Raw genomic sequence first — 57,671 nt, forward strand, 5'->3', positions numbered from 1 at the left:
ATATGCTAATGGGTGTATCTGTAGGTATAGCAGCAATAGCTATTTTCTACGCAGTGAATAAGTTCTCTAAAAATCCTGATTTAGAAGAACCGGCCGGTTTCGGAAAAGTGTTAGCCAATAAATGGTATGTAGATGAAATTTACAATGCAATTATTGTAAGACCGCTTTTCGCACTGTCTAACTTATTAGAAAAATTCGTTGAAAATAAATTTATCAATGGTATTGTAAACGGTTCCGGAAGGTTGGTACAATATACCGCCCGTCAGCTGAGATATTTACAAAGCGGACAGGTTACCAATTACGTGTTATTGATGGTTTTAGGAATGATTGCATTATTTGTAGTCATGTACTTTACGAAGAAATAAGAAACTTGAATCTCGAAATTTTTATATAGACAATGATACCAGTTTTATTAATTGCAATTCCTTTAGTGAGTGGGTTATTGGCTTTCTTAATGAAAGGAGGGAATCGTGCGGCTAATCTTTCTATCATAGGTAGTATAGCCACCCTGGCAGTGACGCTTTGGGCCTGCACCACTTCTTCAGCCGAATGTTTATCGTACTCAACTGAATGGATTCCGCTGATCAATTCAACCTTTACCGTATCGATCGATACGCTGGCGATGATCATGGTATTGCTTACAGGCTTAACATATCCGTTAATATTATTTATCGCATCGAAAAATACGTATTCAAAACCACATAATTACTTTGGCCTCATGTCGTTCATGCAGGCTGGTTTAATGGGTGTTTTTGTTGCAAACGATGCATTGTTATTCTATTTCTTCTGGGAGTTGGTATTAATTCCCGCTTACTTCCTGTGTTCACAATGGGGAGGAGAAAAAAGAATCGCTGCTACCATTAAATTCTTTTTATATACCTTCTTCGGTTCACTTTTCATGCTGATCGGAATTATTTTCATCAGCAGTCAGGCGCCAGACCATTCTTTCTCCTGGGAAGCTTTTACACAGGTAAGACTGGCTTATAAAACTGAAGCATGGGTATTCTGGTTTATATTCATCGCGTTTGCAATCAAAGTTCCGATCTTCCCTGTACATACCTGGCAGCCGGATACTTATGAACAGTCTCCTACCAGTACAACGATGGTGTTGAGTGGTTTGATGGTAAAGATGGGGATCTTCGCAATTTTAAAGTGGGTCGTTCCGGTGATGCCGATGTCTACATGGGCATGGGGTGATACGATCGCTACATTAAGTGTAATTGGTATGTTATATGCCTCTGTTATTGCACTTCGTCAGAATGATATTAAACGCCTCGTGGCTTACTCTTCTATTGCCCACATGGGTTTAATGGTATTAGGAATATTTGTAGCCTCTGATATTTCTCTTCAGGGGGTGATGATCCAGATGTTTAATCACGGTATCACTATTATCGCATTGTGGATGGTAGTGGATATTATCGAAAGAAATACCGGTACCCGAAAACTTAATGAGTTAGGGGGGCTGGCTCAAAAACAACCAGCTCTTGCAATTCTTTTTGTAGTAATTGCTTTTGCAAACATTGCTCTTCCGCTAACAAACGGCTTTATCGGTGAGTTCCTGTTGTTTACAGGTATCTTCACTTCTGAAGTATCATCATATAATGTAGTGTTTACGGTATTGGCCGGATTAGGTATTATCCTGTCTGCCATTTACACTTTAAATATGTTGCAAAAAGTATTGTTTGGTAAAACAAATAATATTACTGAGAAACTGAGTGATATTACACTGGCTGAAAAATGTACACTGGCAGCATTAGTTGTTGTGATCATTGTTTTAGGAGTTTATCCTCAACCATTCTTAGAGTATTCACAAAAAGCAGTAGACCAGTTATTGTCTGTCATGCTATTAAAACGTCCATCTTAAGCGAACGAATTATAGATAAATTATGAATGCAATTGTATTATCTGCTATCTGGGGTGTGGTGATGATGTTCTGTGGCGCCTTTGTACAAAATAAGTCTATTATTCGTACAACGGCCATAACGGGTATGGTGCTTTTACTCATCGTACATCTGCTCGATTTTAATGGAGTACATTTCTTTACAATCGACACCAAAAATATGTTGCAGTTTAATAGCTTCAGCTATTTATTCACTGCTATTGCCATAGGCTCTACACTGCTGTATTTTTTGTTAAGCGCAAAGGATATGGAAAATGTAGGTATTGAACTGGCTGAGTATTTCGCATTGATTTTCTTTATTACCTGCGGTATTGCGCTTGTAAGCTCGTTTAACTCATTGCTGATTCTCTTCTTAGGAATTGAAATTATCTCTATTCCTTTATACATTCTGACAGGATCGGATAAAAGAAATCTGAAGAGTAATGAAGCTTCCTTGAAATATTTTCTGATGGGATCGTTCAGTACCGGTATTATGTTGATGGGTATGACTCTGATTTATGGTATGAGCGGAACCTTTTATGTCGACAGAATTGCGGAGGCATTGAGCTTCCAGCTACCTGCATATGCCCTGGTAGGATTAGTACTGTTGATTGTGTCTTTATCCTTTAAAGTATCCGCTGCTCCGTTCCATTTCTGGACGCCTGATGTGTACGATGGTGCACCGTCTGTGTTTACCAGTTATATGGCAACTATTGTAAAAGCAGCATCATTTATAGCGTTTTACCGATTGTTAAGAATAGGTTTTGCCGATACTCATTATCAATGGCAGCTAATCATTGCTATTATTACCGCTTTAACATTATTGATCGGAAATATTACCGCTGTATTCCAGTTGAGCGTAAAACGCATGATGTCGTACTCTTCTATCGCACAAGCCGGTTTCATGATGCTGGCAATAGTTTCAATGAATGGTTTCGGAAAAGAAGGTCTTATCTTTTACGCCGCTGCTTACTCATTGGCAACTATCGGAATTTTTGCTGTACTGATCAAAATGAAAGACTATACCTTCGAAGGATTTAACGGCTTAGCAAAAAAAGAACCCTTTATTGCTGCCGTAACCGCTATTTTCACCTTATCGCTGGCGGGTATACCAGCCACAGCCGGTTTTATGGCTAAGTTTTATATGCTGATGTCACTCGTTTATCAGGGTGGTTATACCTGGTTGATTATTATTGCCATTCTGGGTGCAGTGGTCAGCGTGTATTATTATTTAAGACTTATCCAGGCAATGTATTTTAAAGAAGGCAATGCTGAAATGACTCCCGTAAGTACCGGATTTAAGGTTACTTTGGGTGTACTGGCTGCATTAATCATATTGCTGGGTATTAAGCCACAATTACTACTCAATTATTTACATTTTTAATAGAAAACCCCCAACATTGTTGGGGGTTTTTAGTATATGCTGTAATTGCTGTAAGCTAAACCACTTCACAGATCTTGTATCCTCTGGAATAAATCAAGAAAACTTTGTAACTGATAAAAATTGTACTTCCCGGTAAAGATTTACCTGTTTACTGGTAATATTTATTACTTTAGTACGACAGATTATTTATGACCATCAAGGATACCATATTTCTCGCATATCGTACAGTTCGTACCAACAAGTTACGTACTGCAATCACTGTTACCACGATCGCATTGGGGTTAACGGCTTTAATCGGAATTAATACTGCTATTCAGGCAGTTGAAAATAAATTCACCGAATCTTTTTCTGCTATCGGAGCTTCCGGTTTCAGTATCAGATTGAAGGAGCGCAACTTCTCTTTCAATGGAGGTGGCTCCAATACCTCCAAAGAAAAAGTAGGGTCAAAAAAGGAAAAGGTTTCTTACCTGGGCCGGCCTATTACCCGTAAGCAGGCAGAAGCTTTCAAAAAAGAGTATCCGATTCCTGCCAGCGTTGCTATTTCTTTATTTGGTTCTGGAAATGCTATCATAACGTATGAAAGTAAGAAGTCAAATCCTAACTATAGTCTGGTAGGTGGCGATGAGAATTATCTGGAGCTGAATGGTTATAACCTGCAGGAAGGAAGAAATATCTCAGACCTAGACGTACAGGGTGCGCGAAATATATGTTTGGTGGGAAAAACGATCGTTGATGATTATTTCAAAGGAGTTCCTGCTAATGCGATTGGTAAAAATATCCGTGTAAATGATATCTCTTTACAAATTGTAGGTACGCTCGAAGAAAAAGGTTCTATCATGGGAAGAAACTTCGATAAAACGGTCGTAATTACTTACCCGACTTCCCGTCAATATTTTAATACGAATCCGAATGCCAGTTATAATATCGGCGTAAAAATTAAAGATATCAAACAACTTGAACCTGCTGTAGATGAAGCACAGGGCTTGTTCAGAAAACTGAGAACTTTGCCTATTGATGTGGCTGATAATTTTTATATTGATAAAAGCGATAGCTTAACTAATATGCTGATGGGACAGCTGGCGGGTATCCGGATTGCTGCAGTGGTGATCGGTATATTGACATTGTTCTCCGCTTCTATTAATCTGATGAATATTATGCTGGTGGCTGTAACTGAAAGAACAAAAGAAATAGGTTTGATCAAAGCTATCGGTGGTAAATCCTTTAACGTTCAGAATCAATTTCTGCTGGAGGCGGTTATCATCAGTCTGATGGGTGCTGCATTCGGAATTGTATTCGGCGTTCTACTAGGAAACCTGATCGGCCTTCTACTAAATACGTCTCTGATAATTCCTTGGAACTGGGTAGTGGCAGGTATCTTTATCTGTAGTGTGGTTGGATTATTAGCAGGGCTGCATCCGGCCCGGAAAGCCGGCAGATTGAATCCGATTCAGGCATTACGTTACGAATAAAGAAGAAAAATATTAATGAAAAGTCTCCACGTTAGTAGGGACTTTTTTTATGCGTCATCAAAAAGCAAACTTTATTTTAAGGGGCCTGTAGGGCTGATAAAGACAGTTGGAAACTATTAGGTAAGAAGTTTCCGGCAAGGTTAAGTTAAGCCGGTGAGAAGGCGTTAGTGTTTGCTGAGAGCCAATATGCATAAAAAGTAAAAGGGTATCCGTAAATGGATACCCTTTTAAAATATCAAAAGCTGAAATTATTTTGCTTCTAAAGCAGCAGTAATACGATCAGCTAAATCTTGTAAATGGTATTTAGATAATTTGTCACCATAACCTGCAGCAGCAGTTGTTAATTCAGACTTTAATGATCTTAAAGTACCTTTTGCGATAGAAACCACATCTGAGCGTTTTGCATTTGCTGCGCTGGCTGCGGCAGCAGGGTTTGCATTAGCTCCGGGATTCGAAAGTGTGATTAATTGCTCAACGAAAGCTTTTTGTAAAGCTCTGCGGTGATAATCGATATTTTTTCTGGTAGCTAACTCAGTGAATAAAATCTTTTTAGTATCTCCTACTAAATCATCAGCTCTGTAAGCGCCGGCATCTCTTGTTGTATAGTTAATCATACGGGAAAGACGACCCATTGAAAGTAAATTATTCAATGTGTTTATCTGAATGCCTGATAAGTTTTCGCTTGCAGGGTGAGTGAATTTATTTAAAAGATCATTTGGAATAATCCAGGTAGGCGTTTGGAAAACTTCTTTATCCAGGTAAGTTAAAGCTTCTTTTTGAGTTGCTTTAGGTACGATGGTATAAACGTCTCCTGATTGATCAGTAGTTTTTAAATCAGTATAAACTCCACCGATGTTAACGATCACGTGGCCGATATAGCGGTTATACTGGGCTACTAAATCATCATACACCTCATTTAAGCTGGCGAAATCTTTAGCCGGTTCATTTAACCATGTAGCTAATTGAGGAAGAATCCATTTTAAGTTTTTAACACCGTAAGTAGAGGCTTTCATTGCGTTATCGCCCAATGCTTCGGTAGTAGCTCTTGGATCGATACCGTCCTGATTAATGAAACGTAAACGTGGGTCACCATAAGTTTTCTTTACCCATTCGTTTAAGGTTGCCTGTTCCTGAAATTCATTTTTACCTAAAACTGGTTTGTAAGCCCATTCGATTGCCCAGATATCATAATCATTAATACGTGGGAATAAACCTTTCTGACTCATTTTGTCTTCTGGCTGCGCTACGTAGTTGAAACGTGCATAGTCCATGATAGAAGAAGTGTGTCCGAATTTCTCCACCCACGCACGGTCACGTAGTTTTTCAACCGGAGTAGCGGCAGAAGAGCCCATGTTGTGTTGTAAACCTAAAGTGTGGCCTACTTCGTGAGAAGAAACGAAACGGATTAATTCTCCCATTAATTCGTCAGAGAATTTACCTGTTCTTGCGCCTGGATCGCTAGGCGAAGCCTGAATCATATACCAGTTGCGTAATAATTTCATTACGTTATGGTACCAGTTGATGTGAGATTCTAAAATTTCACCTGTTCTTGGGTCATTTACGTGAGGACCGGATGCGTTTGGAATAGCAGATGGTTTGTACACGATTACGGAGTGACGTGCATCTTCAAGGCTCCAGGTAGAATCTTGTTCTTTGGTAGGAGCAGGAAGTGCATAAATAGCGTTTTTGAAACCAGCTTTTTCGAAAGCAATCTGCCAGTCATTCACCCCTTGAATCAGATAAGGAACCCATTTGGCCGGAGTGGTTGGGTCAATATAAAAAATGATCGGTTTTTTAGGTTCCACCAATTCACCTCTTTTGAATTTCTCCATGTCAGCATCTTTGGGTTCGAGTCTCCAACGGGTAACTTTGGTAACATCGTTTACACGGTGTGGATCTAAATCGAATGAAGTGTGACGGGTAGCGAAATAGCCAACGCGGGGATCGAAAATACGTGGCTGCATCGGATTATCAGGTAATTTGATAATAGAAGCATTCAGTTCGAAAGTAATATTTGTTGGTCCGCCTCTTAAACCGAAAGCAGCTGCAGCACCGGTAGGTTGCTGAGGTGTTTGGGTATAAGTTTTAACAGTTTTAATTTCTGTGTTGATCGGGAAAGACTTAACGTCTTGAATATAAGACTTATCAGCCTGGATATTACCTAAACGGAAAGAAGACTTCTGACGGGAACCGAAGTGTAGGATATCGTTGTCACCGCTGATAAAGTCGGTTAAATCGATTACTACGCCATTTTTGTTCGGAGTATAAGCCTGAATGGCAAAAGCGCCGTAAATAGGCTGTACGTTCGAATTTTCGATGTTTCTGTACATCTCAGAGGCAGTGTCTTTCGATAGAACCGCGTGAGAGATTTTACGCAGGAAGATTTTGTCATCAGGGCCTTGTTCAAATCTGATTACAGATTCATTAATGACATCGCCGGCATAAATGGTAGCAGCACCTCTGGCTTCACCCGGAGCTTTGGTAATTCTGCTAACCAGTAAAAGGTCTTTACCTAAAAGGTTTTTGTCGAATTCGAACAACCAGCGGTTGTTAACAAAATGGACAGTAAACAGGCCGTTTTTGGTGATGGCTTTGTCAGTAACTACGTCTTTGTAGCTTTTGGGGCCAGGTCTTTGGGCGTTAGCTGGTTGGCTAGGACGAGCAGGGGGTACAGTGTCTTTAACAACGGAAGCAGGCGGGGTGGCAGGTTGATTTCTGCGTTGAGCGTCTACATCCACTTGTATCATCCCTGTCACTAAGCATAGTAAAAGAAATTTTCGCATGTGTTTGTTTTTCTCCTTTAGTTGATTAAATTAGACAAGCTAAGATACTGAAAGCTTCAATAGATATCGAAATGACTATTAAATTTTTGTGTAAGTTGTTTTATAAAAAATTATTGTGTTAAATTGCTGACCTTTAGAAATTAACGATTCGATATAAATTGTAATGATTTAGTGAAATTTCTTATATTGTGAACCCTTATCCAAAAAAAAATCATAGCTTTTAAGCGTTGAAATGAAAATTTCCTTAGAATTGTAAGTCAATTTTTTATAAGCCGATAGAGTATATTTTTTAAAACAAACTAAAAACAAACAATCATGGCTGAGACAAAACCAACTGCAACAGCTGCGGTGAAAAGTAGTACTTCTGTTCAACCAAAGAAAAGATCAAATGCAATCTCATTGATCGCTCCAATTTTATGTTTAATATTAGGTTATTGCATCTGGCGTTTCGGATTAGGTCATCCTGATAACTTCGAAACTCCGGATCCAGCTGGTGGTTTCTGGCCTCACCACTTAGGACCAAAATCTGGTTTGGTGAAAATGTACGAGGGTGGTATCATTGTACCTATTTTGATCGCGTGTTTCTTGATCGTATTAACTTTCTCAATTGAGCGTTTCTTAACTTTAGCAAAAGCTACCGGTAACGGAAATATCGACGAGTTTATCCGTAAAGTTCAATACAACTTAGCTAATAAAAATGTAGATCAGGCAATTTCTGAGTGTGATAAACAAAAAGGTTCTGTAGGTAATGTAATGAAAGCTGGTTTACGTAAGTATAAAGAAATGATTTCTACTACTGAATTAGATACAGAACAAAAAATTGCATCTATTCAACAGGAAGTTGAGCAGGCTACTGCTTTAGAACTGCCTATGTTAGAGAAAAACTTAGTATTCTTATCAACTTTAACTTCAGGAGCAACCCTTATCGCCTTATTAGGAACGGTAATTGGTATGATTAACTCATTCTCTGCTCTTGCTGCTGAAGGTGGTGGTGCTGCTGCTGCTGAGCTTTCAAGAGGTATCTCTGAAGCGTTATATAATACTGCATTAGGTATCGGTACTTCTGCTGTTGCGTTAATTATGTATAACATCTTTACTACAAGAATCGACGGAATTACTTACGGTATTGATGAGTCTGCATTTACTTTAACACAGAGCTACGCTTCTTTATATAAATAAGACTTATTTCAACAACTGGTTTGAGCTTAAGTAGCACGCAATCAGCTATTTGTAAAAAAGTTCAAAAAAAGTTATGGAATTCTGAACTGATTGCATCTTATTATTAAAGAACGAAAAATTATTACGATGCCTAAAGTAAAAATGCCCAGAAAAAGCACCTTCGTAGATATGACGGCTATGACGGACGTGGCGTTTCTTTTGTTATCGTTCTTTATCCTTACTACCAAGTTTAAAAGCCCTGAAGTAATTGAAGTGGAAACCCCTTCTTCAGTTTCAACAAAGGCTATTGAAGCTAAAAACGTAGTATTGATAACAATTGGCAGTGACGGTAAAGTTTATTTCAATGTGTCTGAAGAGAATACAGGTGAAAAAGAACGCATTATCGACTTTGTGAACGAACAAAAACAACTGAATCTTTCTGATGCTCAGAAAGCTGCGTTTAAAAGAGCTGGTGGTATTATTGGTGTACCTTTCACTCAATTAGGTTCTTATTTAAATTTATCTGCTGAACAAGTAAGCTCTTTTAAAGAGTTTCCTGGAATTCCTGTAGACAGTACTAACAACGAATTAACGATGTGGGTGCGTGGTGCAGTAGAAGCATTTAAAGGTCAAACCATGAACCTGATGGTTAAAGGAGATAATAAAGCTAAATACCCTTCATTTCAAGGAGTTATCAAAGCTTTAAAAGAAAATGATCAATTGAAATTTCAGTTAATAACTAGCCCTGAAGGTGTTCCTGAAGGTACCGATCTTTGGAGGTCTAATATGGCTGGTGTTAAAAATGAAGAACAGTAAATAACATTATTCACCCAAAAATTTTTGCACAATGGCAGAATTGGATACCTCGTCGTCCGGGGGGAAGAAAGGCCCCGGGGTCAAGAAAGGTAAAAAACTTTCGACAAGGGTAGACTTGACACCGATGGTGGATCTTGGATTCTTATTGATCACCTTCTTCATCTTTACCACTACTATGAGCCAGCCTACTGCAATGAAACTGTTCTTACCAAAAGATACAGAAAAGCAGGAAGAGCAAAACAAAGTAAAGGAATCAGGTGCATTGTCTATAATGTTAGCTAATGATGGAAAAATCTTCTATTATGAGGGAACTCTGGCAGAAGACGGTTCAAACTTCCAGGTGACTAACTTTAACGACATCAGAAGCGTGATTGTTAATAAGAAAAGATCTACTAACCCTGAAGACTTCGTAGTGGTGATCAAGCCAACTCCTGATGCTACTTATAAAAATATAGTAGATATTCTGGACGAAATGTCAATCAACGAAGTTAAACGCTATGCTTTAGTAGAAATATTCCCTCAGGAACTTGAATTAATCAAAGTTGCAGGAGGTTTATCTACTAACTAAGCGAATCAGTAAACTAGATTTAACCATCTTGTTAATAACATTATTATGGAAGCCGATAAAATAAGATATGCCGATGTTCTTGACATCATCTTTGAGGGCAAGAACAAAGAATACGGCGCTTATGAGCTTCGCAAAACATATAATAAAAGAATGACAGTTGCCATTGTTGGTACTTTAGCTGTTCTTCTTTTGGCGGTAGGTGCCTATGTTTTGGGAAATTCCATTAAGCCCGATGATAGTGCTGTTAAAATGAATGTTAATGACATTCAGCTTGAAGACATCAAGCAAGAACAGCCTAAACAGGAGGAACCACCTCCACCACCTCCTCCAAAACCACCAGAACCACCAAAAGTGGAAATGGCAAAGTATACACCTCCTAAAATCGTAAAAGATGAAGAGGTGAAAGAGGACGAAAAACCACCAGAAGTTGATAAACTGGAAGATGTAAAAATCGCAGTTGTTAACCAGGAAGGTATCAAAGACATGGGTATCGTAGCTCCTCCAGTGGAAACACACGGTACTGGTGTTGTTGAAGCTCCTAAAAAAGTGGAAGAAGATTGGGACAGAACTTTTACCAAAGTAGAAATCGAATCTTCTTACCCCGGAGGCCCTCAGGCATGGTTACGTTTCTTAAACAGAACCTTACGCTACCCTCCTGAAGCGCAGGATAACGAAATTGAAGGACAAGTTGTTATTCAATTCGTGGTAGATAAAGAAGGAAACGTTTCTGAAGTTGAAGCCATCAGCGGTCCTGAAGAACTTCGTGCGGAAGCTGTTCGTGTAATTAAAAGAAGTGGTAAATGGACTCCTGCCGTACAAAACGGTCGTCAGGTGAAGTCTATTAAAAAACAACCGATTCTTTTCAAAATGAGCTAATAGCAGACAATTCAGTCTAATATATTAAAGAGGCAGTATTACAATACTGCCTCTTTTTTTGTGTCAGTACCTTAATATTTTGTAACGATTTATTTGTGGAATATCCTTCTTCTGGCATCTAATTTAAAAGAACCTGTTTCTGATTATTCATTTCTCCACTTTAAATCGACTGCTTATGGCTGACATGAATATTACTACACCTAAGAGAAAAGGCGTACAATCTTTACGAAAAAAACAATCTACCAAAGTAGACCTTACACCAATGGTGGATCTCGGTTTTTTACTCATTACATTTTTTATTTTTACCGCTACGCTCTCAGAAGCCAATGTTCTGAAATTGTTTCTCCCTGCCGGTGAGAAAAAAGACACGAAAGTCGCAGCATCCAATGCCCTCTCGATCATACTCGATCAGAATAATGAGATCTATTATTATGAAGGTGCCATGCAACCGAAAGGAGAAAATATTATCAAAACAAACTTTAAGAATATCTCCTCTTTACTACAATCAAAGAAGCAACAAAGAAATGATGAACTGATGGTGATTATACAATCTACTGATCAGGCGTCGTTTAAAAATGTAGTAGATATCCTGGATGAAATGTCAATTCACCAGATTAAAAGATATGCATTAGTAGATCTCGATAATGAGGTGAAGAACATACTCCGTCCTTAAAAATATTTAAATCTTTCTTATGGAAAAATCAAGTTAAAACATCTCATTTAAAAGAGAATTCTCTATTCATTCAGCGCTGAATTCATTTCTTAAATTTTATCGTATGAATAGAGGTAGCCATGAAAAATTTTCTATTCTCGAGTTTCTCTTCCAAAACAGAAACAAAGCTTATGGTGCGTATGAATTGCGTACGCACTATAGTACCAGAATGTACTATGCCGTTAGCGGTGCATTGGCAGCAGCACTAATTTTTACAGCTGTTACGTGGTTGCCGGCAAAATCTGGAAATATTAATCCCCAGTTAGATTTTCCGGTCACTCAACTACGTGAAGTAGATCTCAATCAGAAAGAACCACCTGAAGTGAAAGTAGAACCGCCGCGCCAATCACCACCTCCTGAACAGATCAGAACCGTTCGTAACACCACACCCATTATTGTACAGGGTGAAGTACCTGAAAATGAAGCGCCGCCACCGGTTGATGTTATTGACATGGCAGCTATCGCTACCTATACACAGGAAGGGATAGATACTCATATGCCTGCTGTAGTGGAAGAGGCAAAATCAAGTGGCGTCATTGAAGGCCCAAAAGCAACAGAAGAACCTGATGGTGGTTATTTTATTAAAGTGGAGAAAGAAAGCCAGTTTCCACCCAATAGTCAGGCCTGGATCCGTTACCTGCAACGCACCATGCGTTATCCACCTGAGGCCATGGATAATGAAATTCAGGGTGTCGTAGTAGTAGAGTTTAAAGTTGATGAAGAAGGAAATGTCAAAGACGTAAAAGCGATTAGCGGGCCTGTGGAATTATATGAAGAAGCGGAACGGGTGATTCGAAAAAGTGGCCAATGGACTCCGGCTATACAAAATGGAAGAAAAGTAAAATCGATCAAAAAGCAGCCAATCAAATTTACTATCTCGTAGTGTTAATTGGAGAGGGTGTCCGATACGGGCATCCTCTTTTTGATTGAGGTAGGATTAGACAGTGTATAACTGCTGATTTGCTTCCTTGGTGAACGCCATTGCATAAAAATGAAGAGGATAGATAAATTAACTGATGGTCAGGCTTTAAAAGAATTCTTTTGCCAGACGTACCAGTGTATAGTTATAACCAGGTCTTTGTACGTATGTATTAAACGTGCATAAGAATTTGCTCTCTGTGACAACAGAGATCTTGAAATTTCGTATCGTTTCCTTTTATATCTGCTTTTTAAATTATTTCCGAATTATTTTTTGTAACACTAAACTCCACCAACCGCCTTTATAGTGTTACCATCGTACCCTTTATACTGTGAATTTATGAATCGCTCCGCTCTGCGTAAATCCCACTAAGCGATGTTTAAAGAGCAATACGACAAACCCCAGTCGGATGCATAAAAATGTAAAAACATCTGAATGAATCCGGTTGATGCCTGCATGCTTAGGCATCCTATATTATACGATGCGATTGCGTCAACGGATTTCCAAAAAATGCTTTTTTGGGAGAATAGCTTAATTTTGCTGCAAATCTTTTGTAATGCTTGGTAAACTAGCCGGATGGAATGATACAATTGTAGCATTGGCAACCGCCAATGGAGTAGGAGCGATCGGAGTGATTCGTTTAAGCGGTGACCTGGCATGGTCGATTGCGAATAACCTGTTTCCTTCCAAAGACTTATTACAACAAAAATCTCACACGCTACATGTAGGTTTTCTTAAATATAATGATCAGTTAATAGATGAAGTGGTGGTGAGCCTTTTTAAAGGCCCCCGCTCTTACACCGGTGAGGATGTGGTGGAATTATCTTGCCATGGCTCGCCTTATATTCAACAGAATATTATTGACCTGTGTATTGAGGCAGGCGCAAGACTGGCAAAACCCGGAGAGTTTACGCAAAGAGCATTTTTGAATGGTAAAATGGACCTCACACAGGCGGAAGCCGTAGCAGACCTGATTGCTTCAAATACAGAAGCTGCCCGTAAAACTGCATTGCAGAATATGAGAGGCGGATTTTCTGTTGTTTTAAAGGCACTACGAGACCAGTTATTGTCGTTTTCGGCTTTAATTGAACTGGAACTTGATTTTTCGCAAGAGGACGTAGAATTCGCTGACAGAACCCAATTAAATCTGTTATTGCAGGAAGCTGGTATAAAAGTTTCTCAGTTGGTACAAAGTTTTCAGTTAGGAAATGTGATCAAAAACGGAGTACAGGTGGCAATCATCGGTAAACCGAATGCGGGTAAGAGTACTTTACTGAACGCCCTGTTAAATGAGAATCGTGCTATTGTGAGTGATATCGCCGGTACTACCAGAGATACGATTGAAGAAACCTTAAATATAGACGGAATTATTTTCAGGTTGATTGACACCGCAGGAATCCGCGATAATACGGCTGATGAAATAGAAAGTATCGGTGTGGAAAAAAGTCTGGAGAAAATGCGCCAGGCAGATCTGGTCGTATATCTTTTTGATATAGCTACCGAAACGGTAGAGGCTATTCGGGAGAAAGCGGCAGAGTTTCAACAACAGGGCTTTCAATATCTTTTGGTGGCTAATAAAAGCGATCAGGTAAATGAATCTGTAAAAAAGAACTTCGAAACCATCGGTAATATTACTTTTATTGCTGCTAAACAGGTGAATAATATTGAGGCGTTGAAACAGCGTTTAGTTGAAAAAGTGGTTTCAGGTGATTTGCATACGGAAGATACGGTGGTGACCAATGCCCGGCACGTAGCTTCATTACGTGAAGTGGAAAAATCACTCCTTGAAATCAGAAACGGATTACAAATGAATATCCCCGGCGATTTATTGGCGCTGGACATCCGTCGATGCTTACACTATCTGGGTGAAATCACCGGTGAAATCACCAATGAAGACCAGCTCGATTATATATTCAGTAAGTTTTGTATCGGAAAGTAATTACATTTCCTTTACTACTCTAAACCCTTCTTTTACTATCATTTAGGCTGTTTTTCTTTCCTTTACTTGTTGCTAATTTTCCCTTTTTTTGCTTATATTTGTTTCTAATCTGTTACTGATAGCAACAGGTTTGTTGGTAGCAACAAGATTTTTAGCAACAGGCGAAATCATGTTACATAGAGATACACCCCGATACAAAGGGATATTCTCTGAGACATTTTTAAGCCAAAAAGGAAAACACCATGAGCAGCAGTATAGAAGTTCCAAAGATTTGTCAGGACTGCGGAAAGTCTTTCATCGCAAAGACAACCGTAACCAAATTTTGCAGCCACAAGTGCGCCTCCCGAAACTACAAGAAGCGTAAGCGAGAAGAAAAGGTTGAGGAGGTCGCCCCTATCGTGGTACAGAGAATTGAATACAATCAGGAACAGTTGAAGGACAAAGATTTTCTCAGTGTTGATGAAACCTGCAAGCTCTTGGGTGCAAGCCGCATGACAATCTATCGGCACATAAAAGCCGGAAACATCAGAGCAGCAAAGATTGGCAGTCGCACAATCATCAAGAGAACCGAAATCGATAAACTGTTTCAGATATGAAGGTAACACTAAGACAACGCAACCAAGGCGGACAGACCAGCTTATACCTCGACTATTACCATAAAGGAAAGCGGAAAACCGAGTACCTAAAATTGTACCTCGACCCCAATGCTAAAACCAAGGAGGAAAAAGAGGTCAACAAAAAGACCATGCAATTAGCAGAGACTATCAGGGCACAAAGACAAATCGAAATCCAAAACGGTGTTTATGGCTTTCGTGATCAGGAGAAGCAAAAAGGCAGCTTCCTTTCCTACATTGAATTGCTTGCACAGCAAAGGGATGACAGCCCCGGCAATCATGGCAATTGGACCAGCATGATTAAGCACCTGAAAGCCTTTTGCAACTATGATTTATCTTTCACGGAAGTGGACAGGCAGTTTGTCCAGGACTTCAAACAGTACCTTGATAAGAAGGCCATAGCCCACGGAAATCAGAAGCTATCCCAAAACTCCAAGTACTCCTATTTCAATAAGCTAAGGGCAGCCCTGAAACAGGCCGTGAAAGACGGCATCATTCCAACCAATCCTTCTGAAGGTGTAGAAGCTTTCAAGCAAGGAGAACCGGAAAGAGAGTTTTTGACACTGGAAGAGCTGCAAGCAGCAGTAAAGGCAGAATGTGAAATTCCAATCCTAAAAACGGCATTCATTTTTTCATGCCTTACAGGGTTGCGCTGGTCAGATATAAACAAGCTCGTTTGGTCGGAAGTACAGCACTCAAATGAAATGGGCTACTATATTCGATTCAGACAGAAGAAAACCAAAGGAGCGGAAACCCTACCCATTTCAGAACAAGCCTTCGGCTTGCTCGGAGAACGTGAGGAAAGAGAAGAAAGAGTTTTCAAAGGTTTGAAGTATTCGGCATGGCACAACCTGAAATTGCAACAATGGATGATGAAAGCCGGAATCTCCAAAACAATCACTTTCCATTGCGCCCGTCATACCTATGCCACATTGCAGCTTACAATGGGAACCGATATTTACACGGTTTCAAAGCTCTTAGGCCATAGGGAATTGAAAACAACCCAAGTCTATGCGAAAATCATAGACGACAAGAAGAAAGAGGCGGCCAGTAAAATCAAACTTGACCTATGAGCAATCAAACCAAAATACTTGACGATATTCTCTACCAGGGGCTTCGCCCTTGGTCAGAGAAAAACAGCGTGGACGAAAAGTTTGCTCCAAAGTTCCGTTCCCTGAAAGAAGTCTCCACCGATTACCCATTCCGGTATGAAATCAAATTTGAAAGGCCATTTGACAACAAAACCAAATACTACTCAAAGCTGATTCTGAACACCCTCAAGACAGACGTTGAAAGGCTCTACAACCTCATCAGTGAAGACGATACAGAAAACCTCATCCGCTATTGGCTGGATGACACCCTCAACAAGCGTTTAAAGACCCGCTTAAAAGACATTGGAAAGCTGATTAAAGAGAAGGACTTTGATTTGACATACATAGATCCCAAGAAAGCTTCCATTGAGTTTGACCAGGCACACAAAGCCAACACCTATATCATCCAATTGCTAAAGCTTGCATACATGCAGCTTTATCTTGAAATCCAAGATGCTTTCAGCACTTGGATTGATGACAATTTGGTGATAGAGGATTTTTACACCCAGCTACTACTTGAACCAATACCGCAGAAACCATTATTGACCGAGATTCAAATCATTGAGGTTGAAGCAACGGAGAAACCAGTTAAAAAGCCGGAACCTAAACCAAAGGACATTCCATTCAATTCATTTACATACAAGCAACTCAATACCGCTCAAGAGAAGATTTCCGATTTGTGCAGCAGCTTAAAGTTCAACAACCTGATAAGCCAAGACACAACCGTTCCAAATTTCAAACGAGTATTTTCTAATGCTGAAATCAAAAATCCTGTAGTCTGGACAGGCACAATCAGCGAACTATTCTATTTCATAAAACTCATTCACACCGACCTGCAATTGGTTGAGAACTTGAAACAGAAACAATGGGAAGTTACTTGCCAATGTTTCGTTGATGCTGACGGTAAGCCCTTTGAAAGAGCAAAATTCAGGTCGCAGAAGAAACCGAAACTAACAGCCCATAAAATTGAAAAGTCCGTTTCCAACCTGAAATAAGGTACTCTGCACTTTACACCTTCTATCTTTTTTCTGTTTTTGTTTAGCCCTCTTTTGCTCAAAAAGGGGGCTTTTATTTTTCATGCCCCACTCTGCACTCTGCACTCTGCACTGCACCTTGCTTTCTGCACTCATAACGCCCTGTTAGCCATTCTAATTTAGCCCCGTATTCGACAATCGAATATGACATTTGGCCAGATGTCCATTTCCTAATTCATAATTGATTAAGTCATGGACGAAATAATTGAACGTCTTGAAAATCTCCAACGCCTAATTGAGAACCAGGGGATTTACACAAAGGAAGTTTTAAACTTCAATGAAGCTTGCCAGTATCTGGAGCTTTCCCAATCTCACTTGTACAAGTTGACAAGTGCAGGGAGCATTCCGCACTACAAGCCCAATGGAAAGAAGCTCTATTTCAAAAGAAGCGAGTTGGAAAGCTGGTTGCTACGCAACCGCAATTCCACTCAGGAAGAAATAGACCAAAGGGCAGCGGATTACCTAATCAAGAAAGGGAGGGTGAAGCTATGAACGAGATAATGGATATGATCTTGACGCTAACTCAAGACATAAAAACAGTCAAAGCCTACCTCCTCAACTTCCATAAATCACGCTTGGAGCAATTCAGCGAAGAGTGGATTGATGGACAGGTAGTGATGCAAACGCTTCACATCAGCAAAAGAACCCTCCAATCCCTTCGGGATAGTGGGGTTCTTCCCTACAGCCGAATCAATGGCAAATTCTACTACAAGGTTTCTGATATAGAAGCCTTGCTGGAATCCAATTACTCACCTTCAAAATCAAAGCACTATGGAGGTAAGTAGAAAAGCCATTCTCGACAAAACGCACTACGGCTTAAATATCTACGCCTATGTGCTGCGACAGTACTATCCGGGTGAAACAGTCCTTTCCCTTTCGGGAAGGGACTGCAAACCTGCGAAGAACCCATTCAATGCGGACAAGCCTACATTGTTGGTAAAGGTTGTTGACGGTTGTGCTACGCACACCGATTCAGAAGAAGCCATTGCACAAGGCAATGTCTTTGATTTTGCAGCACTGCATTACAGCCTCGAAGGGCAAGCCCTTCTCGACAAGCTGAATGAAGAACTGCATTTGCGTATCGGTAAGCAACAGGGTTTTTACACTCAGGCAGATTCGCAACCTACGGTTGCTCTACCTGAAATAGTCAAACCGGCTCCGCCAGTTTTCAGCTATTTCAATAAGCCTGTCACCAATGTAACACCAAGTCGGCAAGCCTCCTTGGTTGAGGTGTACAACCTTATCAAAGGCAATGAATTTGCATCGTGTACAAGTACACTCCGCAACATTCCCGACCCGAAGGAAGCCAGAAAATTCAAGGCTCAAAATTTCGATTATGTAACCTTCTCAGGCACTTTCTCAAAGAGAAATGATGCAAACCTCCAAAGACATTCAGGTTTGCTCACAATCGATTTTGACCACATTCAGGACATTCCTACACTCAAGGCAGCACTACTCAACGACCACTACTTTGAAACGGAGCTACTGTTTGTATCTCCTTCAGGTGATGGCCTCAAATGGGTAATTCCAATCGACTTGACGCAGGCAAAACACCAGGACTATTTCAAGGCAGTGGCAAACTACGTTTCCCACACTTACCAACTCGAAATAGACCAATCAGGGAAGGACATTTCAAGAGCCTGTTTCCTTCCGCATGATTCAGAAATATTCATCAATCCTAAATACTTGTAGGACATGGAAAGAAAAACATTCAATCCGCAGGATTGGCTTAATCAGCCAACCCCGCAACCGAAAGTTACAGAGCAACAAACTTTCAATACAGATTCTCAAATAGACGAAGTAGAACGTATCATCCAGAGCATTGAAGCCAACCGAACAGATATTACCTCCACGTATAGCGATTGGGTAAATGTCGGCTTTGCCTTTGCTGATGAGTTTGGTGAGAACGGCAGAAACCTTTTCCATAGAGTAAGCCAGTTCTATCCCGATTATTCCGCTACGGAGTGCGACAAGCAATTTGACAATTGCTTGAAATCAAAAGGTCATGGCGTTTCACTAAAGACCTTTTTCTACCTCGCCAAAGATGCAGGAATTGACATTACACCTCCACGGACAGAAAAACAGGATCATCGTACTTTCAAAAGTGAAAAGCTGAATAGTAGTCAATCTGAATACCAACAGCCCGAAAATCAGGAACCCGAAGAAATGCCAACCTTTCCAGATTCCTTGTTTCCTGAACTTCCTGAATTTCTGCAAAAGGTTGTGGCTGTTGCCACCTCCAATGAGGAAAGAGATATTCTACTCCTCGGTTCCCTCGGAGCTATTAGCGCATGTTTGCCCAAAGTATCGGGCATCTATGATGGCAAACGAGTATTCCCCAATCTATTCCTATTCATTACAGCCCAGGCATCCGCAGGTAAAGGCCGCTTGGTGCATTGTCGCCAGTTAGTTAACCCTATTCACAAAGAATTGAGGGAACAAGCCAAACTCCACAAACAGCACTATGAATTGGAAATGGCAGAATACAACTCCAAGAAGGGAAAGGAAGACGGTATCGAGAAGCCAGCCAAACCACCTGAAAAAATGCTGTTCATTCCGGCCAACAATAGTTCAACGGGAGCTTATCAACTTTTGGGTGACAGTGATGGCAGAGGGCTAATTTTCGAGACCGAAGGTGATACCTTAGCGCATGCCTTCAAAAGCGATTACGGAAATTACAGTGATGGCTTTAGAAAAGCCTTTCACCATGAAACCATTTCCTACTATCGCAGAACCGACCGTGAGTTTGTGGACATAGAAAGCCCTTGCCTTTCTACTGTCCTTTCAGGAACGCCAAAACAAGTCTCAGCTTTGATACCCAACGCTGAAAACGGCTTGTTCAGCCGTTTCATCTTCTATTTCATGAACGTTCGTCCGGTATGGAAAAATGTCTTTGCGAGCCAAACCGATAACGGATTGGACGATTACTTTGAAGCCTTGGGCAATGAGTTCTATGAACTCTACAAAGTCATCATGCAGGATGAACCCCGCCAGTTTCACCTTACAGCAGACCAACAGGAGCAATTCAACCAGGTCTTCGGTCAGATACAGGATAAATACATGAACCTTCAAGGGTTGGACTACATGGCCACTATCAGGAGGTTAGGTTTGATTGCTTACCGAATCTCCATGATATTCTCCGCTTTGCGGATCATGGAAACAGGTGACACTTCCAAGAAGCTGATTTGTGAAGAAAGGGATTTTCAAGCTTCGCTTTCAATGGTCAAAGTACTGGTGAAGCATTCAAGCAAAGTGTTTGGAGAACTTCCACAAGAAGAACCCAAGCCAAGCAGAATGAATAAGAAGGAGAAGTTTCTGTATGCATTGCCACACACCTTCAATCGACAGAAGTATCTCGAAGTAGCAAAAGCCATGAGCATTCCGGCAAAGACAGCCGAAGGCTATATCACCGCTTTTGCCAAATCGGGATTAGTTCACCGTGAATCTCAGGACAATTATATCAACACCTCACTTGAGGAAGTTAAGGATTCTAAGGATGCTGAGGACTTATAATCCTTGGCATCCTCTATTTCCTCAAAATCCTGAATCTTAAAAAATCAGTCCAACCTCTTTTTTCTTTCTTTTCTTTTCCTATATTGTCCTAAATTTGACAAGTCATAAATTAACAGGTCATGCACTTTGGTGAAAGGATTAGAGAGCTGCGAGAAAGCCAGGGGCTTTTGCAGCGACAATTAGCGGCCAATCTTGAAATAGACACTCCCATGTTTAGCAAGATTGAGCGTGGTGATAGGAAGGCGAAGCGTGAACAGGTAGAGCTGTTGGCAGAATTACTCCATACGGATAAACCTCAGCTCCTCACTCTTTGGTTGGCAGACCAAATTTTTGATTTTGTGAAGGATGAGGCTTTCGCCTCAAATTCCCTTCACATGGTAATTGACTGGATTAAAAACACTAAGAAATAAATGAGCATGGACGGCAAATCTTTGAATATTACGGAAGACCTTATCTCCAAATTGAAGGAAATCATTCCGGGTGCCTTTACCGAGGACAAAATCAATGTAGAACAACTCAAGCAAGTCTTAGGGGAAAGCATTAGTACAGATACAGATCGTTATCAACTTACTTGGGCAGGCAAAAACGAAGCTTATAAGGTTCTTCAAATACCTACAACTGAAACTTTAGCACCAAACTTTAATGGTTCAGTAAATTGGGATGATGCTGAAAATATCTTTATTGAAGGAGAGAACCTCAAGGTCCTTAAAGCATTGCAAAAATCTTATTATGGTAAAGTAAAGTTTATTTCAATAGATCCACCGTATAACACGGGTTCAGATAGTTTTATTTATCCAGACAATTTCTCGGAAACTAAAGAAGAGTACCTCAAAAAGCTTGGGGAGAAGGATGAGGAAGGTTACATGACAAGAGAAGGTCTATTTCGGCCTAATCGAAAAGAGAACGGCCAATTTCACTCAAATTGGCTTTCCATGATGCTACCACGACTATTTTTAGCGAGAAACTTACTCAAAGAAGATGGGGCTATATTGATTCATATAGACGAGCATGAGCAAGCCAACCTTTCACTCTTATTAAATGAAATTTTTGGAGAGGATAATTTGATTGGCAATATTATTTGGGATAAAGGCAATCCCAAGGGTGACGCAATGGGTATTGCATATCAGCATGAATCAATTCTGGTTTATGCTAAAAACAAAGAAAAATTTCTTTCTGAAACAGATTTATCACGAAAGAAAAAGAATGCTGAAAGGATGCTCAAAAAGGCATCAGAACTATACAAGCTACTTAATACTATTGACATTCCAGCAGAAGTTAAGAAAGTCCATAAAGAATTTAATCTGCCAGATGAAGTCTTGACCAAAGCCAAACGTAAATTCACTTTAGAGGAAATTAATTCACAATTTAATACTTGGATAAAAAAGCAAGGATTATCTGGTGGTGAAGCTGCATACAATAAGATTGATGAAAATGGAAATGTATACAGGCTGGTTTCAATGGCATGGCCAAATAAAAAGAAAGCACCAGATGATTACTTTGTTCCATTAATTCATCCCGTAACCAATAAAGCTTGCCCACTACCTCAAAGAGGTTGGCGGTTCCCTACTTCTACAATGAAGGAGTTGTTGGATAAAGGAGAAATAGTCTTTGGAGCCGACCATACAGTTCAACCACAACGGAAGTATTTGTTGAAGGAAAATATGTCTGAAAACTTACCCTCAATTCTTTTTTATGGCGGTAGTGATGACAGTTTGCTGAGAAACTTAGACTTAGAATTTGAAAATCCCAAACCAGTTGAGTTCACTAAATCACTTATTCAAGCATTTACAAAACCAAACAGTTTTGATATTGTATTAGACTTTTTCGCAGGTTCTGGAACAACAGCACATGCGGTCATTGAATGCAATAAATCAGACAACGGAAATAGACGATTTATTTGTGTCCAACTTCCCGAAAAAATTGATGAAGATTCAGATATGTTCAAAAGGGGTTTTGCATCAATTGCAGAACTTACAACTGAACGTATTAAAAGAGTTTTTACGGACTATAATGCTTCACAAGCCCAACAACTGAATTTTAATAACAAAAAGCCAATAGGCTTCCGCAGCTTCGTTTTAACTGCGTCCAATTTTAAAATATGGAGAGGCGACATGATTTCGAATGAAGAAGAACTTCTCAATCAAATATCCATGTTTAACGATTCGATTAAATCAAATTCTGCCTCTATAAATATCCTATGGGAACTAGTTTTAAAGAGTGGTCTTCCATTGACAGAAAAGATAGAGAAAGTAGAACTTGGGAAATCCGAAATAATATATCTCACTGAAGGTCATCGCATAGCATTCTGCCTAGACAAGTTTACCCCTGAAATACAAGCTAAAATCATTGAATTAGCTCCTTCGCTTTTTGTCTGTTTGGACTCTCTATTCAATAAGGACGATCGAAACAAAACAAACACTCAGCTTAAACTGCAAGACAGCGGCATTGAGTTCAAAACACTTTGATGATATGGATTACTACAAGAACAATGCAATATATGACCATTTGATTCAATCAAATTCACCCCACTATAAGTTCGTAGTAGGTAATGCTTGGCAACTTGTTTATGGTAATAAATCTTGCCAGCCCTTAGTATTAATTTTTGCTGTAGGCGTTCCAAACTCTCACTTGTCAGAACCTCCAAGCGACCAAGAAAAAGAAGCATTCTCCTTACTTGAATATACTGGGAAGAAAGCAGGTCTAAGAGTGGGTTACATAAGGTTTGCTTGTGACATTCCAGAAATTGATACAGTCATAACTTCAAATGGGAGCTTTAATTACACAACTGTTAATATGGACGGTCTATCAAGAATTTTTGAGTCCACTGGACTTCCAGTATCAAGAACAGCAACCGCCAAATATCTTAATGACAAATCATCAAGTGCTTACCATAATTGGCAAAGATCAAGCTTAGGCGTTGATTTAACTGTTTCAGACATTGACTTATGGCGTCTTGATAATGAAGGGAATCCCGAAATTATTTATGAATTGAAACGCTCTTACTATGATTTAGAAAAATGGAAACCATTCACTGATGACTACAGGAATTTTCAATTACTCTCAAATCTTTGTCAAAGAGCTGGTATCAAGCTCAAAATTCTTTATAACCAAAGAATCAAAACTCCTTTTCAGGATAAAATAGATAGACTAAAAATATTCTCAGTTGATTTTTCAAAAAATCCGCCAATAGAGAATAATGGCATAATCACATTAAAGGAATTTGAAAATTTATAGCAGGTGAAACTACAGTTCGATAAAAACCAAGAATACCAGCTTCAAGCCATTCAATCAGTTATTGACTTGTTTGACGGCCAGCCTTTGAGCAATTCAGATTTTGAGTTCTCTATGGCTGATACCAATAGTGGCAGTATTACTTTCACCGAGGCAGGTGTGGGTAACAATCTTGCACTTACGGAAGAAGAATTGCTCACAAACCTCAACAAAGTTCAGACGGAAAATGAGCTAAGAGAAGACGAAATATCACCTGCCATTGAAAAGCTTTGGTACAATGAAGACGCATCCGTAAAAGGCGTTCTGGAAGGTAAAACGGTAGTAACCGAGTTTCCCAACTACTCCGTAGAAATGGAAACCGGAACAGGCAAAACCTATGTGTATCTCCGTTCTGTTTACGAACTCAACAAGGTGTATGGCTTTAAGAAGTTTGTAATTGTAGTTCCTTCCGTGGCTATCCGTGAAGGAGTTATCAAATCCCTCCAAATCACCTTCGATCACTTTCAGGAAATCTACGAAAATCAACCTGCGGATTACAAGGTCTATGATTCAGGCCGTTTGTCAGACTTGGGCAATTTTGCCAAAAGCAACGCCATACAAATTTTAGTAATCAATATTGATTCCTTCACCAAAGATGCCAACGTCATCAATCAGGTAAGAGAATCAGGCATAAAGCCCATAGAGTACATTCAGAAATCCAATCCGATTGTGATTATAGACGAGCCGCAGAATATGGAAACGGATATTCGAAAGCGAGCTATTGCCAATCTAAACCCCCTATTTACACTGAGGTATTCTGCTACACACAAAAACCTTTACAACCTGGTCTATAAGCTTGACCCGGTGAAGGCGTATGATTTAGGCTTGGTAAAGCAAATTGAGGTTGATTCCGTTATAGCCCGAAACGATAGTTCAGGAGCCTTTATTAGTGTAGATGGTTTCCGTATGGCTAAGAAATCAGTAACTGCCAAGGTTTCAATATTTGTCAATGAAAAAACAGGTGTACAGAAGAAACAAGTTTCCGCAAATGTTGGAGACGACCTTTATAAGCTTTCTAAAAATTGGGACATATACAAGGACGGCTATGTAATCAATGAGATAGATGCCGACAATCAGTTCATTGAATTTTCAAGTGGTCAAATTGTCTATCAGGGTCAAGCCGTAGGGGGTCTTACCGACCAGATACTTAGGGAAATGGTAGATGCCACGGTAGAGAACCACTTCAAGAAGGAGAAAGAGTTGCAGGGCAAAGGAATCAAGGTCTTATCAATCTTTTTTATCGACCGTGTGGCAAACTACCGTGAGTATGATGATAGCGGAAACACCGTACAGGGGAAGTTTGCCGAATGGTTTGAAGAAAGCTATACCAAATGGCAAAGTATGCCTGCTTACAGGGGTTTAATGAGCTTCAAAGCTAAAGACGTGCATGATGGATATTTCAGCCAGGATAAAGCAGGTAAATACAAAGACACCAAAGAAACTCGAACTACCAAAGCTGATGATGATACCTTCAACCTAATCATGCGAGATAAGGAAAGGCTATTGGATGAAAAAGTGCCTCTCCGATTCATTTTCAGTCACTCCGCATTGCGTGAAGGTTGGGACAATCCCAATGTATTCCAAATCTGTACGCTTAACGAAACCAAGTCGGATATAAAGAAACGACAGGAAATCGGAAGAGGTCTCCGCTTATGCGTTGACCAAACCGGAGCAAGAAACCTTGACCGTGCTATCAATAGGCTTACTGTCATCGCCAATGAAGCCTATGAATCATTCTCTAAAGCCTTACAAAAGGAAATAGAGGAAGATTGTGGCGTGAAGTTCGAAGGCCGTATCAAAAATGCAAGAGCAAGAACAAGCGTAAAACTCAAAGACAAATGGATGGAGGATGCGCTATTCCTTGAGCTTTGGGAGAAAATAAGAGCTAAAACAGAATATAAAGTTGATTATAGCACCGAAGAGCTAATTGCAAATTGTGTGGCTGCATTGCAAGCAATGCCCCCTATCGAACGTCCTGTAATCTACCGTGAAAAGAATGTAGCAAAATTCGTTAGGGATGCCAAAGGCAAGCTGATTGAATTAGGCGGAGAGCAGAAAGGCTCAAAGGAGAAAATGGTAAAGGACACCAATTATGAAATCCCTGATTTCATTGCTTATATCCAGTCTAAAACAGAGCTTACCCGAGATACCATTACCCAAATCGTATTGAACTCAAACCGATTGGGCGAAATCTTTAACAACCCTCAGTTATTCATGGATAGCGTGGTACGCATCATCAAACATGAATTTGACCGAATCAAGATCAATGGCATCCAATATGAAAAGATTGCCGGACAGGTCTATGAAATGAAGTTGTTTGAATCCGCAGAAATTGAGCAGTATTTAGAAAACCTGATAGAGGTTAAGAAACAAGCCAAAACGCTTTACAACTATGTGGCCATTGATTCACTCAGTTCACCGGAACGCAGGTTTGCCGAAGATTGCGAAAACAGGGATGATATACTTTTCTATGTAAAGCTTCCAAGAACATTTGTGGTCAAAACTCCAATTGGTCCCTACAATCCTGATTGGGCATTGATTAAGAAAGAGGACGGTGAAGAAACCAAAATCTACTTTGTAGCTGAAACCAAAGACCCTAAAGCAGCAAAAGACCGCACCTTATTAAGAGATAGCGAGCGATTGAAAATAGCATGTGCAGAAAAGCATTTTGAAGTAATAGATCATGTGAATTACCGTGTAGTTGGCTCAGTGAGTGATTTGAAAGTTTGAAACAACCAGCATTGACCCGTTTTGATATGGCAACAGAGAAACAATTTTTAACCAGGCTACAGGAGATTAAGCAAAGAGACGTGGAAGTTTTGCTTAAAAAGGCGTACCGTGGTATTTGGGAAACAGCAATTAAGAAGTATTCCGACAGTGCCCACTTCGTTTATGAATTGCTGCAGAACGCAGATGATACAAAAGCCACTTGGGTTGATTTTCGCCTTGAAGAAGACGGACTTTGGTTTAAGCACAATGGCTCTGTTCGCTTCTCCATATCAGACCCGGACAATGAAGATGAAGATTCAGAAACTGGCAACCTTGGCCATATAAACGCCATTACTTCCATTGGCAATTCAACCAAGATTGATGAACAAAAAATCGGAAAGTTTGGAATAGGCTTCAAAGCGGTTTTTGCTTACAGCATGTCTCCGCACATTTATGATGATAATTTCAACTTCAAACTGGAAAACTACATTGTGCCCAATGAAATTGAATCCTTGAATGGCCAGAGGGCAGCAGGTGAAACAGTTTTCTACTTCCCTTTTAATCACATTTCAAAGTCGCCAGAGGATGCCTATACCGAGATTGAGGACAAATTAGATTCACTCTTTCAACCTATTTTATTCCTTACCAATCTTCAAAAGATAACTTGGAAATCCAATGAGAAAGAAGGCATCTATTCAAAGCGAGCATTAAAAACAGAACAGTTCGACAATATCCGAGCTGAGTTAATGGAGGTTGAAAGCGTAGAAAATGAAGTCAATAAAAAAGAATTGATATGGTTATTCTCTACTGGCGTTTCACACAAGCAGCTTAAATCCCACCACCGCATCTATGTGGGTTTCTTTGTTCTCGATCAAAAGGAACTGGAAACTGGATATACCTATGAAGCATTTTGCTTCTTTCCAACCAAAGAAGAAACCAAGTTAGGATTTGTTATTCAGGCCCCATTCCTTTTGACAGATAGTAGAGAGGGAATAAAAGCAGGTGAGCAATGGAATGTGGAAATCATGCAGCTTGCGGCAAAGCTTGCTGCCAATTCTTTACCGATACTCAAAACCATTGGTGAAAGGGATAAAACCTACCTACTCAACGACAGTATTTTAGAACTGATTCCATACAAGGAAAGTGATTTTTCAGACGTAGGTAGTAAAGCGAAAATTTCATTCAAACCCTTCTATACCGAAATCCTAAAGAAGTTTCAAGCCGACCAATTACTGCCTGGCAGAAATGGGAAGTACTACAAAACTGCAAAGTCATATTGGGCATCAGATCCCGAGTTAGCAGAACTCTTTTCCGACCAACAAATCAGCAAGCTAATGGGCAACCCAGATTCAGGATTGGTGTTCGTAAGCAAGGGACAGAAGCAACTTAACCAAGCGAATAAGACCTTAGAAAGCTATATCAATTCAATCATTAACGACACCTTAGACCCTAAAAAACTTCTGAGGAGAATTGATGCTTCTTTCATGGAAGCACAATCAGATGAATGGTTATTGAAATTCTATGCCTATTTGGGAGGTCGAAAATCTCTTTGGGACGATAAAGAGAAGCTTGCTCAAAAACGACCAATCCTGCTAAATCAAGACAGAAAGGCCGTTGTACCCTTCAATGATGATTTAACAGCACCAAATATTTTTCTACCTTCTGAAAGGGCAACAAGCTACGATACCATTTACAAGCCATTTACAGAGGATGAAGAAGCCCTGGACTTCTTCAAGGGTTTGGGTATTGGTAAACCCGACTTACGAGCTGAAATCTTCAAGACCATAATTCCGCAATACAAGAATGGGTTTAACTATGATGATAAGGACAAAATCTTAGCCCACTTCGATTCTTTCTTATCCTACTATGATGCTTGCCCGGCTTCTCTCCAAAGTGACTATCTCGATAAGCTCCAAGAGACTTGTTTCATAGCATCCCGAAAAGCCAGTGACCCTGATACAATTTACTTTTGCTTCCCTGAGTCCGTTTACATTCCAAGTGAAAAGCTCAACAAATACTTTGCTAACGCAAAGGAGGTATATATTTTGGATGAAGATTACTATTTGGATTTTATCCATAGTCCTCGCAAAAGCTCGTTCTATTCATTTCTTTCGGCCTTAGGTTGCAGCAATCAACCCCGTTTGATAGATAGGGAATTAGAATCCAACTACGAGAACAAGGAAAGATTTGGTCTTGAAGAAATTGAAGTATCACAAACCTATGTCTCTAATCAAACTATTACAGATACCATTCTGGAAGGAATAGAGGAAGCAGTATCAAACATCAATCCCGAACTATCAGCCCTGATTTGGGAATACATGTTATTCCATGTACATGGTAAGTCGTCTTACTCGCTCGAATCAAGTATCATGGGCAACTTTCGATACGTCCCCAAATGGAACCAATATCCAAAGTCCCAAAAGTTTGAATCCACACTATCATCTATTCTCAAAAATGATAAATGGCTATATGATACAGAGGGCAATTTAAAATCAGCATCAGAAATTCAAAGAGAAGACCTAAACGAAATCTACACTTCACAGGATTTTGACATTTCTGCATTCCTTGAATTTTTAGGAATTGAAAGCCCTGAAGATGAATTAGACCTCTCCGAGGAACAACGAGCAGCTTACCTGCTTGGCAAAAAACTACAAGAGGAAGGAATCACTGAAGAAGAATTAGCAGAGGCATTGAGCATGATAAAGGCTAAAAAGAAGTCCGCAGGTGCTCAGGGCAATCCCAATACTGATGAAGAAGAAGACTTCATGGATGATGCCATTGAAGACACCTTAGACCGCCTTAAAAAGGGAATCAAAAAGAAGCGAAAGGCCAGAGCTGAAAATCAAGATGAAGAAACTCAAAAAGAAGAGCAGGAATCTCCTGAATCAATGGCAGATCAGGATGAATACACAAAACCTTCTGTTGACCTTCAAAAGAAGATTGACAAGCTAAAGGAACAGACAGAAGCTCAAATTGAAGACCTTACCCGAATTGAGAAACTGAACGAGATTGTTGATGAATCTGAAATGTATTCCTATGCTTGGTTCAAAGCTTTGCTTGAACTGGAATACCTGAGTAGTTCAGAATCCAACACTCAAGGAAAAGAAATATCAATCCAATTCACTAAAGCAGAAAAAGAACCGGGTACAGAAAGGACATTGATTCTCAAGCATCCGAACAGATATATCCCTCAATCCATTGAGGATATTGGAGACCTGCAAATTCGCTTGTATCATGGTGAAGAATCCAAGACCGTAACCGTGGAGGTTGTGAGTGTTAAAGAATATACCCTTCGGGCAAAGCTGAAAAAGTCTGCCGACATTTCAGAGATTGACCTATCTAAGGTAAACCGAATAGTCATTGACATAAAGAATCCTGTTTTCATTCTTGAAGAACTTAGAAAAGCCTTCAATCAACTTGGCTTAGAGGATGATTATAATCTACAGCAAAACCTTCCAGAGGATATTCGATTCATATTTGGCCCTCCCGGTACAGGTAAAACAACCTATCTCGCAACCAATGAGATTATACCTCTTATGCAGCAGGAAGAAAACCTCAAAGTGCTAGTACTTACACCAACCAATAAATCAGCAGACGTTCTTACAAAGCGTATTATTGAAAAAATGGGTGATGATGAAACCTATCACCATTGGCTTCTCCGCTTTGGAAATACAAGTGATGAATCACTGGAAAATAGCTCGGTTGTAATTGATAAAGCGTTCGACATTAGAACCAAGCCCAAGAATACCACAATAACCACAATTGCGAGATTTGCTTACGACTATTTCCAACCCGAAATCCATGATGAACGCCTGCACCTGAAATTTCTTGAATGGGACTACATTATCATTGATGAAGCTTCAATGGTGAACTTGGCCAGTATAGCTTACGTCCTTTATCAAAAGCCAGATGCAAAATTTGTAATAGCAGGAGATCCTTTCCAGATTCAACCAATTACACTTATTGACCATTGGAAGGATATGAATATCTACAGCATGGTCAATCTCGACAGATTCGTAGAGCCAACAACTGTTCCCCATGAATTTGAAATAGTTAACCTACGCAAGCAATATAGGGCAGTTCCCACCATTGGAAATGTTTTCAGTCACTTCACTTACAATGGCATTCTCGAACACCATAGAACAAGTACAGAGCAAAAGCCATTGACCATATCCGGCTTTGATTTCAAGGACATTAACATTATCAAATTTCCAGTAGCAAAGTTTGAAAGCATTTACAAGCCAAATACGCTTAACAAATCAAACTATCAGGTCTATTCAGCTTTGTTCACGGTTGAGTTCGCCCAGTCACTTGCTTTTCAGATTCAATCAAGCCACAAAGACAAATTCAGAATTGGAATCATTTGTCCTTACAAGGCTCAAGCTACTCTAATTGAAAAGCTCCTTGCTCAACAATTTGAAGACACTGATAAGGTAGAAATCCTTATCGGGACTATTCACGGCTTCCAAGGTGATGAATGTGATATTATCATTTCGATTTTTAACCCGCCATACTCGATAAGCAAACACCCGGGTATGTTCCTCAATAAGCAGAACATACTCAATGTATCCATTAGTCGGGCAAGAGATTATTTATTCATCATAATGCCAGACGACAACACGCAGGATATTGAGAACCTATATAAAATCAAGAAAATAGAAAGATTGATTTATCGCCATGCTCCTAACAATCACTCAGTTTACGAATCCACGGAGATTGAGGAAATTATGTTTGGCAGCGATACCTACATTTATGACAACTCCTTCGCTACTTCTCACCAAACTGTAAATGTGTATTCAAAACCAGAGCGGAAGTATGAAGTCCGTTGTGAAGAGGTAGCTGTTGACGTTCAAATTAAACAATGATTAAACACCCGTTAAAAGAAAAAATGAAAACTTAATATCGAATTAAAACCCTCGTTCATAATGGCAAAGCACTGTTTCAACATACTAACATTCAATCATCCGAGCGAATCGCTCACCTTCTATTTTTCCGAGAAGGAGCAAGAAGGAACTACACGAATTTATCATTCATTGGTTCCTGATGAGGTCATTGATAAGTATGCAGAACAGGAACATTACTACACTTCATTTTGCCAAGAAAAAGAAGGGTTTATTCCGGTTACTAAGCCAACTACACCAACCTATGAGAAAATCACTAACGAAGAAGGAATTGAAAAATCAGTTCAGGTTTCCAATTCCGCATTGTCTTCATCCATTCTCAAACGTTACTACAATTCACTAATTCATAACCATTTCAAGTCAAAGGGCTGTTTGGTCAAACCTAACTTTGTCAGCGATACAGAAGTTTGGTTGCCAAGCGATACACAAGACAAGGAAGGGATATACAAAACCTTTGACCGTTTTTCATTGAAGGTGCAGTTCAGAACAGTTTCCAATAGTCTTGAATTATTGGTCACATTTGAAGGCAAGTCAAAGATTTTTAAAACTCCTGTATCAGAACTTTTTGAAGAAGTACCTGTAAGGGCATTCAATTGGGTGGTCTATGAAAAAGGACTACACCGCTTTGATGAATTGCCAGATGATGGGAAAAGAAATTACGATAAGGTTTATCCTGTTTGGAATTTTGAAATAAGGGATGCTTTGCACCAGGAGACAGAAGCCCCGGACAAGACGAACAAATACAGGAAGTTCAAAACGGCCATTGATAAATTTTACAGGGAGCAGCTTAATGCAGCCGAGTTCAAGGCCATCATTCCGCTTTCATCTAAAGGGTTTATTACAGTTGATGAAGTCCGCATCGGTTCAATTGAAAAGTCCAGCAACAAACTCGTATTTGGAAATCAAAAGCTGCACCATGTACCGTATTATGGCATTACAGAAAATGGTCCTTTCGAGTTAAGCCCATCATCAAAGATTCATTTCTTTTTTATTCTCCATGAAGATGATAGAGAAGTAGCTGCCAAGATTCACAACTACTTTAATGGCAAACTCAACGGCTTTAGAGGGCTATCAAAATTCATTCATACACCGTATCATCCAGATAAAGAACTCGCAATCTATTTCAAGGATAGGGATAACCCTTGGCCGGAACTGTATGAGCAAATCAATGACAAGGACTTTGATACCGACATTCAGCACATAGCTATTTACATTTCCCCAATCAGCAAGAATGTTCCAGTCAAATCTCAGAGGTTGATTTACTACAAGCTGAAAGAGCTACTATTGAAAAAAGGAGTTTCCTCTCAGGTGATAGATCCTGACAAAGTGATTACCAACGACAAGTATCATTTCAGCTTGCCAAACATCGCAATAGCCATTCTCGCAAAGCTCAATGGCACTCCGTGGAGGTTGGACACAAAGCTGAAGAATGAATTGATTGTTGGAGTTGGAGCATTCAAGCACACAGAAGTTGACATCCAATATATCGGCAGTGCTTTCAGTTTCTCCAATACAGGGAAATTCAACCGATTTGAATGCTTTCAGAAAGACCAAACAAAAGAGTTGGCAGGTTCAATTCTAAGAGCAGTTAAAGACTATGTGAATGTAAATACAGGAATCAGAAGGCTTGTAATTCACTTCTACAAAGACATGAGTAGAGAGGAAGTAGAACCGATTGAGAACGGCCTGAAAGAATTGGACTTGAACATTCCGGTCTTTATCGTCACCATCAACAAAACGGAATCATCCGATATTGTTGCCTTTGATTTGGACTGGAAAGATTTGATGCCCGTAAGTGGCACTTTTATCAAATTAGGCTACAACAGATTTCTACTTTTCAACAATACCAGGTATTCAGCATCAGAGTTCAATTTCAATGATGGATTTTCATTTCCAGTAAAGCTCAAGATAAATTGCTCCAATCCTGAATTGGTTGATGATTACAAAACAGTAAAGGAGCTTATCGATCAAGTATATCAGTTCAGTCGCATGTACTGGAAGTCAGTAAGACAACAAAATTTGCCCGTTACAATCAAGTACCCTGAAATGGTTGCAGAAATGCTCCCTTACTTTGAAGGCAACGAGATTCCTGATTACGGTAAAGACAATCTTTGGTTCTTATGATGATTACGGAACACCCACCGCACATTTGCCAACCCGCACCAATGTGCTTCCAGTAGGTTCATTCCGGTCGTTCGTTCCTCACTCTCTTCATTCACCCACTTCCAGCACCGCACAGCAAGAGTAGCCCGTTATTCCATTCCGCTGCGCTACATTCCATACCGTGCCACACTTGCTTTTCCCAACGCACCCCCCAACGCAGGTAAAGCGGTGTTCGTCAGTCGTTCCGTTTTGTTCCGCAAAAACATATCTGCAAGGGTAAAATGCACTCCCTTCGGTCGCCCTTGCACATACCGTTCACTTACCAGTTCGTTTGCGCTCCAGTAGGTGCTCACTCACTGCCGTTCACTTGTTTTGCTTCACACACTCTCTCCTTCCTCACTCGCAGCTATTTCATCCCCCCAAACCCCTTCTATGGTGTTCGCTAAACTCACAATATTTTTTATTGGGGGTCTGCCGCTGCTTATTGTTTTTGCTCGCCTGCGGGTCGCTGCGGGCTGATCGGGCTGTCATGTTTTTTGCTTTCCCCTATGTGCTTTCAGTCGCTTCGTTTCAGTCATTCGTTCCTCATTCCTTCAACTCAGCCACTTTCAGCACCGCTCACAAGCGTAGCTCTTTCACTACACTACACGAGCCAACGTACCGTCATTCCGCAATCTGCCTGCAATCCTTCTCCAATGGGTTTGTACTCCAATCAAAAAATACAAACCCAACCAATGCTATTGCAGGCAGTTATTGCTCCATTCCCTTCCAATAATCGTTTCGTTTCGTTCAGTCGCTACCCTTGCCTTTGCCGACCCTGATGCAAAAAAACACGCCAGCCCTGCCGTAAACGGTAGGCGTCTGCCGCCCTCATTCTTCGGGCTTTTGCAGCCACCACCCTTGCTCCGCTCGCAGGCGGCTCGCAGAAATGGCTTCGCCTTGGTTTACCTGCGTTTCCCGCTTTTTTCCCACCGCACAATTGAGTACATTCGTTAACAATGAAAGAACTATTTGAAGACTTTTATTATTTAATATTCCCCAGGGATGAAGAAGGTGTTTACAAGACAGACACCGACAGTCCTTTATGGGTTAAAATTCTGGTTGTTGCTTTCATCGGGTTTATGTGTTTCATGCTTGCAATAGCATCTTAATAGAAACAGATTCCAGTTTTCTAATCCTTCAATTCGACCTTAACTCGGGTCAATAAATAACTCAAACATAAAGCAAAGTTACAGGCGTGCGGATGCGAGAGCTGCAAGGGTTCGCTTCGCCTGTTTGGGAAAAAAATCTCCACCCTACGGGTAGTATTTTTTTCCCACAGCCCTTGCATCAATCGCACCGTCCTGTAGTGTGAGGGTATTATGTTTAAGTTATTATTCAGAGTCCGTTTCGGCAGCCGGTGGTTGTTGGCGGGCGTTCGCACCTCAGGTCGTCCGTTCCATGCAGGCGTTCAGCGTTTCGGTATCACTGATTATACGCTGCGTGTCTTTTGGTTCGAGTTGTGCCTTTCAGAGCTTCCTTTTTAGGGGGCTCTTTTTTTTACTCGTACAGGGAAAATTTTAAAAAGAGAATAGCAAAGATAGGCGGGTTCGCACATGCCCAACGCACTTTCGGACAGTCAAGGTCAAGCCCTACGGGTTTTGAAAAAAATCTCTACCCGAAGGGTAGTATTTTTTCCAAAAACCTTGACAGCCGAGCCTCACCCGCCTGAAAGACAGCTTTCTCTTTTCTTTTTTTCCCTTTTTTCTTTTCTCTTTTGAAAAAATATATGCGAAGCGCAGCGAGCAAAACTTTAATGGCTCACTGTATGAAATCGTTTCGTATCAAAACACACCGACTGGAAAGCAGCTACCAACAGCCGCACTTCTTTATCCTGAATAAAGGATTGAACAGCGGGAAACCGCTCAACCAAGCTTGCCCGAATTGCTTTGTTTGCCTCACCGACAACCAAGAGGACAGGGAATTTCTCTTTTGGCTATGCTTTGGATTGTGGAGGTCAAAATCATTTCACTATCTCCTGAAAGGCTCAGTGATTCCATTTGTGACTATTGATGAAATCCGAAAGCTGATTCGGGAAAGCTCCACCAAAGCAAGCTGCAAAGACCAGGCATTTCAGAAGGCAATTCAAGCCCTTCAACTACTCGATACCAACGAGCAAAAAATCAAGGTCACACTAAAGATGATTGATACTGCCAGACAAGCCATATTTTATGACTTGATGAAAGAAACAGGAGCAGGATAGAATCCTGCACTGCCAAAAAAACAGGGCAACAAAAGCAAAATAAAGCACACTACCGCAACAGCACCCAAGAGAGAACTACCGCTTAATTCTTGAAGTAATTTAGTTGGCGAAGGGCAAATCCATGGTAAGTCCGTGTCAAGTCCAAGCAAATGTTTAACTCCTTAAAAATCGTAAAGAGATGGGAAAAATTAATCAAGGTATTCTCGGTGGCGTATCAGGCCAAGTAGGGAATGTAATCGGTGGAACTTGGAAGGGCATCGATTACCTGCGCATCAAACCTTCCAGTGTAGCGAACCCAAGAACTGAAGGTCAGGTTGACCAGCGTTCTAAATTTTCAACTGTCCTAAGGTTCTTGCAACCAATGACAGACTTCCTGAGAGTCGGTTTCAAGTTGTATGCAAACCGTATGACCCAATTCAATGCGGCCATGTCTTACAACCTGAATAATGCAGTTACCGGAGCTTATCCAAACTTCATGATTGACTATGCAAGTGCATTGGTCACTCGTGGTAACTTGACAGGTGCGGCCAACGGTGCAGCCACTTCTCCAAGTGCTGGAAACGTAGAAGCAACCTGGACAGACAACTCAGGAAGCGGAAGTGCTCAAGCAACAGACAAAGCTCTGATTGCTCTTCTGAACACTACCCGAGGGGAAGCAGTGTTCACCACTGCGGGACCAGCAAGGTCTGCCGGATCAGCGACCATTCCAGTGCCTTCTGAGTACTCAGGAGAAGACGTTGAAGTCTTCTTAGGTTTTGTATCAGAAGACGGAATTAAAGTCGCCAAAAGCGTTTATTTAGGCTCTGTAACAGTTGCGTAAAGCGATTGGTGTTTTCCTTGAAAACCGCTTCCTTTGTGAAGCGGTTTTTTTATGCCCATACCCCTCGATTTTTCCTTTATTATCGCTTAGTTTGACATTCCTAAGCGTTTTTTGTTGCTAATGCGTTTCTACACTTTTAGCAATACACTGAATTACAGTAAGTTAAAAGCAATTAAAATATTTTGTATCGGGAAGTAAAATCAAACTTCTTAGAAAAGTCGAATAATATCACAAAAAGAGCTAAAATAATTTATTAGCTATTATACCACTTTTTCGTTTACATAAATCGTTAGGTTAATAAATTGCCTATAATGATTTTTCTAATGTTTAGTGTTGTTAATGCAATTATGTATATAAAATGTAAAAAAAAGTACAGAGTTAAAATAGATGTAAGAGATGATAAAATGTACTATTGGCAATAGTAACAATCAAATAAATTATTACCTCAATAATTGAAATATAATAAAGTGAGCGCAGTTTTTATTATAGGTAAAAGTATTGAAAATGGACAACCATTGCATGTTCGAGATGCGAGTAATGGTTTGTCTTGTAATTGCATTTGTTATGAATGTGAACAAAAGTTAGAAGCAGTACAGGGAAAACGGGATTGGTATTTTCGTCACTATAATAAATCTGCTTGCAAGGGAAATAATGAAACAGCCTTGCACAACTATGCAAAATTATTACTTTGCCAAAACACATTCATTCAATCAAAAAAAAAGATAATTAATTACACAAATCCATCTTTAGAAACAGTTACTGATAAATACCGCTCTGATGTGAGTGTTAAATACAATGATTCAATACTGCATTTTGAAATTGTAGTCAGAAATAAATTAACCTCAGAAAAGATTAATTATTATAAAAAGAATAAGATAAACTGCATCAAGATTGATTTAAGTAGTCGTATTTTATTGTCTGCTGAACCTAAAGATATTAGAGATGCGGTAATAGAAGATAAAAAAAATAAAGACTTCATTCAATGGAATGAAGATGAGAATTGTAATTGGCTGATTGCATGTGGATTGTTTATTGCATCATTATTTGTTTTAAATGGATTGTTACGTGGCCGACATAAAATTAAAAAATAGAATATATGTTTGTACTCAAATGATCTAAGCCCATGACTTACATCAACCTGTTCTCCGTCGCTATTCTCACCAGCTCTATCATGTTTCTGGCCTTAAATTTTTGTAGCAGGTTGCGGCGATGAGTTTCTACCGTAATCAGACTGATAAATAGTTTTTCAGCAATTTGGGCAGACGTATTTCCTTCGGCAATAGATTGCAATATTTGTTTTTCACGCTTGGTGATTTTGGGTAGTTCATATGAATAAACCGGTTGTGTCAACATGATTTCCTGAACTTCTTTGCTTAAAACTACTTTCCCATTTAAAGCTTCTTTAATACAGCTGATAATTTCCTGCGAATCCGCATTTTTTAGAATATAGCCACTCGCTCCATTTTGTAATAACTGAAAAATGATGCTTCTTTCAGCCTGGTTACTAACACCGATCACTATCGTTTTGGGAGATAGCTTTTTAATAGATTTACAGAAATCTAACCCACTGCCATCACTTAAAACGATATCCAGCAGTACAAGGTCTACTTCATTGCCTGTAATGAAATCTAAAAATGCAGTGCCCTTAGTAAAAGAATAAATCTGATAATTTTCCTGCGATTGGATTAAAGATTTTAACCCTTCCAGTACCATAGGATGGTCGTCAACGATCGCTAAGGTTATTTTACTTTCTTTAGACATAACATTCTACATTTATAGTGGTTCCTTCGCCTTTGGAGGAGTTTATTTCTAGTAATCCATTAATGAGCTGAACACGGTTTTCTATATTTTTTATACCTGATCCGTAAACGATGCTGTCCTGGTCATAACCGATTCCATCGTCTTCTATGGTTAGTTGTAAACTGTTCTCATTTTGACTGATTTGAACAATTACAGTGCTGGCTTGTGCATGTTTCAAAACATTACTGATACATTCCTGCACAATTCTATATAATGCCAATTCTGTTTTAAAAGGTACGTGACGACATAAGTTATACGCTTCAAATTGTATGGCAAGATGATTATGATTCATAGAGTCGCACAATTCTTTTAAAGCAGTTTCTAAACCGAGATTTTTGAGTGTTTCGGGCATGAGGTTTCTTGAGATTCTTCTCATTTCGAGTATGGCCTGATCCAACTTTTTGAGAATTTCTTTATCGCTGTTACTATCGGTTGACAGGTTCATTCTAATGCTGGCTAACATGCCTCCCATACTGTCGTGAAGATCTTGCGCCACCCGTTGACGTTCCTGTTCTTCACCCTGCAGGATAGCCTGTGCTGCTTCGAATTTTCTGTCGTTCGATATCTGATTTAACTTCTGTTGATGGTTGATATGTATTTGTTCGTTCAGTTGCCGTTGATTACGGTAGTTGAAATAAATCAGAATACTGATGGAAATCACCAGACCAAGCGCAACAATCAAAATCAGAATCCTAAGATTTTTATTTTGATCCATTAGTTCTGCCTGCATTTTTTCCTGCTCCAGTTTATTGATTGTTTTTTGCTTTTCTGCCGTTTCATGAACAATTTCCAGTTCGTTCATTTTTTCTAATAACCTGGCCGCCTGAATACTATCACTCAATGCAAACGACTTTTTTAACCAATAATATGCTTCTTTAAAATTGCCCATTGCTTCATCCACAATAGATAATTGGGTCAGTACTATTTTCCTGTTATTCACCTCCGCTGTTAAAATTCCTTCTCTTAATATATTCTCCAGTACAGCTTTAGCCTCAGAATATTTTTTTTGTACCAGGTAGTTATTGTAAATGCGAAACTCAATTAATTGAAGCGATTGAATCTGCTGATATTCTTTTGCCAGTTCTACCCCTTTTTGTAAGCTTTCAAGGGCCTTGGTGCTATTGCTGGTGGTTGTATAATACATGCCCTCCTGATAGTAATAGTTTACATAATGAAAAGAAGATGGATACTTTTTTAGGATGTCAGCAGCTTTGTCGAGGTATATTTTTGCCGTTTTGCTGTCAGGCATATAACAATAGTTACTCACCATATTCAGATAAGTAATCAGGTGAACATTTTCTTCTTCCGGGATGCCTTGCAGAATGCTCAAAGATTTCTGATGTTGTTCATCAGCTTTGCTCAATTGCCCGACCGACATAAAGATCAGTCCTAATTGTGTATAGTAATATGCCTGTAGTGGAAGGTCATTTATTTCACTTGCTAACGGGATACATTTGTTGGTTAACAGATCTACCATGTAATCATAACCTTTACTCTGAAATCTTAGATACGCCAGATTGTACAAGGTTTGTGCTAATGTTCTTTTAGTAATACTGTCTGAGGCTTTTTCAAGTAAAAAAACAGCCCGCTCAAAAAGTTTTTCTGCTTTGCTTTTTTCGAGTAATTTATTCCAGTACAATGCTTCGTAATATAATATGGTTCCGCTGGTTGCCGGACTGTTACCGCCAATTGATCTGGCAGCTGTTAACGCGTTTTTACTTTTCAGTGTATCTTTTTGCAGCCAGTATTCAGAGAGCAACAGATAGGTCTGAAGGCGTTTACTGTTTTCCTTCTCTTGCTGTAAGTTTTCGTTTAATTGCTGGTAATATTGCTGTTCGTTAAGTGGTAAAAGCTGTTGAGCCTGAACAGGTGAATAAAGCTGCAATAACAGCGTAAAAAGAACTATAATCGGAACTCTGAACATAGGGTGCAAATGAATTAATCGTACAAATATCCTAATAAAAACGGTAAATATTTTTACTTAGAAAGATATCACTGTATACCATGAGAAAAAAATCATGGTATATCGGGATTGTTCGTGATGGACGGCTTCAGGAACTTTGCTCTAACAATTTAAATAATTCGTAATGAGAAAACTGAATCTGAAAATCACAATGTTATGCGTAACAGCATTATTTGCTGTAAGCTCTATGGTAACCGGTTGCAGCAAGAAAAAAGATGATGAACCTACAGGACAGGGAGCGATTGAAGCCGCGGTGGGTACTTACAAAGGAAAAATCAGTGTGTATGAACAAATTCCCGGTGATAACAGATGGGAATTCTTTGATGCTATTATTGTGGTGAGCAAAGAAGGAAATGACAAACTTAAAATCGCAGCCAAATCAGGCGAAGCTTATTCAGGTATTACCTCTAAAACCTTTACCGTAGAAGCCGGCGCATTTTTCGGACAAGCTCCGGTAGATGTTATTTCTAAAATTGGTTCAGTTGAAGGAATGTTTGCTTATTACGGTTCTAATAAAACGATTACTGTGGTTACCCAGAAACAGGGTGCGAATGAAATTCATTATTCATTTGACGGAACCAAACAATAGGTGCCGGTAATTTATCCGTTTATCATGTAAATATCATGAAGCCCTTTTCAACATTTTAATGCTGAAAAGGGCTTTTCTTTAATATATTTGACATATGAAAAGTATTAAAAATATCTTGTTCTTACTAGCGATACTGGTGGTGGGATGTAGTAAATCCGGAAGTAATGATTCTCCTGATGATCAGAATGTAATTAAAGATACTTTTAAGGAAGGAGTGATTGAAATGGGAATCTATAGCGGAGGTGCAGATTTGGGAGTGGTCATTGATCAGGTGAACTGGTCTGCAGATAATGTGCGTGAACAGGTTGAAAATGTTTTGAACAATTTATCTGATGAAGAAAATCCGATGAAAATTATTCAAAAGGTCAGTGAGAATAATCCATGGCTGGCTTTTTCTTTAATTCTAAATATGACTAATTGTGATTATTACATTAAAGACCAGACTGTGTTGGGTAAAGCGAGAGGAATGGGGTGGGTAATGGATAATTATCATAACCGATCTGCTGATAAAGGAAGTGTATATATTGAAACACTGGTTCAGACAGATGAGATCAGTGATGCCGATAAAAGAATTTTTGCAACCTACACACCTTCTGAAGATTTAGGAAGTCAATTGAATGCCATTGACTTTAGTAATTTTAAAAGAGAGCAGCAGCCAAAGAAAGAAAATGTTTTGAATTATTTATGTGATGTAACTACCTATACTGCTGTTAATAATGTTCCGGGAAGTCAGTTGAACCTTTATAAAATTGTTGTATATACATCATCTTTGTTTGATAAAACGATCAATTTTACACATCCGTATTATCTTCCTGAAGACGGAGGTATCTTACGGTTAGATATTTATTTTGAAAATATTCCCGAGCCAACTCTGGTAATGGCTCCAAAATCAATCATCCCAAGAGTTGTTACTTCTGGTGAGTTAACTACCAGAACAGCCACCCCATCTACTACTATTAATGACCCGGCCTGGGGCTTTAAAGCATTGGGTCTTTTAATGAGTGGATTCTCCGTGTTAAACGAAGAATAAACTGTCAAAACAAATAATCGTTGTAAATTATACAGAATAGAGTCTGGCTATTTTAGTCAGACTTTTTTATTCCTAAGTAATTGATAAATAGATGTTTATTGATTAGGTTGGAATATTGCCGGGCAAGTATTATATTGTATATTCACCATAGGTAGAAAGTTCATGTTTAAGTATTGGCTTATTTCTCTGATGCTGTGTTGTTCATTGGTATCTTTGTATGCTGAGAAACCTGAGGCTAGCCTATTGGTTATTCATGATCAGAAAGAATCTGTTGTTTATATCACAAAAACCGGAGAGAAGTATCATAAAGAAAGTTGCCGGCATCTCTCTAAGAGTTCCATTAAAATATCACGTAAGGAGGCTATCAAAAACGGATATGCCGCTTGCAAGATCTGTAAACCCTAGTGCCACAAAAAGACTGTAGTCATTTATTCAACTACTTTAAACAAATTTGTATGGTACAATTTTCATCGGATAATCCGCTTTCCACTGAGCTTCAATCAGCTTTTTCCCGTTTACTAAAATACCATAATCATACTGAGTTTGTAACAGGTATCATGACTCAAATTTCCGAAAAAGGATACATTACCCGTCAGGATTTAAATGCAATTCAAAATCATTTTCCGGATGTCACTTTGTTGAAGTACAAGAATGAACTATTAGATCTGGTGATTGATTATATCATATTAGCATTAAATGATCACTTGTTAACAGATGAAGAAATCGAAAATGTGTTATACCTAAAACGTCTGTTCGAAATAAGAGAGGGAGATTTTTATAGGGAAAAGTATATGGCGATCGGTCTGGTTTTAGATAAACAATTTCAATTGATTTATAGAAATGATTATAAAGTAAGTCTGGAAGAAGCTCTACGCAAAGTTCATCTACAGGATATATTTGATTTGAGTTATGATCAGTTGTTGGAATTCAAAGAGAAAGAAATCCGCAATGCGCTCAATAACGGTGCAGATTTAAGAGATTTAGATACAGGCAAAATTCCATAACGAAGCATTAAGGATGCTTCTTTTTTGATTTATAGTAAGATGGTTTATTATTAAAAATTCATTATAAAACTGTTATCAGATGAACGAAAATGAAATTACCGGTATGATTAACCACAGCAATGAACATATCAGTAAACTACATGACATTGTAAAGAAAACCATGCAGGAAGAAGAACTGATCGTAAATAATTTACTGCATCCTCCCAAAGATATTCTAACTACCGGTCAGCGTGTTTCTGATAAAGTAGCGCGCTTTGGAGGTAGCTGGATGTTTATCATTTTGTTTATCATCATTCTTTTTGGCTGGATTATATATAACTCTCTGACACCAAAAAGTGATCAGTTCGATCCTTATCCTTTTATCTTAATGAATCTGATTTTGTCTTGTATTGCAGCACTTCAGGCACCCATCATTATGATGAGCCAGAACAGGCAGGAAGAAAAAGACAGGATGCGTGGAGAAAATGATTACCTGATCAATCTGAAAGCTGAACTCGAAATCAGAAGTCTGCATCAAAAACTCGATGTATTATTAGAAGAACAGGTGAGGGAACTGTATGAATCACAGGTAACTCAATTAGAATTATTGAAAACACTTTCTGCTAAAATTGAAGCACTCGAGAAAAGAGTTGATACTCCTCCGGCAAAAGATTAATGGATCGGTATAAATGGTTTAAGTGTCTTTAAATTTTTATTTGAAACCCACATAGGATGCAAAACAAAGTTTTTTATGCAGGAGGTCAACATTTTTGAATCCAACTTTTTCCATTAGTTGTAATTGATACACCAGACTTCTAGGCGAATCTTCCTTTTCGATGTAACTAAATACATGGTCTCTATATTTTTCATCTTTTAATGAAATCAGATATTCTCCATACTTTTGCTCGTAGATAAATTTTTGCAGCGATAAATTATTTTGTTGAATCAGATCGAATATCCAGATACTTCCGCCCGGAGCTAATAGATTGTACAGTTTTTTGAATGAGGTTTCCCAGTCCTGATCATCGCGTAAATGATGCAGTACTGCAGTGGCGATAATAACATCAAATTTTTGATCGGGTAAACCAACTGTTCTGAAATCACTTTTAAAAGTAGTGACAGTACCGGTAGTTAATGTCTGAACGCGTTCTTTTGCTTTATCCAGCATCGGCTGACTAAGGTCTACCAACGTAACGTTTGTAGTACCGGTTTTTTGAAGTAGCTTAACAGGATAGTTACCTGCTCCACAGCCAATATCTAAAACCTCTTTTAAATCAGGATATAGCTGATTGATTGCATCAGTAATTAAGTTCATGTTAAAGGTAGCATCAAGCGTAGTTGCCTGACCTGTTTCAAGGTTGGAAAAACGTTCAACGTCTTTGTCAAAACGTTCTTCAATTTCCTTTAAACTGGATTTATGTTGCATAACAAAAGGAATTTTAGATTGTACAGATTGTTTTGCTGGTACTGAGTACCTTTAAAGATAAATAAAATTCTGAACAGATTACAGGGGGAGAATAGTAAATAGTAATTTTGGAAAGCAATAAAAAAAGCCACTGTTAAACAGTGGCTCTGAGAAAAGAATTAGAATATAAAGGACGTGATATTTCTGAATTTTTCATAAACAATGTTTGCTGCATCGTCATCTCCTGTATTAACTACATCATCAGAGATTGCATTTGTAATTTCCTCAGTACTAACATTTCTCTTCACGAAATTTTTCATTTCATAAATGATTTTACCAAAGTCTGCATCTCTTACACCTACTTCAATTTTCAGAATACCTCCGTTTTCTTCAAAATAGAAGGGGTGTAAAAGGTTAATGCCTTTGTTAATATCAGCAGCTACGTAAAGCTCAAGTTTTTGTACAACAACTCTGTCGAACTCAGGTTTGGCAGTATAAGTTACTTTCTTTACGGGATATCCTTCAATAGAACTGGTTTCTCCTTCGGTTCTTACATAAACACCCTCTCCGGTGGTGAGGGTAATGCCTGTTTCAGGAAGAAAATCTGACTCATAGCTAAATGACATGCTTTGACCGTTACCAAAAGTTCTTGCAACATATACATTTCCTTTAGCAGTTTCGGTATTCCAGATGTTTTGAGTTTCATGAGCAATTCCTCTACCCACTAAACGAACAATATTGCCTTTTATATAAATATCATTGCTGAAAATTGGTGATCGGTAAAGATGATCAACAATACTCCAGTTGTCTTCGAACAGATTGCCCAGTGTATTATTTTCTTCTGATGTCAGATTACTCCAGGCATCATCGTACGCATATGCGGGATGTTTGCTGCTATTTTCAATACTGTTAAAGAATTTCGCTACCAATGGGTTTGTAAAAGTAACTTCCAATTCTATTTTTCCTTCCTGAAAGTTTGCATTGTTGTTGTCGTCGTCTTTGTCTTTCGTACAACCAACTAAAGAGATAATCGCTAAGAGAAATAAATAAGAAAGTTTTCTCATGGATAAAGTTTAATGATGTTGATAAATGTTTTGTAGCTAATAAACGGATACTCACACACTTATATTGTAATTGAAGATGGCATGTATAAAAAATAAAAGCTACCTGCAGGTAGCTTTTATTTTTAGATTTTATACAAAGAAGGAGGTAATACTTCTGATTTCCAGATAAAGTGTTTCGAACTCTTCTGGTGTTTGGGGGTTAAGTGTTTCGGCCGGTGTTGAGTTGATTAATTCCTGTGCGCTTACTGCTCTTTTTTCTACTTTCTTTAATTCGTAAACGATTTTACCAAAATCAGTTTTAATCATTTCAACTTCAATTTTAATTACTCCGGCTGCTTCATTGGTAATAAACGGATGCATTAAATTGATTGACTTATCTAAAGAAGAGGCAACATAGACATCAATCTTTTTAATTTCATAAAAATCCTGTACAGCAGTTTTTACTGTGTAAGTTATTTTTTTAGCTGTAATACCTTCGATTGTGATCGATTCATTGGTTTCTGTTCTGGTAAAATCATCCGGATCTACACTTACAGATAAACCTGTTTCTCCCAGGATGTTTTGTTCGTAGCTGAAACCAAGACTATTGTCATTCATTAAACTTCCAACATAATAATTGCCTTTAATGGCGTCATTGTTCCATAAGTTTTGTATTTCATGAGCAATACCTCTTGAAACACCTCTTACCTGCGCTCCCTTAATGAAAATTTCATTTTTTACTATCGGCAGCCTTACTAAATAACCGGCTATTGTTGGGTTATTTGAGAACAAAGAAGATAGTTGGTTGTCTTCTTCACTGGTTAAATTGTCCCACGAATCATAATACGCCTGCCATGGTAAACTGTTACCGGTTTTAATATAACTAAAGAATTTATTTACAACGGGGTTGCTAAAACTGATGTCCAGTTCAAGTCTTGCTTCCGTAATTTCTGAAGTTTGAGAGTTGTCATCGCCGTCTTTGTCTTTCGAACAACTGGCAAAAGAAATTAATGCCAATAAAAGTAGATAAGATAGTTTTTTCATCTATATTTTTTTGAAACAGATAAATGTTTTTTATTAAAACGAATGTGTATTATTCTTTTTTGCGCTTATTAACGAAGGAATGACATGAGGTTTAATAATTTTTCATTTATCTCTAATTTCGTATCAAAATCGTTGTCTGTGATATGTTCCGGAGCTACTTTAATATCCAATTCGCCGGCAGTTACAGCTCTTGCTTCTACTTTGGTTACTTCATATATTAATTTACCCATATCACTATTTTTGAAGTCTATTTCCATTTTAACAATGCCATGCTCTTCATTAGTATGCATGAAGTGTAAAATGTTTGCTTCTTTTCTGATCTGTTCAGAAACGTAAATTTTTATATTAGAAGTGAAATCGTACTGTCCGATTGTTTTTAGTGCGTAATTGATCACTTTTGTATTGAAGCCAAAAACAGTAGCGTTTTCATTCAACTCAGATCTGTCATATAATTCTTCTGTACTAATTGGGCTCAGCGTGCTGATTCCTTTAGCAAATTCCAGATCAAAAGTGAAGGAAAGGTTATTTTCGAATTCATTCTCTATATAGTAACTACCTGTTCCTTTGCGTATGTCCCATGCTTTTTCGATGTTATAAGATAATGAATGCGTATTGCTTCTGGTATGATTATCTGAAATGAAAATTTCATTTTTTATAATTGGCAAAGTGTAAATAGCGAAAAATCCCATCGGATTATCGTCACGAAAGTTATTGATCGTTTGCTGCTCTTCATCCGTCAAAAGTTCGAACGCTTCTTCTATAGCCTGATCTGAACGTTTATCACTTTCTTTAATATAGTTTACATACTTGGCTAAAGTAGGGTTTGTGAAAGTGTAAGAGTATTCAATTCTACCCTGAACGTAATTTTCTAAAATAGGTGCCTGGTCATCGTCACCTTTGTCTTTCGTGCAACTGGTAAATGAAACTATTGCTAATAGTAACAGATAAGAGAGTTTCTTCATAGTTTTTTTGTTGATAAATGTCGTTAAATGAATGTGAACTATACGAAAAACCCCAAACCACGAGATGTGTTGGGGGTTCGTAAATTATCTTGGAAGAGAAATGATCTGGTGAATTTTTTCACTGATTTCATTTCTTGCACCGTCTTCTTTTGAGTCAATTATATGAGCAGATGTTGAGTTGGTTAACTCATCATCGCTAACTGCTCTGTTCTCTACTTTCGCCACTTCATAAATCATACTGCCTAATGTGTTGTTAGAATATTCCAGCTCTATTCTGATAATACCATTTTCTTCCTGAGTATATACAGGATGAAATGCGTTGTACATTTTGTCAATAGCAGTTGAAGTATGTACATGAATGGCTTTTAAGCCTTCACTCATACCTTCTTTCAATGTGTAAGTAATTTTTTTGGCAGGTAAACCGTTAAGAGTGGTGATAATAGACTCCTCGTTTCTGTCGTAATAACCTGTTTTAAGCGGTAGATTTGTAATTAATCCTCCTAGTAATTCTAAATCGTAATCGAATGAAATATCATCGTCTCTTCTGTTGGTAATAAAATAATTACCCTCACTGGTGGTGTTATTCCATTTTTTCTCTACAGTGTAAGTGATAGAGGTAGATACCATTCTGAATTCGTCGGCTTTGAAGAAAATTTCATTTTTTACAAAAGGCTTCATAAAGAAGTCTTCCAGTAAAAACCAGCTTTCCATGCCTAATTCATCTAAAAATTCCAGTTCTTCAGCAGTCAAACCCAGTCTGGCTTCTATAATAGCTTCGGGCCCTACTTTATTACTTGCTTTCATTAACTGAAAAAATTTGTTAACGGTGGCATTCGTAAAGCTCATTGAAAGTTCTATTCTTCCCTGATCGGTTACGGTTGGAGTATCACCGTCTTTGTCTTTCGAACAACCTACAAAAGTAATAACCGAAATAAACAGCAAATAGAAAATTTTTCTCATGGATAATGTGTAATTAATGATGATAATTTTTTTTGTTTTTGAGAGTCATCATTAAACGGCGATCAATGAGAATATATTGTTGAATAATTTTCAAAAGTTGTTGAGAAAGATTGAATTATGTAAAATAGCAGACGACTGCTTTTGTAGAGTACTTGTGAAATGCTACGAAAGTGGTATTGCTGGTAAAGGTTATTTGAAACTGATTAAAAAATTATAGTGTTTTACTTTCTGAACGGATTTTTTGTACCTGTAAGATATTGTTCTGGATATCCTGCATAATCCATCTTGCCCACCAGCTGGCGTAGAAGTTAAAAGTGGTTTTTAATTCGAAGTAGCTGTATAAATGTAAGCGGTATTGATTGATGCCCAGTTGCTCGAGTTCATAAGTACCGTTTAATACATCAAAGTAATCGCCTCCTATGACGATGTGTTTGTCTAATGTTGTGGAAGGTATCTCATGTGGATTGGCAGTAATGCTGAATGACATTTTTTTCTGATGAATGTACTGAGTCACTTTTTCATGAAAAACGAGCCCGTTGGTAAAGATCGCTTCTCTGTAACCGCCTACCTCTTCATGGTCAAGTTCGGCTTTTACAGGACGTGGAAATTGTAAAAAACGCGTGAGATATCCTTTATCCATTTCTTCCGGAATTTCATGTACTCTTGTTACATTGTTCCATATTTTTTCGGCTGGAGCATCAATATCAATATAGGTATATGCCTGGTAAGTACCAGGAATTACTTTAATCATCTGTTCAAGAGGAGATATAAAGAAGGGTAGCAGGATTAATAATTGAACGGTTAGTTTTTCGTTTTTGCGCAAAGTGCGGATAAATCCGGCTATTAAACCACCGATTGAGGAGGATACTAAAAATATGGGAAGTATCATTACCCAGCAGGCCCATCCCTCCAGATTGATAAGCAGGGTGAGTACAAAAAATATTAGGATGGAAATCCAGGGATAAAGTATGCGGTATGAAATTTTTTTTATTTTTTCTTCGCTCGACCAGTTAATGGCTATTACACCAATAGCTACAGGTATTAGCCCGATAAATGTAATTCCCATCAGGTTGTATAACTCTAAACTGATATCCAGATTGAATAATACTCTTGCGATTAATGCATAAACAACGGGTAGTACTATAGTAAAGAGAATGGTGTAAAATGTTGACTTTTTCATGAGCATGCAATTCACTGTTGGCAATGGATGAGACAATAGTTAATCGGTTTCTATTACTTTTTTTATTGATTCGAGCATTGAGTTGATATGCGTCTGAAAAATCTGTTGCTCGATAATGGTGGGAATGTTTTCTCTTGTATAATTTAAATAGACTCCTCCTTCCTGCTCAGTTAACTGATAAGTAACTTCCGAATAGTTTTCCGGAGCGTCAGCATCTCCACCCATTCCACTCCAATAACTATATTTTAATAACGTATAGGGGTGATAAGTTAATACTACACCTTTATTTACAAAAGGTGTTCCGTGCATGTCTCCTTCCCACGTAATTGCACTGCCGGCCTTCCAGTCTGTCTTTAAGGTTGACCCTAAATACCGTATGACTTTAGAAGGGTTGACGAGCGCATCCCATACTTCTTCCACACTTCTGGTAATCAGAATGTTGCCCTGAACCGTTGAACTTGACATGATCTTTGTGTTTAACTTAGTGGAATATAGTAAAGATCATAGAGTTTTTTATAAAAGTGTAAGTATATTTTTTTTCAGAATATTTACCGATTCGGTCATTTCTTCTATACTCAGATGCCCGAAACCTATACGCATTGCTGTAATGTGTTTATTCTGATATAAAATGTTTTTGGGAATAAACAAGTTGTCTTTGGCAGAGGCCTGTGAGAGTTTTAACAAGGATAATGGAAAATGCCATTCCGTCCAGACGGCTAAGCCGCCCGAGGGTTTTCTGTAACTGATAAGGTCTTTAAAGTGTTCGTCCAGTAATGTACAAATGTTGTTACGCCGTTCACGGTAGATCGTCAGTGATTTTTTCAGATGCCGGTGTATATTTCCTTCTTCGATCATTTCTCCCAACACCTGTTCCATCAGAATATCACCCTGCTGATCAATAATGCCCATGTATTTTCTGAGTTCAGTAATCAGGTTGTCAGGAGCTACAACAAAACCGGTTTTAAAACCCGGAGCCAATGATTTACCGAATGATCCGAGATAAATAACCATTCCTTCCACGTCTCCGCTTGCCAGCGGCATTATTGCCGAGCGCTCATATTGAAAGTCAAAATCAAAGTCATCCTCGATAATGGCAAATCCATATTGTTTGGCGAGCTGTAATAACGCCACCCTGCGCGAAGCACTTAAGTTTACAGTAGTGGGATAGTGATGATGCGGAGTAATATATATACACCTGATCTTCTTTTTTTGTACTAACTGTTTTATAGAATCAATACAGATACCTTCATGGTCTACAGGAATGGTTTGCAAACTTGCACCCGCCTGCTGAAAAATCATGTTTGCAGTAAATAAGCTCAATTCGCCTACTAATACTATATCACCCGGATTAATCAGTACCTGTGCAATAATGTATAAACTCATTTCTGTACTGCGGGTAATAAGTATGTTTTGTTTGGATATATGTAATCCACGTGATAAATTCAGATAATTTCCTAATTGAGTTCTGAAATATTCACTACCCTCGCGGTTGGAAGTACTTAATTTTTTTCGATTGATCTTTCTTTTTAAAGAGGCGGAATATAAACTCGACAAATTTTCTATTTGTGTGAGCCGGTAATCAGGTAAGCCGTCGTTAAAACTGTATACGCAATCAGAATGTTCAAACGGATCGTCCAGTATATTCGACTGCTTAAATGAAAATCCGGTTTTCAACGGATATTTTGCCAGTGAAACAAGTTGATTGTAAGGCTTGGATGAGAATTTGGGAGCAGATTGGTAGATGATATAAGTTCCTTTGTTGGGCCTGATTTCTATCCAACCCTGCGCTTCCAGCTCGGTATAAACAGCAACGACTGTTTGCCGGTGAACTTTTAGCAAAGAAGATAAAGTTCTTGTGCCGGGTAACCTGGATCCTACCAACAAGTAACCACGCTGAATGGCATTGATCATTTGCTGGCTAATTTGCAGATAAACCGCCGTATTGCCGGCACGGTCGATTGTAATAAAACTTTCGAAAGGAATATTAACCGGACTAGTCATTTTGTTGAATCTGGACTATTTTGATGTGCCGGAAAGGTACGAGTTTTGCCCTAAAGTCAATTGAAAATATGTTTAGGAAATTATGTGTGCTGACTCTTTTAGGGAGTCCTTTTTTCGCCCGGGCCCAGGATACGGCCACTTTAGGAGAAGTGATTATTTCAGAAAGCAGAATGCAGATTCCTTTTAATAAGAATGTCCGCAATATTCAGATTATCACCAAAGAAGAAATTGCCCGCTTGTCTGTTAGAAGTATCAATGAAGTATTGAGTTTTATAGCCGGTGTTGATTTACGTCAACGCGGTCCGTTTGGTTCACAGGCCGATGTAAGTATTGACGGCGGATCTTTTGAACAGACACTCCTCTTGTTGAATGGAATTAAAATATCAGATCCTCAAACTGCTCACCATTCTTTGAATATTCCAATTCCATTGGATGCTATCGAACGCATTGAAGTATTAAAAGGACCTGCCGCACGCGTATATGGTATCAATGCCCTCACCGGTGCAATTAATATCGTTACTAAAACACCTCAGTCGAACGGATTGGATGTAAATGTTTATGCGGGGTCTTCTTTTAAAAACAAAGAAGCGGGAGATGGTACTGGAATTTACGGTGGCGGTGGAGCCCAATTAACAGGAACCATTGCTAAAGAAAATCATAATCACCTGTTCACACTGAGTAAAGATTATTATAACGGACAACGTTACAATAGTAAGTCAGATAATAACAGGCTCTTTTATCAGGGCCGCTATCAGTTGCATGAAAAACATCAACTCGATGTAACTGCTGGTTATACACACAATCAGTTTGGAGCGAATGGATTTTATGCGAGTCCGATCGATAAGGAATCTTATGAAGTAGTAGAAACGTCAGTTTTCAGTATTTCATCCAGCCATCAGATTACCGATAAGTTCAGACTGAGAGCCAGAATCAGTGACCGGTATAACGAAGATGATTATCGCTTTTACCGTGATGATTTAAGTCGCTCGAGATCGCTGCATTATAACAATGTGCTGGCGGGTGAGTTACATGCCGGTTTACAAACAGGTATTGGTGATTTCGGAATTGGAGTAGAAACAAGATATGAGTCTATCCAAAGTTCTAATATCGGTGATCGTAAAAGAAATAACCAGGGTTTTTATGCTGAGTATAAAACAGAAGCTATTAAAAATTTACTCTTAAATGTTGGTACTTATGTTAACTATAATTCACAATATGGCTGGCAGGCATTTCCCGGAGTTGATGTTGGTTATAGCATTACTAACCGTTTGAAATTGGGTGCAAATATCGGAACCAGTCAGCGTATTCCTTCATTTACAGACTTGTATTTGAACCAAGGTAGTGCCAATATCGGTAACGCTAACCTGGTTTCTGAAAATGCCTTCAGTTATGAGTTTAATGTGAAGTATCATACCAATGACGTTCAATTGCAAGCCGGTTATTTTAATAGAAATATCAGCGATTTTATAGATTGGATCAGAGAAACCACCGGAAATCCTTATCAACCTTTTAACTTAGGTGATTTTAAAATGCAGGGTTGGAATGTGCAGATCGCACAACGCATCAATTTCGGTCATCAGCATTTGTTCCGGTACAGACTGAGTTATAATTTTTTAAGTCCGAACGAAATGCAACTTCCGGCCGGTTATAATTCTAAATATCAGATTGAGAGTTTAAAGCATCAGTTTTTGTTGAATACAAATGTGCAGTTGGGTGCATGGAATGTTTCTTTGAATAACCGTTATATCAAAAGAGAGATTAATAAGGGATATTATCTGATGGACATTCGCGCCAGTTATCAATATAAAGCTTTCAACATCTATACAGACCTTACCAATGTACTGGATCAGGAATATGTAGAAACGGCTGCAGTACCAATGCCGGGCAGATGGGCTACTGTTGGAGTGAGATATCATTTTGGTAAGTAGAGTAGTATTTTTTACCATTAAGAAATTAAGAAGCTTCTACCGCTTCGTTTTGATTTGTTCTATCTGTTAATTGCAATTTAAACATGAAGGTAATGAAGCTAAAAAGCGAATGAAGGATTCTGTCCATCAATGAACCATCAGCGTATTTGTTGCCGAAGTAACAACGTTACTTCCTCTTCATTTCTTCATTTCCTTCATGTTTACATTCTGATTAACCAATTGAAACTATCAAATTGTCGTGAGTATATTTTTATTAATTTTCTTAATGGTTCAACTACTCTTTTCTGGTATAATTCATCACCATTTTCTGCATTCTCCTGATAATACGGTCACGCAAAAGTCGTGGAGCCATTACTTTCATCGATTCTCCAAATCCCAGAATTTCGCGTTCGAGTTCGAAGTTGGGAATAACATCTATCCTGAACCATACAGATCCGTCTTCTTCTGCTTTAATAATTTGTTGTGAATGATGTAAAGGTTTTGTTTCTACATAAGGAGCATTTTTCGCATCCACCAACAGTATCACTTTTTGCGGCCGGTCTTTTTCAGACTTGGTTACGCCAATCAGATCAGAATAGTAACGGTCAAACGAAACACCTTTATAAGGTTTAAAATCCTTTTTAGACATTTCATGTACTTCCTGAATACGATCAAGTGCAAGTGTCAGTAAGGTTTGATTTCGATTGTTCCGGCAAATAAGAAACCACCGGTTTCTGTATTCTTTCAGTAAATACGGGTGATAAATATCCTGTGTCGGACTTTGGCTTTTAAATGATTTGTATTTTATCAATACCGGTATTTCTTCCCTGATGGCTTTATGCAAAACCGGAATACATTTCAACCCATGTACCAGCGGGTTTTCTTCAATCTGAATACTGATTTTTGATTCATCCTGATAATGGGTAACGTTTGCTTCTAACCTTGCGATCAGGTCATTCATCTCTTCAAAGTAAGAAAAACCATTAAAGTATTTAAGGATGCCGATAGCGTCTTTCATTTTCTCCACATCATTGAGCGACAAGGGAGATTGTGTAATGCTATAGGCGGGGTCGCTATATTCGTAATACTTCTTGTCTTTAATAACAATTGGTGCTCCATAACCGAGATTAGCATCCCGCATAAACTGAATATCATATTGTATGGTTCTTTTGCTGATAGAGGTAATTCCCTCCCGTTCATAAAGCTCTTCTGCTACTTTATTTACCAGGTTGTCTAAAGTCCATTTGCGATTTCTTCTGCGCAGGCAATTGTCGATAATTTTATAGCGCATCAACGCTAATTTATTACTGGCCATAGAGTTCTAAAGTAGTGATTATTTTATTTTCTGCGCAATCAATTTGCGTAGAAAATGAATGAGTATAATTTTTTTAATTATATTTTATTGATATTCACGTATATATGATTGTTCAAGTTTTTTTGTAAAAAATATCTATTACGCAATCGTATTGCGTACTTGTAGATGCATTTTTGCATAGAACAACAGCAATATACTGTTGTTTCAGGCTGATAGTTTTTCATACTGTTTTTTAAAGCAGAATAGTATTGCCCGGTTGGTTACAATATTCTATTTGAAAAGGAGGTCAGCTCCGGTATACGTGTTGCAGGTTCGAGTCCTGCCTCTTTGTAAAAAGAGTATCTCAATTGGTAGAGAAGTATTGATTATCACAAACGAAAAGCTTTTTGAACCGTGCTTTGTGAATTTTATTTCACCATTGGTTCATCCTTAGCAGCAAAGAACAAATGATGAAAAGATGCGTTTCATGATTCCTTCTTTATTCCGGAACACTGGTGAGCACCGTTTGAAAAGCTTATTTAAACAAAACTGATTTTATGAAAAGAATTAAAATTAATAAACACGAGATAGGATTAGTCATTAAAGACAGGGCCTATGTTCGGATTTTAAAGGAAGGGAAATATTGGATTTTTAATGAAGAGGTATCTATTTTTAACAGATTCTCAGAATTTACTTTAGACCTTTGGATTGACCAGCTAATGCTGGTAGACGGTTTCAGGGAAGAAGTTGAAATGGTAGATGTTCCGTTGAATCATCTGGCACTGGTTTTTGTAGATCAAAAGTTAACCTATGTGTATACCGCAGGTAAACATGCGGTTTGGAAATCAAACCTGCCTGTTCGCGTTCAATATGAAAGTATTGCAGACTATCATATCGGCGAATCAGTAGAACGTGAATTGTTAAATGTTGTGCCTCTAAAAAATTACATTCGTGAACTGGATATCGCAGCACATGAAAAAGCAGTTTTACTGGTTGACGGAAAAATGATGGGTCTGTTAGATGCCGGAATATATACCTATTGGAAAAATATCAATAAAATAGAAGTGAAGCGTGTGGATATGCGGGTTCGAAACATTGAATTGACAGGACAAGAACTGTTAACCAAAGATAAGGCACAGATTCGCATGAACTTTGTAGCACAATATCAGGTAAGGGATGTGGAAAAGGCTTTATTGGAGAACAGCGATTACGAACGCCAGTTATATGTAATGTTACAAATTGCTTTGCGTAATTATATAGGCTTGCAAAGCCTGGATGAGTTGATGTTGAGTAAAGATCAGGTGAGCGAAGCTGTAAATGCCAGTATGGCATCAACTGGTGCAATGTTAGGCATTGAATTGTTACATTCAGGATGTAAAGATTTGATTTTACCGGGTGAAATCCGTGATATCATGAATCAGGTATTGGTAGCAGAGAAAAAAGCACAGGCAAATGTTATTACCCGCAGGGAAGAAACAGCTTCCACCCGAAGCTTACTAAATACTGCGAAATTACTGGAAGAAAATGCGATGTTGTACAAGTTGAAAGAGTTGGAATACGTGGAGCGGATGGCAGAAAAAATTTCAGAGGTTTCGCTGAATGGAAACGGTCAGTTATTAGACCAATTAAAAACCTTATTTGTAAAATAGTTATGGAAAGAATAAACGGAAATGATTTGTTGAATTTGGGTTATGACGAGAATAAAATGTTAGGAATCGCCCTGCAAATCAATAAAAAAAGAACCGGCTATACACGTCAGGAAATGTTAGATCATTATAAGGCAGTGTTAGAAAATCCTGAAGTGTATAAAGAGGATAAAGTATTTAAAACCTTAGCGGTTGCATTGTTAAATAAAGAAGAGTTATTGGCTAAAACAATTCCTTTACGTGAAACAGCAGAAACCTACCGTGTATATGGTGCTGAGCAGATTGAGCAGGGAGCTATCGACCAAATGAATACTGCAATGTTACTTCCTGTAACAGTTGCCGGCGCCTTAATGCCGGATGCTCATCAGGGGTATGGGTTGCCGATCGGAGGTGTATTAGCTACTAATAATGCAGTTATTCCTTATGGGGTGGGAGTTGATATCGGCTGCAGAATGGCCCTTTCAGTTTTTGATCTGCCTTCTGCATTGATTGAAACAAAACTTGATTGGTTAACCGACATTATTATCGATCACACTGCTTTTGGTGCCGGAAACGGATTTAGGGGAAAAGAAAAATCTGACCACAGCGTTTTAGAGAATCCGCTTTTTGCAGAACATGCTTTTATTAAAAACCTGAAAGATAAAGCATGGACTCAATTAGGTTCATCTGGCGGAGGAAACCACTTTGTTGAGTTTGGGATGATGCAATTTGCAGAAGATGATGAAGTGCTGGGAATTAAAAAAGGGGAATACCTTGCTTTGTTGACACACTCGGGTTCGAGAGGATTAGGAGCTACTATTGCTGATCATTATACCAGGCTGGCGAAACAAATTTGTGAATTGCCTTATAAAGCACAGAATCTTGCTTATCTGGATTTAAATTCGGAAGCCGGACAGGAATATTGGTTAGCAATGAACCTGGCAGGTGATTATGCCTCTGCAAATCATGAAATCATTCACGCAAAAATTACAAAGGCATTAGGTGCTGAAGTATTGGCGAAGGTAGAGAACCATCATAATTTTGCCTGGAAGGAAGTACTGAACGGAGAAGAAGTAATTGTTCAC

48 protein-coding genes (2 of these 48 only partly in view) are annotated in these 57,671 nt (G+C 38.8%); 35 read left to right on the plus strand and 13 right to left on the minus strand.

Annotation, left to right across the window (positions count from 1 at the left end; all coding sequences use genetic code 11):
• The 4 genes from nuoL to D9O48_RS11285 all read left to right on the plus strand — a co-directional run.
• Positions 1–365, plus strand: the end of a protein-coding gene (gene nuoL / locus D9O48_RS11270; protein ID WP_126973080.1) for an NADH-quinone oxidoreductase subunit L. It extends 1,549 nt beyond the left edge of the window; 365 of the gene's 1,914 nt are visible here — the last part of the coding sequence; its start codon lies beyond the left edge, outside the window; it ends in the stop codon at positions 363–365.
• A 32-nt stretch (positions 366–397) separates the two neighbouring features.
• The gene (locus D9O48_RS11275) at positions 398–1,864 is read left to right on the plus strand and encodes a complex I subunit 4 family protein (protein WP_126973081.1); all 1,467 of its coding nucleotides are present in this window, start codon (positions 398–400) and stop codon (positions 1,862–1,864) included.
• Between the two features lie 22 nt (positions 1,865–1,886).
• Positions 1,887–3,263, plus strand: coding sequence for an NADH-quinone oxidoreductase subunit N (locus D9O48_RS11280; RefSeq protein WP_126973082.1), 1,377 nt, complete (start codon positions 1,887–1,889; stop codon positions 3,261–3,263).
• Between the two features lie 188 nt (positions 3,264–3,451).
• Entirely contained in the window at positions 3,452–4,732 is a 1,281-nt protein-coding gene (locus D9O48_RS11285) for an ABC transporter permease (RefSeq protein WP_126973083.1), read from the plus strand.
• Positions 4,733–4,980: 248 nt separating this feature from the next.
• Here D9O48_RS11285 and D9O48_RS11290 read toward each other — a convergent pair whose 3' ends face one another.
• On the minus strand, positions 4,981–7,515 hold the full coding sequence (locus D9O48_RS11290; RefSeq protein WP_233589237.1) for a zinc-dependent metalloprotease: 2,535 nt from the start codon (positions 7,513–7,515) through the stop codon (positions 4,981–4,983).
• A 315-nt stretch (positions 7,516–7,830) separates the two neighbouring features.
• On the opposite strand from D9O48_RS11290, the gene D9O48_RS11295 reads away from it, so the two are divergent.
• From D9O48_RS11295 to D9O48_RS11390, 20 genes are all read left to right on the plus strand, one after another.
• Positions 7,831–8,694, plus strand: coding sequence for a MotA/TolQ/ExbB proton channel family protein (locus tag D9O48_RS11295; RefSeq protein ID WP_126973084.1), 864 nt, complete (start codon positions 7,831–7,833; stop codon positions 8,692–8,694).
• Positions 8,695–8,820: 126 nt separating this feature from the next.
• Positions 8,821–9,489, plus strand: coding sequence for an ExbD/TolR family protein (locus tag D9O48_RS11300; protein ID WP_126973085.1), 669 nt, complete (start codon positions 8,821–8,823; stop codon positions 9,487–9,489).
• A 31-nt stretch (positions 9,490–9,520) separates the two neighbouring features.
• A complete protein-coding gene (locus D9O48_RS11305; RefSeq protein ID WP_126973086.1) occupies positions 9,521–10,057 on the plus strand; it encodes an ExbD/TolR family protein in 537 nt (178 codons plus the stop codon).
• 45 nt (positions 10,058–10,102) lie between these two features.
• Positions 10,103–10,933: an energy transducer TonB gene (locus D9O48_RS11310; protein WP_126973087.1), complete on the plus strand. Its 831-nt coding sequence runs from the start codon at positions 10,103–10,105 to the stop codon at positions 10,931–10,933.
• Between the two features lie 175 nt (positions 10,934–11,108).
• Complete coding sequence (locus D9O48_RS11315; RefSeq protein ID WP_126973088.1) at positions 11,109–11,606, plus strand: ExbD/TolR family protein; 498 nt, start codon at positions 11,109–11,111, stop codon at positions 11,604–11,606.
• Positions 11,607–11,709: 103 nt separating this feature from the next.
• Complete coding sequence (locus tag D9O48_RS11320) at positions 11,710–12,528, plus strand: energy transducer TonB (protein ID WP_126973089.1); 819 nt, start codon at positions 11,710–11,712, stop codon at positions 12,526–12,528.
• 592 nt (positions 12,529–13,120) lie between these two features.
• Positions 13,121–14,503, plus strand: a complete 1,383-nt coding sequence (gene mnmE / locus D9O48_RS11325) for a tRNA uridine-5-carboxymethylaminomethyl(34) synthesis GTPase MnmE (protein WP_126973090.1) — start codon at positions 13,121–13,123, stop codon at positions 14,501–14,503.
• Positions 14,504–14,745: 242 nt separating this feature from the next.
• A complete protein-coding gene (locus D9O48_RS19135; RefSeq protein ID WP_126973091.1) occupies positions 14,746–15,099 on the plus strand; it encodes a helix-turn-helix domain-containing protein in 354 nt (117 codons plus the stop codon).
• Positions 15,096–16,190 (plus strand): site-specific integrase, encoded by a 1,095-nt coding sequence (locus tag D9O48_RS11335; protein WP_126973092.1) that lies wholly within the window; start codon positions 15,096–15,098, stop codon positions 16,188–16,190. Before D9O48_RS19135 ends, D9O48_RS11335 begins: the two co-directional genes overlap by 4 nt.
• A complete protein-coding gene (locus D9O48_RS11340) occupies positions 16,187–17,203 on the plus strand; it encodes a DUF6617 family protein (RefSeq protein ID WP_126973093.1) in 1,017 nt (338 codons plus the stop codon). Before D9O48_RS11335 ends, D9O48_RS11340 begins: the two co-directional genes overlap by 4 nt.
• A 231-nt stretch (positions 17,204–17,434) precedes the next feature.
• A complete protein-coding gene (locus tag D9O48_RS11345; protein WP_126973094.1) occupies positions 17,435–17,734 on the plus strand; it encodes a helix-turn-helix domain-containing protein in 300 nt (99 codons plus the stop codon).
• A 125-nt stretch (positions 17,735–17,859) separates the two neighbouring features.
• Entirely contained in the window at positions 17,860–18,027 is a 168-nt protein-coding gene (locus D9O48_RS19040) for a helix-turn-helix domain-containing protein (RefSeq protein WP_233589239.1), read from the plus strand.
• Positions 18,014–18,934 (plus strand): BT4734/BF3469 family protein, encoded by a 921-nt coding sequence (locus tag D9O48_RS11355; RefSeq protein ID WP_126973095.1) that lies wholly within the window; start codon positions 18,014–18,016, stop codon positions 18,932–18,934. The genes D9O48_RS19040 and D9O48_RS11355 overlap by 14 nt, the downstream gene beginning before the upstream one ends.
• 3 nt (positions 18,935–18,937) lie before the next feature.
• The gene (locus tag D9O48_RS11360; protein WP_126973096.1) at positions 18,938–20,755 is read left to right on the plus strand and encodes a DUF3987 domain-containing protein; all 1,818 of its coding nucleotides are present in this window, start codon (positions 18,938–18,940) and stop codon (positions 20,753–20,755) included.
• A 119-nt stretch (positions 20,756–20,874) separates the two neighbouring features.
• The gene (locus tag D9O48_RS11365) at positions 20,875–21,165 is read left to right on the plus strand and encodes a helix-turn-helix domain-containing protein (RefSeq protein ID WP_126973097.1); all 291 of its coding nucleotides are present in this window, start codon (positions 20,875–20,877) and stop codon (positions 21,163–21,165) included.
• A 6-nt stretch (positions 21,166–21,171) separates the two neighbouring features.
• Positions 21,172–23,220 carry a site-specific DNA-methyltransferase gene (locus D9O48_RS11370; protein WP_158624873.1) on the plus strand — a complete coding sequence of 683 codons (2,049 nt, stop codon included), beginning with the start codon at positions 21,172–21,174 and terminating at the stop codon, positions 23,218–23,220.
• Between the two features lie 4 nt (positions 23,221–23,224).
• Complete coding sequence (locus tag D9O48_RS11375) at positions 23,225–23,989, plus strand: hypothetical protein (RefSeq protein WP_126973099.1); 765 nt, start codon at positions 23,225–23,227, stop codon at positions 23,987–23,989.
• A gap of 3 nt (positions 23,990–23,992) precedes the next feature.
• On the plus strand, positions 23,993–26,755 hold the full coding sequence (locus D9O48_RS11380) for a restriction endonuclease (protein WP_126973100.1): 2,763 nt from the start codon (positions 23,993–23,995) through the stop codon (positions 26,753–26,755).
• An 11-nt stretch (positions 26,756–26,766) separates the two neighbouring features.
• A complete protein-coding gene (locus tag D9O48_RS11385) occupies positions 26,767–31,599 on the plus strand; it encodes a DEAD/DEAH box helicase (RefSeq protein ID WP_158624874.1) in 4,833 nt (1,610 codons plus the stop codon).
• A gap of 60 nt (positions 31,600–31,659) precedes the next feature.
• Positions 31,660–33,759, plus strand: a complete 2,100-nt coding sequence (locus D9O48_RS11390; protein ID WP_126973102.1) for a Piwi domain-containing protein — start codon at positions 31,660–31,662, stop codon at positions 33,757–33,759.
• A gap of 146 nt (positions 33,760–33,905) precedes the next feature.
• On the opposite strand, the gene D9O48_RS11395 is transcribed toward D9O48_RS11390, so the two are convergent.
• On the minus strand, positions 33,906–34,091 hold the full coding sequence (locus tag D9O48_RS11395; RefSeq protein ID WP_126973103.1) for a hypothetical protein: 186 nt from the start codon (positions 34,089–34,091) through the stop codon (positions 33,906–33,908).
• A 645-nt stretch (positions 34,092–34,736) separates the two neighbouring features.
• Here D9O48_RS11395 and D9O48_RS18750 point away from each other — a divergent pair.
• The 4 genes from D9O48_RS18750 to D9O48_RS11410 all read left to right on the plus strand — a co-directional run bounded on the left by D9O48_RS18750 (position 34,737) and on the right by D9O48_RS11410 (position 37,891).
• Positions 34,737–34,889, plus strand: a complete 153-nt coding sequence (locus tag D9O48_RS18750) for a hypothetical protein (RefSeq protein WP_158624875.1) — start codon at positions 34,737–34,739, stop codon at positions 34,887–34,889.
• A 656-nt stretch (positions 34,890–35,545) separates the two neighbouring features.
• The gene (locus D9O48_RS11400; protein WP_126973104.1) at positions 35,546–35,980 is read left to right on the plus strand and encodes a DUF6943 family protein; all 435 of its coding nucleotides are present in this window, start codon (positions 35,546–35,548) and stop codon (positions 35,978–35,980) included.
• Between the two features lie 178 nt (positions 35,981–36,158).
• Complete coding sequence (locus D9O48_RS11405) at positions 36,159–36,800, plus strand: DUF6266 family protein (RefSeq protein ID WP_126973105.1); 642 nt, start codon at positions 36,159–36,161, stop codon at positions 36,798–36,800.
• Between the two features lie 467 nt (positions 36,801–37,267).
• Positions 37,268–37,891 carry a hypothetical protein gene (locus D9O48_RS11410; RefSeq protein ID WP_126973106.1) on the plus strand — a complete coding sequence of 208 codons (624 nt, stop codon included), beginning with the start codon at positions 37,268–37,270 and terminating at the stop codon, positions 37,889–37,891.
• A gap of 37 nt (positions 37,892–37,928) precedes the next feature.
• Here D9O48_RS11410 and D9O48_RS11415 read toward each other — a convergent pair whose 3' ends face one another.
• Positions 37,929–38,561: a response regulator transcription factor gene (locus D9O48_RS11415; protein WP_126973107.1), complete on the minus strand. Its 633-nt coding sequence runs from the start codon at positions 38,559–38,561 to the stop codon at positions 37,929–37,931.
• The gene (locus tag D9O48_RS11420) at positions 38,554–40,524 is read right to left on the minus strand and encodes a tetratricopeptide repeat-containing sensor histidine kinase (protein ID WP_126973108.1); all 1,971 of its coding nucleotides are present in this window, start codon (positions 40,522–40,524) and stop codon (positions 38,554–38,556) included. The genes D9O48_RS11415 and D9O48_RS11420 overlap by 8 nt, the downstream gene beginning before the upstream one ends.
• Positions 40,525–40,687: 163 nt before the next feature.
• Here D9O48_RS11420 and D9O48_RS11425 point away from each other — a divergent pair, with 163 nt between their 5' ends.
• The 4 genes from D9O48_RS11425 to D9O48_RS11445 all read left to right on the plus strand — a co-directional run bounded on the left by D9O48_RS11425 (position 40,688) and on the right by D9O48_RS11445 (position 43,841).
• Positions 40,688–41,152 (plus strand): hypothetical protein, encoded by a 465-nt coding sequence (locus D9O48_RS11425; RefSeq protein WP_126973109.1) that lies wholly within the window; start codon positions 40,688–40,690, stop codon positions 41,150–41,152.
• A gap of 94 nt (positions 41,153–41,246) precedes the next feature.
• On the plus strand, positions 41,247–42,182 hold the full coding sequence (locus D9O48_RS11430; protein ID WP_126973110.1) for a hypothetical protein: 936 nt from the start codon (positions 41,247–41,249) through the stop codon (positions 42,180–42,182).
• A 455-nt stretch (positions 42,183–42,637) separates the two neighbouring features.
• The gene (locus D9O48_RS11440; protein ID WP_126973111.1) at positions 42,638–43,186 is read left to right on the plus strand and encodes a hypothetical protein; all 549 of its coding nucleotides are present in this window, start codon (positions 42,638–42,640) and stop codon (positions 43,184–43,186) included.
• A 79-nt stretch (positions 43,187–43,265) separates the two neighbouring features.
• Entirely contained in the window at positions 43,266–43,841 is a 576-nt protein-coding gene (locus D9O48_RS11445) for a DUF1003 domain-containing protein (protein ID WP_126973112.1), read from the plus strand.
• A gap of 36 nt (positions 43,842–43,877) precedes the next feature.
• On the opposite strand, the gene D9O48_RS11450 is transcribed toward D9O48_RS11445, so the two are convergent.
• The 8 genes from D9O48_RS11450 to D9O48_RS11485 form a co-directional block, all read right to left on the minus strand.
• Positions 43,878–44,591: a class I SAM-dependent methyltransferase gene (locus tag D9O48_RS11450; RefSeq protein WP_126973113.1), complete on the minus strand. Its 714-nt coding sequence runs from the start codon at positions 44,589–44,591 to the stop codon at positions 43,878–43,880.
• A gap of 158 nt (positions 44,592–44,749) precedes the next feature.
• Positions 44,750–45,634: a hypothetical protein gene (locus D9O48_RS11455; protein ID WP_126973114.1), complete on the minus strand. Its 885-nt coding sequence runs from the start codon at positions 45,632–45,634 to the stop codon at positions 44,750–44,752.
• 129 nt (positions 45,635–45,763) lie between these two features.
• Positions 45,764–46,657, minus strand: a complete 894-nt coding sequence (locus tag D9O48_RS11460) for a hypothetical protein (RefSeq protein WP_126973115.1) — start codon at positions 46,655–46,657, stop codon at positions 45,764–45,766.
• A 68-nt stretch (positions 46,658–46,725) separates the two neighbouring features.
• The gene (locus D9O48_RS11465; RefSeq protein ID WP_126973116.1) at positions 46,726–47,619 is read right to left on the minus strand and encodes a hypothetical protein; all 894 of its coding nucleotides are present in this window, start codon (positions 47,617–47,619) and stop codon (positions 46,726–46,728) included.
• Between the two features lie 84 nt (positions 47,620–47,703).
• Positions 47,704–48,579 (minus strand): hypothetical protein, encoded by an 876-nt coding sequence (locus D9O48_RS11470; RefSeq protein ID WP_126973117.1) that lies wholly within the window; start codon positions 48,577–48,579, stop codon positions 47,704–47,706.
• A 211-nt stretch (positions 48,580–48,790) separates the two neighbouring features.
• Entirely contained in the window at positions 48,791–49,759 is a 969-nt protein-coding gene (locus D9O48_RS11475; protein ID WP_126973118.1) for an SRPBCC family protein, read from the minus strand.
• A 39-nt stretch (positions 49,760–49,798) separates the two neighbouring features.
• The gene (locus tag D9O48_RS11480; RefSeq protein WP_126973119.1) at positions 49,799–50,224 is read right to left on the minus strand and encodes an SRPBCC domain-containing protein; all 426 of its coding nucleotides are present in this window, start codon (positions 50,222–50,224) and stop codon (positions 49,799–49,801) included.
• A 48-nt stretch (positions 50,225–50,272) separates the two neighbouring features.
• Complete coding sequence (locus tag D9O48_RS11485) at positions 50,273–51,760, minus strand: aminotransferase-like domain-containing protein (RefSeq protein ID WP_126973120.1); 1,488 nt, start codon at positions 51,758–51,760, stop codon at positions 50,273–50,275.
• Positions 51,761–51,828: 68 nt separating this feature from the next.
• Here D9O48_RS11485 and D9O48_RS11490 point away from each other — a divergent pair, with 68 nt between their 5' ends.
• Entirely contained in the window at positions 51,829–53,688 is a 1,860-nt protein-coding gene (locus D9O48_RS11490) for a TonB-dependent receptor plug domain-containing protein (protein WP_158624876.1), read from the plus strand.
• A gap of 274 nt (positions 53,689–53,962) precedes the next feature.
• Here the strand turns inward: D9O48_RS11490 and D9O48_RS11495 are convergent, their stop codons facing one another.
• Positions 53,963–54,982 (minus strand): helix-turn-helix transcriptional regulator, encoded by a 1,020-nt coding sequence (locus tag D9O48_RS11495; protein WP_126973122.1) that lies wholly within the window; start codon positions 54,980–54,982, stop codon positions 53,963–53,965.
• Between the two features lie 536 nt (positions 54,983–55,518).
• Between D9O48_RS11495 and D9O48_RS11500 the strand changes: the two genes are divergently transcribed.
• Together D9O48_RS11500 and D9O48_RS11505 are read left to right on the plus strand one after the other, a co-directional pair.
• Positions 55,519–56,610 (plus strand): slipin family protein, encoded by a 1,092-nt coding sequence (locus D9O48_RS11500; protein ID WP_126973123.1) that lies wholly within the window; start codon positions 55,519–55,521, stop codon positions 56,608–56,610.
• Between the two features lie 2 nt (positions 56,611–56,612).
• On the plus strand, positions 56,613–57,671 hold the 5' portion of the coding sequence (locus D9O48_RS11505) for an RtcB family protein (protein WP_126973124.1). 357 nt of this gene lie beyond the right edge of the window; 1,059 of the gene's 1,416 nt are visible here — the first part of the coding sequence; the start codon lies at positions 56,613–56,615; the stop codon falls past the right edge of the window.

This window comes from Gynurincola endophyticus, assembly GCF_003991195.1.
GTDB lineage: Bacteria > Bacteroidota > Bacteroidia > Chitinophagales > Chitinophagaceae > Gynurincola > Gynurincola endophyticus.

Bases quoted from the DNA above. Each gene is read 5' to 3' on its own strand.
- D9O48_RS11440 (WP_126973111.1), top strand. From the start codon at position 42,638: ATGGTACAATTTTCATCGGATAATCCGCTTTCCACTGAGCTTCAATCA.
- D9O48_RS11470 (WP_126973117.1), bottom strand. From the start codon at position 48,579: ATGAGAAAAATTTTCTATTTGCTGTTTATTTCGGTTATTACTTTTGTA.
- D9O48_RS19135 (WP_126973091.1), top strand. From the start codon at position 14,746: ATGAGCAGCAGTATAGAAGTTCCAAAGATTTGTCAGGACTGCGGAAAG.
- D9O48_RS11490 (WP_158624876.1), top strand. From the start codon at position 51,829: ATGTTTAGGAAATTATGTGTGCTGACTCTTTTAGGGAGTCCTTTTTTC.
- D9O48_RS11495 (WP_126973122.1), bottom strand. From the start codon at position 54,982: ATGGCCAGTAATAAATTAGCGTTGATGCGCTATAAAATTATCGACAAT.
- D9O48_RS11500 (WP_126973123.1), top strand. From the start codon at position 55,519: ATGAAAAGAATTAAAATTAATAAACACGAGATAGGATTAGTCATTAAA.
- D9O48_RS11465 (WP_126973116.1), bottom strand. From the start codon at position 47,619: ATGAAGAAACTCTCTTATCTGTTACTATTAGCAATAGTTTCATTTACC.
- D9O48_RS11455 (WP_126973114.1), bottom strand. From the start codon at position 45,634: ATGAGAAAACTTTCTTATTTATTTCTCTTAGCGATTATCTCTTTAGTT.
- D9O48_RS11340 (WP_126973093.1), top strand. From the start codon at position 16,187: ATGAGCAATCAAACCAAAATACTTGACGATATTCTCTACCAGGGGCTT.
- D9O48_RS11445 (WP_126973112.1), top strand. From the start codon at position 43,266: ATGAACGAAAATGAAATTACCGGTATGATTAACCACAGCAATGAACAT.
- D9O48_RS11310 (WP_126973087.1), top strand. From the start codon at position 10,103: ATGGAAGCCGATAAAATAAGATATGCCGATGTTCTTGACATCATCTTT.
- D9O48_RS11290 (WP_233589237.1), bottom strand. From the start codon at position 7,515: ATGCGAAAATTTCTTTTACTATGCTTAGTGACAGGGATGATACAAGTG.
- D9O48_RS11425 (WP_126973109.1), top strand. From the start codon at position 40,688: ATGAGAAAACTGAATCTGAAAATCACAATGTTATGCGTAACAGCATTA.
- D9O48_RS11450 (WP_126973113.1), bottom strand. From the start codon at position 44,591: ATGCAACATAAATCCAGTTTAAAGGAAATTGAAGAACGTTTTGACAAA.
- D9O48_RS11475 (WP_126973118.1), bottom strand. From the start codon at position 49,759: ATGAAAAAGTCAACATTTTACACCATTCTCTTTACTATAGTACTACCC.
- D9O48_RS11355 (WP_126973095.1), top strand. From the start codon at position 18,014: ATGGAGGTAAGTAGAAAAGCCATTCTCGACAAAACGCACTACGGCTTA.
- D9O48_RS11480 (WP_126973119.1), bottom strand. From the start codon at position 50,224: ATGTCAAGTTCAACGGTTCAGGGCAACATTCTGATTACCAGAAGTGTG.
- mnmE (WP_126973090.1), top strand. From the start codon at position 13,121: ATGCTTGGTAAACTAGCCGGATGGAATGATACAATTGTAGCATTGGCA.
- D9O48_RS11320 (WP_126973089.1), top strand. From the start codon at position 11,710: ATGAATAGAGGTAGCCATGAAAAATTTTCTATTCTCGAGTTTCTCTTC.
- D9O48_RS11390 (WP_126973102.1), top strand. From the start codon at position 31,660: ATGGCAAAGCACTGTTTCAACATACTAACATTCAATCATCCGAGCGAA.
- D9O48_RS11360 (WP_126973096.1), top strand. From the start codon at position 18,938: ATGGAAAGAAAAACATTCAATCCGCAGGATTGGCTTAATCAGCCAACC.
- D9O48_RS11280 (WP_126973082.1), top strand. From the start codon at position 1,887: ATGAATGCAATTGTATTATCTGCTATCTGGGGTGTGGTGATGATGTTC.
- D9O48_RS11405 (WP_126973105.1), top strand. From the start codon at position 36,159: ATGGGAAAAATTAATCAAGGTATTCTCGGTGGCGTATCAGGCCAAGTA.
- D9O48_RS11420 (WP_126973108.1), bottom strand. From the start codon at position 40,524: ATGTTCAGAGTTCCGATTATAGTTCTTTTTACGCTGTTATTGCAGCTT.
- D9O48_RS11375 (WP_126973099.1), top strand. From the start codon at position 23,225: ATGGATTACTACAAGAACAATGCAATATATGACCATTTGATTCAATCA.
- D9O48_RS11295 (WP_126973084.1), top strand. From the start codon at position 7,831: ATGGCTGAGACAAAACCAACTGCAACAGCTGCGGTGAAAAGTAGTACT.
- D9O48_RS11315 (WP_126973088.1), top strand. From the start codon at position 11,109: ATGGCTGACATGAATATTACTACACCTAAGAGAAAAGGCGTACAATCT.
- D9O48_RS11365 (WP_126973097.1), top strand. From the start codon at position 20,875: ATGCACTTTGGTGAAAGGATTAGAGAGCTGCGAGAAAGCCAGGGGCTT.
- D9O48_RS11335 (WP_126973092.1), top strand. From the start codon at position 15,096: ATGAAGGTAACACTAAGACAACGCAACCAAGGCGGACAGACCAGCTTA.
- D9O48_RS11415 (WP_126973107.1), bottom strand. From the start codon at position 38,561: ATGTCTAAAGAAAGTAAAATAACCTTAGCGATCGTTGACGACCATCCT.
- D9O48_RS11285 (WP_126973083.1), top strand. From the start codon at position 3,452: ATGACCATCAAGGATACCATATTTCTCGCATATCGTACAGTTCGTACC.
- D9O48_RS11345 (WP_126973094.1), top strand. From the start codon at position 17,435: ATGGACGAAATAATTGAACGTCTTGAAAATCTCCAACGCCTAATTGAG.
- D9O48_RS18750 (WP_158624875.1), top strand. From the start codon at position 34,737: ATGAAAGAACTATTTGAAGACTTTTATTATTTAATATTCCCCAGGGAT.
- D9O48_RS11305 (WP_126973086.1), top strand. From the start codon at position 9,521: ATGGCAGAATTGGATACCTCGTCGTCCGGGGGGAAGAAAGGCCCCGGG.
- D9O48_RS11460 (WP_126973115.1), bottom strand. From the start codon at position 46,657: ATGAAAAAACTATCTTATCTACTTTTATTGGCATTAATTTCTTTTGCC.
- D9O48_RS11370 (WP_158624873.1), top strand. From the start codon at position 21,172: ATGGACGGCAAATCTTTGAATATTACGGAAGACCTTATCTCCAAATTG.
- D9O48_RS11485 (WP_126973120.1), bottom strand. From the start codon at position 51,760: ATGACTAGTCCGGTTAATATTCCTTTCGAAAGTTTTATTACAATCGAC.
- D9O48_RS19040 (WP_233589239.1), top strand. From the start codon at position 17,860: ATGCAAACGCTTCACATCAGCAAAAGAACCCTCCAATCCCTTCGGGAT.
- D9O48_RS11430 (WP_126973110.1), top strand. From the start codon at position 41,247: ATGAAAAGTATTAAAAATATCTTGTTCTTACTAGCGATACTGGTGGTG.
- D9O48_RS11400 (WP_126973104.1), top strand. From the start codon at position 35,546: ATGAAATCGTTTCGTATCAAAACACACCGACTGGAAAGCAGCTACCAA.
- D9O48_RS11275 (WP_126973081.1), top strand. From the start codon at position 398: ATGATACCAGTTTTATTAATTGCAATTCCTTTAGTGAGTGGGTTATTG.
- D9O48_RS11300 (WP_126973085.1), top strand. From the start codon at position 8,821: ATGCCTAAAGTAAAAATGCCCAGAAAAAGCACCTTCGTAGATATGACG.